This window comes from Saccharothrix carnea (genome assembly GCF_003014735.1).
GTDB classification, from domain to species: domain Bacteria; phylum Actinomycetota; class Actinomycetes; order Mycobacteriales; family Pseudonocardiaceae; genus Actinosynnema; species Actinosynnema carneum.
On sequence record NZ_PYAX01000004.1, the window covers coordinates 459,442 to 517,112 of the forward strand.

40 protein-coding genes and 1 pseudogene (2 of these 41 only partly in view) are annotated in these 57,671 nt (G+C 72.7%); 13 read left to right on the plus strand and 28 right to left on the minus strand.

Annotated features, from left to right (window positions below; all coding sequences use genetic code 11):
* Together B0I31_RS13755 and B0I31_RS13760 are read right to left on the minus strand one after the other, a co-directional pair.
* Positions 1-480: the 5' portion of an FMN-dependent NADH-azoreductase gene (locus B0I31_RS13755; protein WP_106615739.1), read on the minus strand. Its footprint begins 138 nt before the window's first position; the window shows 480 of its 618 coding nt (coding positions 1-480); it begins with the start codon at positions 478-480; the stop codon falls past the left edge of the window.
* Between the two features lie 89 nt (positions 481-569).
* Positions 570-1,199: a TetR/AcrR family transcriptional regulator gene (locus tag B0I31_RS13760; protein WP_181320170.1), complete on the minus strand. Its 630-nt coding sequence runs from the start codon at positions 1,197-1,199 to the stop codon at positions 570-572.
* A 78-nt stretch (positions 1,200-1,277) separates the two neighbouring features.
* Here B0I31_RS13760 and B0I31_RS43090 point away from each other — a divergent pair, with 78 nt between their 5' ends.
* Genes B0I31_RS43090 through B0I31_RS13775 form a run of 3 tightly spaced genes read left to right on the plus strand, consistent with a single transcriptional unit; the run spans position 1,278 to position 4,298 of the window.
* Entirely contained in the window at positions 1,278-1,913 is a 636-nt protein-coding gene (locus B0I31_RS43090; protein WP_245949874.1) for an MDR/zinc-dependent alcohol dehydrogenase-like family protein, read from the plus strand.
* Complete coding sequence (locus tag B0I31_RS13770) at positions 1,825-3,312, plus strand: hypothetical protein (RefSeq protein ID WP_106615740.1); 1,488 nt, start codon at positions 1,825-1,827, stop codon at positions 3,310-3,312. The genes B0I31_RS43090 and B0I31_RS13770 overlap by 89 nt, the downstream gene beginning before the upstream one ends.
* A gap of 47 nt (positions 3,313-3,359) precedes the next feature.
* A complete protein-coding gene (locus tag B0I31_RS13775; protein ID WP_106615741.1) occupies positions 3,360-4,298 on the plus strand; it encodes a class I SAM-dependent methyltransferase in 939 nt (312 codons plus the stop codon).
* Here B0I31_RS13775 and B0I31_RS13780 read toward each other — a convergent pair.
* Positions 4,195-4,638 (minus strand): DUF4267 domain-containing protein, encoded by a 444-nt coding sequence (locus B0I31_RS13780; RefSeq protein WP_106615742.1) that lies wholly within the window; start codon positions 4,636-4,638, stop codon positions 4,195-4,197. The genes B0I31_RS13775 and B0I31_RS13780 overlap by 104 nt on opposite strands.
* A gap of 97 nt (positions 4,639-4,735) precedes the next feature.
* Complete coding sequence (locus tag B0I31_RS13785) at positions 4,736-5,143, minus strand: PPOX class F420-dependent oxidoreductase (protein WP_106615743.1); 408 nt, start codon at positions 5,141-5,143, stop codon at positions 4,736-4,738.
* 115 nt (positions 5,144-5,258) lie between these two features.
* Here B0I31_RS13785 and B0I31_RS13790 point away from each other — a divergent pair, with 115 nt between their 5' ends.
* Positions 5,259-6,011, plus strand: coding sequence for an SDR family NAD(P)-dependent oxidoreductase (locus B0I31_RS13790; protein ID WP_106615744.1), 753 nt, complete (start codon positions 5,259-5,261; stop codon positions 6,009-6,011).
* Positions 6,008-6,991, plus strand: a complete 984-nt coding sequence (locus B0I31_RS13795) for an RNA polymerase sigma-70 factor (RefSeq protein ID WP_106615946.1) — start codon at positions 6,008-6,010, stop codon at positions 6,989-6,991. The genes B0I31_RS13790 and B0I31_RS13795 overlap by 4 nt, the downstream gene beginning before the upstream one ends.
* Before the next feature lie 91 nt (positions 6,992-7,082).
* Here the strand turns inward: B0I31_RS13795 and B0I31_RS13800 are convergent, their stop codons facing one another.
* Positions 7,083-7,310 carry a P-loop NTPase family protein gene (locus tag B0I31_RS13800; RefSeq protein ID WP_181320175.1) on the minus strand — a complete coding sequence of 76 codons (228 nt, stop codon included), beginning with the start codon at positions 7,308-7,310 and terminating at the stop codon, positions 7,083-7,085.
* A gap of 239 nt (positions 7,311-7,549) precedes the next feature.
* Complete coding sequence (locus B0I31_RS13810; RefSeq protein WP_146173840.1) at positions 7,550-10,651, minus strand: carboxypeptidase-like regulatory domain-containing protein; 3,102 nt, start codon at positions 10,649-10,651, stop codon at positions 7,550-7,552.
* A 271-nt stretch (positions 10,652-10,922) separates the two neighbouring features.
* Here B0I31_RS13810 and B0I31_RS13815 point away from each other — a divergent pair, with 271 nt between their 5' ends.
* Entirely contained in the window at positions 10,923-11,495 is a 573-nt protein-coding gene (locus B0I31_RS13815; RefSeq protein ID WP_106615748.1) for a snapalysin family zinc-dependent metalloprotease, read from the plus strand.
* 46 nt (positions 11,496-11,541) lie between these two features.
* Here the strand turns inward: B0I31_RS13815 and B0I31_RS13820 are convergent, their stop codons facing one another.
* Both B0I31_RS13820 and B0I31_RS41725 read right to left on the minus strand, forming a co-directional pair.
* The gene (locus B0I31_RS13820; protein ID WP_181320176.1) at positions 11,542-14,400 is read right to left on the minus strand and encodes an nSTAND1 domain-containing NTPase; all 2,859 of its coding nucleotides are present in this window, start codon (positions 14,398-14,400) and stop codon (positions 11,542-11,544) included.
* A gap of 111 nt (positions 14,401-14,511) precedes the next feature.
* Positions 14,512-14,715 carry a hypothetical protein gene (locus tag B0I31_RS41725; RefSeq protein ID WP_245949918.1) on the minus strand — a complete coding sequence of 68 codons (204 nt, stop codon included), beginning with the start codon at positions 14,713-14,715 and terminating at the stop codon, positions 14,512-14,514.
* Here B0I31_RS41725 and B0I31_RS42565 point away from each other — a divergent pair.
* Positions 14,629-14,847: pseudogene (locus B0I31_RS42565) on the plus strand (S8 family serine peptidase); the annotation flags it as partial. The gene B0I31_RS41725 and the pseudogene B0I31_RS42565 overlap by 87 nt on opposite strands.
* Complete coding sequence (locus B0I31_RS13825) at positions 14,820-15,131, plus strand: S8 family serine peptidase (RefSeq protein WP_281262294.1); 312 nt, start codon at positions 14,820-14,822, stop codon at positions 15,129-15,131. The pseudogene B0I31_RS42565 and the gene B0I31_RS13825, both read left to right, overlap by 28 nt.
* Before the next feature lie 60 nt (positions 15,132-15,191).
* Here the strand turns inward: B0I31_RS13825 and B0I31_RS13830 are convergent, their stop codons facing one another.
* From B0I31_RS13830 to B0I31_RS13845, 4 genes are all read right to left on the minus strand, one after another.
* Positions 15,192-15,389 carry an MbtH family protein gene (locus B0I31_RS13830; protein WP_106615750.1) on the minus strand — a complete coding sequence of 66 codons (198 nt, stop codon included), beginning with the start codon at positions 15,387-15,389 and terminating at the stop codon, positions 15,192-15,194.
* Complete coding sequence (locus B0I31_RS13835) at positions 15,386-28,711, minus strand: non-ribosomal peptide synthetase (RefSeq protein WP_106615751.1); 13,326 nt, start codon at positions 28,709-28,711, stop codon at positions 15,386-15,388. The genes B0I31_RS13830 and B0I31_RS13835 overlap by 4 nt, the downstream gene beginning before the upstream one ends.
* An 87-nt stretch (positions 28,712-28,798) precedes the next feature.
* The gene (locus B0I31_RS13840; RefSeq protein WP_106615752.1) at positions 28,799-29,809 is read right to left on the minus strand and encodes an iron-siderophore ABC transporter substrate-binding protein; all 1,011 of its coding nucleotides are present in this window, start codon (positions 29,807-29,809) and stop codon (positions 28,799-28,801) included.
* Between the two features lie 81 nt (positions 29,810-29,890).
* Positions 29,891-31,231 (minus strand): lysine N(6)-hydroxylase/L-ornithine N(5)-oxygenase family protein, encoded by a 1,341-nt coding sequence (locus tag B0I31_RS13845; RefSeq protein WP_106615753.1) that lies wholly within the window; start codon positions 31,229-31,231, stop codon positions 29,891-29,893.
* Between the two features lie 198 nt (positions 31,232-31,429).
* Between B0I31_RS13845 and B0I31_RS13850 the strand changes: the two genes are divergently transcribed.
* The gene (locus B0I31_RS13850) at positions 31,430-33,046 is read left to right on the plus strand and encodes an ABC transporter ATP-binding protein (protein ID WP_245949875.1); all 1,617 of its coding nucleotides are present in this window, start codon (positions 31,430-31,432) and stop codon (positions 33,044-33,046) included.
* 73 nt (positions 33,047-33,119) lie between these two features.
* Entirely contained in the window at positions 33,120-34,847 is a 1,728-nt protein-coding gene (locus B0I31_RS13855) for an ABC transporter ATP-binding protein (RefSeq protein WP_106615755.1), read from the plus strand.
* 79 nt (positions 34,848-34,926) lie between these two features.
* Here the strand turns inward: B0I31_RS13855 and B0I31_RS40010 are convergent, their stop codons facing one another.
* The 16 genes from B0I31_RS40010 to B0I31_RS13930 form a co-directional block, all read right to left on the minus strand.
* Entirely contained in the window at positions 34,927-35,115 is a 189-nt protein-coding gene (locus tag B0I31_RS40010) for a hypothetical protein (protein ID WP_181320177.1), read from the minus strand.
* A gap of 100 nt (positions 35,116-35,215) precedes the next feature.
* Positions 35,216-36,379: an MFS transporter gene (locus tag B0I31_RS13860; protein ID WP_106615756.1), complete on the minus strand. Its 1,164-nt coding sequence runs from the start codon at positions 36,377-36,379 to the stop codon at positions 35,216-35,218.
* A gap of 62 nt (positions 36,380-36,441) precedes the next feature.
* Positions 36,442-36,981 carry a ClpP family protease gene (locus B0I31_RS13865; RefSeq protein ID WP_106615947.1) on the minus strand — a complete coding sequence of 180 codons (540 nt, stop codon included), beginning with the start codon at positions 36,979-36,981 and terminating at the stop codon, positions 36,442-36,444.
* 141 nt (positions 36,982-37,122) lie between these two features.
* Complete coding sequence (locus B0I31_RS13870; RefSeq protein ID WP_106615757.1) at positions 37,123-37,914, minus strand: class I SAM-dependent methyltransferase; 792 nt, start codon at positions 37,912-37,914, stop codon at positions 37,123-37,125.
* A gap of 35 nt (positions 37,915-37,949) precedes the next feature.
* Entirely contained in the window at positions 37,950-39,086 is a 1,137-nt protein-coding gene (locus B0I31_RS13875) for an acyl-CoA dehydrogenase family protein (protein WP_106615758.1), read from the minus strand.
* A gap of 3 nt (positions 39,087-39,089) precedes the next feature.
* Positions 39,090-39,329 carry an acyl carrier protein gene (locus tag B0I31_RS13880; RefSeq protein WP_106615759.1) on the minus strand — a complete coding sequence of 80 codons (240 nt, stop codon included), beginning with the start codon at positions 39,327-39,329 and terminating at the stop codon, positions 39,090-39,092.
* Between the two features lie 13 nt (positions 39,330-39,342).
* Entirely contained in the window at positions 39,343-40,338 is a 996-nt protein-coding gene (locus B0I31_RS13885; protein WP_106615760.1) for a beta-ketoacyl-ACP synthase III, read from the minus strand.
* Between the two features lie 3 nt (positions 40,339-40,341).
* Positions 40,342-40,764, minus strand: a complete 423-nt coding sequence (locus B0I31_RS13890; RefSeq protein ID WP_106615761.1) for a nuclear transport factor 2 family protein — start codon at positions 40,762-40,764, stop codon at positions 40,342-40,344.
* The gene (locus tag B0I31_RS13895; protein WP_106615762.1) at positions 40,761-41,984 is read right to left on the minus strand and encodes a cytochrome P450 family protein; all 1,224 of its coding nucleotides are present in this window, start codon (positions 41,982-41,984) and stop codon (positions 40,761-40,763) included. The genes B0I31_RS13890 and B0I31_RS13895 overlap by 4 nt, the downstream gene beginning before the upstream one ends.
* Positions 41,971-42,885, minus strand: a complete 915-nt coding sequence (locus B0I31_RS13900; RefSeq protein ID WP_245949876.1) for an SDR family oxidoreductase — start codon at positions 42,883-42,885, stop codon at positions 41,971-41,973. Before B0I31_RS13900 ends, B0I31_RS13895 begins: the two co-directional genes overlap by 14 nt.
* Positions 42,886-42,895: 10 nt before the next feature.
* Positions 42,896-44,209: a phthiocerol/phthiodiolone dimycocerosyl transferase family protein gene (locus B0I31_RS13905; protein WP_219910698.1), complete on the minus strand. Its 1,314-nt coding sequence runs from the start codon at positions 44,207-44,209 to the stop codon at positions 42,896-42,898.
* On the minus strand, positions 44,209-45,369 hold the full coding sequence (locus B0I31_RS13910; RefSeq protein WP_245949877.1) for an FAD-dependent oxidoreductase: 1,161 nt from the start codon (positions 45,367-45,369) through the stop codon (positions 44,209-44,211). The genes B0I31_RS13905 and B0I31_RS13910 overlap by 1 nt, the downstream gene beginning before the upstream one ends.
* Complete coding sequence (locus tag B0I31_RS13915) at positions 45,366-52,391, minus strand: amino acid adenylation domain-containing protein (RefSeq protein ID WP_106615765.1); 7,026 nt, start codon at positions 52,389-52,391, stop codon at positions 45,366-45,368. Before B0I31_RS13915 ends, B0I31_RS13910 begins: the two co-directional genes overlap by 4 nt.
* A gap of 146 nt (positions 52,392-52,537) precedes the next feature.
* Complete coding sequence (locus B0I31_RS40615) at positions 52,538-53,200, minus strand: helix-turn-helix domain-containing protein (RefSeq protein ID WP_219910700.1); 663 nt, start codon at positions 53,198-53,200, stop codon at positions 52,538-52,540.
* Positions 53,201-53,454: 254 nt separating this feature from the next.
* Positions 53,455-54,441 carry a LacI family DNA-binding transcriptional regulator gene (locus B0I31_RS13925; protein ID WP_106615766.1) on the minus strand — a complete coding sequence of 329 codons (987 nt, stop codon included), beginning with the start codon at positions 54,439-54,441 and terminating at the stop codon, positions 53,455-53,457.
* Between the two features lie 177 nt (positions 54,442-54,618).
* Complete coding sequence (locus B0I31_RS13930) at positions 54,619-54,855, minus strand: hypothetical protein (protein WP_106615767.1); 237 nt, start codon at positions 54,853-54,855, stop codon at positions 54,619-54,621.
* Between the two features lie 85 nt (positions 54,856-54,940).
* Between B0I31_RS13930 and B0I31_RS13935 the strand changes: the two genes are divergently transcribed.
* The 3 genes in view from B0I31_RS13935 to B0I31_RS13945 are tightly spaced (at most 48 nt apart) and all read left to right on the plus strand, a layout consistent with a single transcriptional unit that may run on beyond the window.
* Entirely contained in the window at positions 54,941-55,480 is a 540-nt protein-coding gene (locus B0I31_RS13935; RefSeq protein WP_181320156.1) for an MOSC domain-containing protein, read from the plus strand.
* Between the two features lie 48 nt (positions 55,481-55,528).
* The gene (locus tag B0I31_RS13940) at positions 55,529-56,590 is read left to right on the plus strand and encodes an AAA family ATPase (protein WP_106615768.1); all 1,062 of its coding nucleotides are present in this window, start codon (positions 55,529-55,531) and stop codon (positions 56,588-56,590) included.
* Positions 56,587-57,671: the 5' portion of a vWA domain-containing protein gene (locus tag B0I31_RS13945; protein ID WP_245949878.1), read on the plus strand. 538 nt of this gene lie beyond the right edge of the window; the window shows 1,085 of its 1,623 coding nt (coding positions 1-1,085); it begins with the start codon at positions 56,587-56,589; its stop codon lies off the right edge, out of view. Before B0I31_RS13940 ends, B0I31_RS13945 begins: the two co-directional genes overlap by 4 nt.

A 57,671-nucleotide genomic window follows, 5' to 3' on the forward strand; every position in this document is an offset into this window, starting at 1 on the left:
GAACGGCCGCTGGAAGTCCGTGCCGAACGCCGGGTCGCGCCCGTCCCCGTACACGGCGCTGGTGTAGACGACGGCCGCCTTCTTGCCCTTCAGCAGACCGGAGTAGCCGCGTTCCGGGTCGAACCCGAACACCAGCCCGGGCTGGCTCACCACGTCGATGAACTGCTTGAGCACGTACGGCACGCCCGCGTTCCACATGGGCACGCTGAACAGGTACGCGTCGGCGGCGGCGAAGCGGTCGAACGTCCCGGTCACCGCGTCCCACGCGGCACCGGTCGGCTCCTGCCCGGCGAACACCGCCATCTTGGCCGCCACGGCGTCCGGGCCGAAGGCGGGCAGCGTGCCGTCCCAGAGGTCGAACTCCTCCACCCGGTGGCCGGGATGGCTCACCCGGTAGGCGTCGAGGAACGTGCGGGCGATCGACAGCGACTCCGAGGCCTCGCCCCTCGGTGACGCGGAGATGTGCAGCAGGGTCGTCATGGTCCGTCCTCCGTCACAGTGAACCGGACTTCGGTCCGGTTGAGTGCCACTGTAACGGACCACGGTCCGGTTCTGCGCGGAGACGCCGCTCACGTCACGCTCTGCCCCGTGAGCACCAGAGCGGCCAGGGCGGCGAGGTCGGTGGCGACGCGGTCGGCGGAGAACGCGTCCTTGGTCGCGTGCCGCAGGTCGGCGCCCAGCGGGGCGAGCAGCGCGTGCGCCAGGTAGTCGGCGTCGAGGTCCGGCCGCGCCTCGGCCAGCAGGATGCGCACGTGCAGGTGCCAGAACCGGTACGCGCCGGTCCGGTAGCGGGCACCGGGACTGGCCGTCTCCGACAGCCGCACCAGGTCGAGGTTCGCCTCCAGGAACCGCGCGTAGGCCGTCGTGAAGGCGATCAGCCGCTCCCCCGCCGGCGCGTCCGGGCCCAACGGGGGCGGCCCGCCCAGGATCGCGCCCTGCAACTCCTCCTCCCGCGCGCCGAGCAGCGCCGAGGCCAGGCCCGCCTTGTCGCCGAACCGGCGGAACAGCGTGCCCTTGCCGACCTCGGCCTCGGCGGCGATCTGGTCCATCGACACGTCGGCGACGCCGTGCCTGGCGAACAGCCGCGCCGCGACGTCGAGGATCTTGGCGCGGTTGCGCGCCGCGTCCGCCCGCTCCTTGGGCGGGGACTCCCGCAGCCGGGCCAGTTCCACGTGCACACCGTCGCCGTGCGCGGACATGTCCGTCATGGAGGCGGACTGTAGTCCGGCTCGGCTGGGCTCGACCGGCGGGAAGGTGACCCAGTGGTGACGCGCAGAATGGCCGCGCAGCTGGGCGTGGCGGCGGGACTGCGGGTCATCGGCACGGCGAGCCCGGCCAACCAGGAGCACGTCGCCGCGCTCGGTGCCACGCCCACGACGTACGGCGAGGGCTTGGTGGAACGGGTGCGAGCGCCGGCGCCCGAAGGGATCGACGCGGTGTTCGACGTGGCGGGCAAGGGCGCGCTCCCGGCGTCGATCGAGCTGCGCGGCGGCACCGACCGCATCGTCACGATCGCCGACGCCGCCGCCGCCGCCGAACTGGGCGTGGTGTTCACCGGAGGTCCGCAGCAGCGGTCCGCGCGACGACTGGCCGACCTGGCGGAACTGGCCGCGAAAGGCGAGCTGACCACCGTCGTCGGCGGGCACGTTCCCGCTGGTCGACGCCGCCGAGGCGCACCGCGTCAGCGCGGGCGGCCACGTGCGCGGCAAGCTGGTCCTGATCGCCTGAGCCCGCCGCCCGACACCCGAACCGCCTCTGGACACTTGGTCACCACTGCCTGTAACACATGGTTAACAAGTACCGGCAGGAGTCCGAGGAGGTCCGATGGCGGCACGGGACATGGATCGACGCACGCTGCTGCGCCACGCCGGGGCGGCGGGTGCGGCCGGGGCGCTCTCGGCGCTGTTCGGTAACGTGCCCGCGATGGGTCAGCCGGCCACGACTCCGTTCGACCTGCACTTCGCGGTGACGCACAAGCACCGCCCGTTCGACCTGGTCGCGCCGCGGTTCGTGCAGTACGACAGCGCGATCGCCCCTCCCCCGGCCACCTCCGGCACGCTGGTCAGCACCGGTGTCCGGCCCCGTGCGCCGTTCGGCTCGGTGCTGGTCGAGGTGCAGCGCGCCGAGGGCGTGGTGGTGGCGGGCCTCGCGGGCGGCGCCACGTCCGTGCTCGGCACGCTCGACGCGACCGCCGGCCGGGCCACGATCGAGGTGACCACCGGCGGTGCGACCACCGTGGTCAAGTCCGCCGAGGTGCGCGTGACCGGCGCGTTCCGGTTCGCCGTGGTGGTCAACGAGAACGCGGTCACGGTCCTGGTCGACACCACCGGCACGGGCACGGGCTGGCAGCCGGTGCTGACCGAGCGGGACGGCGTGCGCGCGCTCGTCGACCTGCGGGTACCCGCAGTGCTGGGCGGCCTCGACTACGTCTACGGCGGACGTGGCGGCGACGTGCGGCTGGGCCGCGTCCGCGCGGGCTACTTCGGCCAGGCCGGTGTCCGCGACCCGCACGTCGTGCAGCACGCCGACGGCAGGCCGTTCATCCGCGACGGCAAGCTGTACCTGACCATGACCAACGCCGGGCTGGGCTTCTTCCAGCAGGCGCACTGGGCGGTGTGGACGATCGACCTGGCCGACCCGTCCGAACTGGAGCAGGTCGCCGTGCTGTTCTTCGAGCGCGACGGCGTGGTGGTGGGCGACCACGCCGGGCAGATCGTGTACGACGACCGCACCGGCCGGTTCATCCTGCTGATGAGCTCGTGGGGCGACTTCGCGTTCCGGGGCGTGCACATCCGGCACACCACGACCACCGCGAACGTGCTGCGGGGCGTGCACGTCCTGCGCACCGAACGGCTGCCGCTGCCGACCGCCGTCAGCTCCTGGGACCCCGCGCTGACCCGGGTCGACGACCGCTGGCACCTCGCGTTCGTGGAGAGCGAGGCGCAGCAGCCCGCGTTCGTCTTCCACCCCGCGCTCGCCGTCGCGGCACCCGGCGCGGACTACACCCGGACGCGGCTGGTCGGCGCGGACACCGCCGTGGACCAGACCGAGGGCACGATCCTGCAGCGGGTCGGCCGCGAGTGGTACCTGTTCGCCAGCGACGGCGACGCCCGCAACTACCCGGTGTACGACCTGGCCATGCGCAAGCTGGGCACGCTCGACGCGCCCTACGGCACGAACATCCCGCACCCGATGCTGCTGCCGGTCGGCCGCGAGTGGTGGCTGATCACGTTCGACGGCACGCAGTACGCCGAACCCGTGCTGGGGTACGGCGGGCACGGCGACCTGATCGTGATGCGCAGCCCGCTGTGACGTGAGGCCGGCGGCGGGTCCCGGCGCGGGCTTGGCATTCTCGTGGGGTGACGAACCACATCGACGAAGCTCTGCGGGCGTTGGCGGACGGCGACATCGGCCGGGCCAGGGACGCGGTCCGGGACGGGCGCACGCCGTTGGCGGCGGCGTTGGCCGGGCACTTGGCGGCGACGCGGGACGGGTCGGTGTACGACCAGCCCGCGGCGTTCGAGGCGTTCATCGACGGCGGCGGCAACGTGGGGCTCTACCGGGCGGTCACGGAGGCGTTGGGGCGGGTCTACGCCGAGGCGCGGCCGTCGAGCCTGCTGGACATCGGCTGCGGTGACGGGCGGGCGCTGCGGCCCGCGCTGGCCTCCGAGCACGCGCCGGCTTCCGTGACGCTGGTCGAGCCGTCCACCGCGCTGCTCGACGCGGCGGTGCGCGCCCTGGCCGGGTACGACGTCGACGCCCGGCACACGCGGGTGGAGCCGTTCGCGGCGGGGCTGCCCGCGGGCGCGGTGTTCGACGTGGCCCAGTCGACGTTCGCCCTGCACACGCTGCCGCACGAGGTGCGCGACCGCGTGCTGGCCGACCTGGTGGGGCACGTGGGCGTGCTCGCCGTGGTGGAGTTCGACGTGCCGGACCTGCCGCACGCGAGCCCGGAGCACCGCCGGTTCCTGGCCGAGGCCTACGAGCGCGGGCTGGCCGAGTACGACGCGGACCGCGACCTGGTGGCACAGGGGTTCCTGATGCCGGTGCTGACCGGGCAGCTGGTGCCGGGCGCGACCCGGGCGACGTGGGAGCAGCCCGCGTCGCGGTGGGCGGAGCAGGTCGAGCGGGCCGGGTTCACCGAGGTCCGGGTCACCCGGCTGCACGACTACTGGTGGTCACCCGCGTTCCTGCTCACCGCTGCGGGATCTCCTGCCGCGGGGTCTCCCGCTGCGGAGTCTCCTGCCGCAGGGTCTCCCGCTTCCGGGTCTCCCACAGCAGCGACGCCGCCACGGTGAGCACCAGCACGGCCGCCGAGCCGTGCACCATCAGCGCGTAGGCCACCGTGCCGCCGTTGGTCATGACGGCGACGCAGTCACCGATCGGGATGATCGCGTCGGCGAGCACGACCCAGCCGAGGGCGCGGCGGTGCCGCAGCAGCAACAGGATGAGCGCGGTCAGCGCGTAGGCGAGGTCGCGGACGCCCTTGACCACGAAGTACCCGTTGCCCTCCGGCCACGGGTCGATGCCGAACCCCGCCGCCGAGTTCTGCGGGTCGAGCAGGAAGCTGAGGCCGAAGTAGCAGCCGGCGAGGACGACGAGCACGGCGAGACCCGTGTTGACGCGGTGGTGGGACATGCCCTGACTCCAGGTGCTAGCAGTGCTAGGAACAAGAGCGAGACTAGATCTAGCTACGCTCGAATGTCTAGCACTGCTAGAAATTCTTTGCCCCGGTCTAGTGCACCCTCTTGTCCGCCGCGTACCAGGCGTCACCGACCGGCTCGCCCGCGAGGTTCCAGCTCCAGGATACGGTGGGCGTGATGCGCAGGTAGGTGCCGGGACCCACCAGCCCGGTCCGGTCGAAGGGCTGCTCGGCGTCGCCGTACACGCGGATGCCCCGGGCGACGAACGGTTCGAGCGACACGAGGTCGTCGACCACCAGGGCCACCTTGTGGTGCCCGGCGGCGACGTTGCGGAACTTGCGGGTATCGCGCACGGTCGGACCGCCGCCGACCCACAGGAACGTCCCGTCGAACTCGACGGCCACCGGCACGACATCGGGCTGCCCGCCCGAACCGAGGGTCGCCAACCGCCCGAGCGGCTGCGACCGCAGGTACGCGATCTCCTCATCGGTGAAGGCCATGCCGAAAGGTAACCGGCCACGGCGGCGCCGAGCGTTTTCCCGCCCGCGTGTCACAGCCGACCGGGGCTGTCTCGTCTCGTGTCCGGCAAGACTCGTCCACAGTGAGGAACAGGTCATGGGCAAGCAGGTCGCGCTGGTCACCGGGGCGAACAAGGGCATCGGGCGCGGCGTCGCCGAACAGCTCGCCGCGCTGGGCATGACGGTCCTGGTCGGCGCCCGGGACCCGAGGCGCGGTGAGGAGGCCGCCGCCGCGTTGCGGGCGCTGGGCGGCGACGTGCACGCGGTCACCCTGGACGTCACCGACCAGGCCGCCGCCCGGGAGGTCGCGCGGCACGTCGGGGAACGCTTCGGCTACCTCGACGTGCTGGTCAACAACGCCGGCATCACCGGCTCCGGGCAGGTTTCGCCGGCGGACGCCCACGACCAGGTGCCGAGTGCGGTCGACCTGGACGTGGTGCGCCGGGTGTTCGAGACCAACGTCTTCGGCGTGATCGCGGTGACCAACGCGGTGTTGCCGCTGCTGCGGCGGTCGCCCGCGGGGCGCATCGTCAACGTCAGCAGCCACGCCGGGTCGCTGACCCTGATCGGCGACCCGGACGGGCCGTTCGCCGGGCTGCTGCCCTCGGCGGCGTACTCGCCGGCCAAGACCGCGTTGAACGCGCTGACAGTGCAGTACGCCAACGAGTTGCGCCCGGACGGCATCCTGGTCAACGCGGTCGCACCCGGCTACGTCGACACCGACAGCAACAACCACACCGGGTTCCTCACCGTCGCGCAGGGCGCCGCGGTCGTGGTGCGCGTGGCCACGTTCGGCGCGGACGGGCCGACCGGCGGGTTCTTCGCCGCGGAAGGCCCGCTGCCGTGGTGACCCGTGCCGAGCGGTTCGAACAGCTCCGGCCGCTGCTGTTCTCGATCGCCTACCGCGTCCTCGGCAGCGTCGGTGAGGCCGAGGACGCGGTGCAGGAGACCTGGCTGCGGTACGACGCGTCGCCGACCGAACCGACGTCGACCAAGTCGTTCCTCTCCGCCGTGGTCACCCGGATCTCGATCGACGTGCTGCGCTCGGCCCGCGTCCGGCGCGAGGAGTACGTCGGGCCGTGGTTCCCCGAGCCGCTGCTCGCCGACCCGTACTCCGACCCGGAGCGGTCGGCGGAGCTGGCCGACTCGCTGTCGATGGCGGCCCTCCTGCTGCTGGAGCGGCTGTCCCCGCTCGAACGCGCGGTCTTCGTGCTGCGCGAGGTGTTCGGGTTCGGGTTCGGCGAGGTCGCGGCGGCCGTGGGTCGTTCGGAGGCGGCGTGCCGCCAGCTCGCGGTGCGGGCGCGCAGGCACATGGACGCCGGTCGGCCCCGGTTCGAGGCCGACCGGCGGGCGCGGGAGGAACTCGCCGAGCGGTTCTTCGACGCCTTCCGGGAGGGCGAGGTCGACGGGTTGCGCGCACTGCTCGCCGCCGACGTGCGCCTGGTCGGCGACGGCGGCGGCAAGGCACCGCAGTGGTCGACCCACTTCGCCGGCGCGGAGAACGTGGCCCGGCTGCTCGCCGCCCTGGTACCGCCGTTCCTCCGCATCGGCGGCCTGGTGGAACCGCGCCCGGTGAACGGCGAGCCGGGCGCGGTGCTCCGCGACCGGGACGGCAAGGTCGTCGGCACCTGGGCGCTGGACATCGTCGACGGGCAGGTGCGGACGATCCGCACCGTGATCAACCCCGACAAGCTCGGGCACGTGGGCCCGGTGGCGGACGCCTGGGCGGTCCTGCGGGAGACGACCCGGGTCGCCGCCGAAGCCCACCCTCCGCGCACCGACCAGGTCATCCGCGCCACGCCCGGTACCGGTGTGGCCGAGGTCGGGTGAGCCTCATCGGGCCCGTGCGACGACCGGGAGTTCACCGTCCGGCGCGCCGACCGGGCCGCCGCGAACGAGGCGGACGCCGGGTCGACCCCGGTCACGGCGTGGCCGGCGCGGGCCGGCCCGAGCGCCAACCTGCCCGTGCCGCGGCGGTCGTCTTGCCGCTGCCACCGAGGCCGTGCATCACCACGTGGGTGCCCCGCTGCGCACGCGCGGCGCGCACCAGCTCTCTGATCAGCTCCGCGCGCCCGTGCAGCGTGCCGTCGAGCCGGAACGTCGGCGGCACGACGGACACCGGGCCGGTACCGAAGTCCGCGCCCGGCACGGTCTCCTCGATCCCGCGGTCAACGCGTAGGCGGTCCGCTCCGGCCGTCGGCCTTCGCGGCACGTCCCGTGCTCGACGATGAACCCGGCCTTGGCGAGCCGCCCGAACACCATGGAGAGCGAGCCGTGGGTGAACTTGACGCTGCGGTCGTCCCCGTGCGCACGCATGAGCCGGCTCAGCTCGTAGGGGTGCGTGGGAGCACGAAGAAGGCCCGAGGCGAACCCCGGGCCTTCCTGCTGTCACGCGGTCCGGCGGCGTCCCACCGTCCTGGTGCCCACACCGAGCGCCACGGCGAGCAGACCCAGCAGGCCCAGCCAGATCACGCTCGCACCCGTGTCGGCGAGGCCGCCTCCGGCCGGGCCACCGCCGGCCGCGGGCGGACCGGGGGTGGGCTCACCGGTGCCGGTCGGCGGCACGTCCGGGTCGGGCACCTCGGGACCGGGGTCGAAGTGCAGGTCGACCACGTCCGACCCGCCGCGGATCACCTTGAAGTACGCGTACGGACCCCAGTTCGTGTTGAACTTCCACGGCCCGACCAGCACCGGCGTGTAGTACCCGACCGGGAGGTCGGTGAAGGTGAACCCGCCGTCCGGCCCGGTCACCGTGCGCGCCACCGGCTGCCCGGTGACGAAGTCGAGCAGCACCAGCTTCACGCCGGGGATGCCCGGCGGTTCGGGACCGGTGCCGTTGAGCGCCCGACCGGACACCGTCCACACCGCTCCCGGCACGCGCGCCAGGTCGGAGCCGTGCGCCAGGCCGTTGGCGCTCTCCGGGCCGAAGTCGCACCAGGCGCCGAACATGCCGTAGTCGTCGGCACCCTCGGGCACGGTGTCCCGGACGGTGAACGCCCGGGTCTCGCCGGGCGCGATCTCGACCCCGCCGCCGTCGTGGGCGAACGCGCCCCACTCGGCGCCGTTGTCGGGCGCGGGCAGTTCCGCGCTGCCGCAGAACGCCCTGGCCAGGATCGGGGCGTCACCCGAGTTGGCCAGCGTGATCGTGATGCCCACCGGGTCGTCGACGCCGTAGGTCTCCCGGTCGAACGCCAGGGTCGCGTGCAGCCGGTCCGACAGCGGGCGCTCCATGCGGAAGTACGCGGTGGCCCCCTGATCGCCCGTGACGACCAGTTCGGACTGGCCCTGGCTCACCCACCCGGTGTGCTCGTCGCGGGTGATCACCACGTAGGTGCCCGCGGGCGCGTCGTCCAGCCGGTACGCGCCGTCCGCGCCGGTCTCCCCCGCGACCCACTTCCGCGGCCGACCGCCCTCGAAGGTGATGTGGACCCCGGGCAACGCCTCGCCCTCGTCGAACGCGCCGTCGAGGTCGCGGTCGCCGTAGACGACGGCCACCACGTCGCCGGTCCGGTGGGTCACCGGGACGCTGACGCTGAGCACGTTGTCGGCGGGGTCGGCTTCGTCGGTGGCCTCGATCCGGCCTTTCAGCCACGCCACCCCTTCCCGCACGAAGGCCACGCCGCCGACCAGGGTGACGGTGCGCTCCTCACCGGGTTCGAGGTACGTCCCCAGCCACGGGCGCAGGTCGCCCCACTGGTCGTGGTCGTAGTCGAACCGGTCCGCGGGCGACTCGGGCACGTACCGCGCGAACGTCCTGGCGGTGCCGGCGTTGACCACCTTCACCGTCGCCGTCACCTGCTCGTTGATGTCGTAGGACGGCTTGCCGAACGACGCGGTCACCTTCACGTTCGGCGCGAGCCGCGGCGGCACCACGACCGGGCCGTCGACCACCGAGAAGACCGAGCGCGACGTCCCGTCGGCGGCGACCCCGATGGTGTAGACGTCGCTGCCGTAGCGGTCGCGGTACGGGCCCAGCACGAGCACGTCGTACTCGCCCACCGGCAGGTTGACGAACCGCCACTCGCCGTCGTCGCCGGACACCGCCTCGGCGACCGGGACGCCCAGCCGGTCGAGCGCGAGCAGCCGGACCCCGGCGAGCGGGGTCTCCGGTCCCTGGCCGGAGTAGTAGTGCAGCAGGCCGGTGGCGTCACCGCGGGCGCCGACGACCCGCGCCGAGTCGGACGAACCGACGTAGCCGTCCTCGTGCGTGCCGTGGTCGCCGAAGTTGCACTCGGCGAAGAGGATGCCGCGTTCGTAGGCGCGCTGGGGCACGACGTCGGTCATGACCAGGACCTTCGTCTCACCCGCGCCCACGGTGGTGCCGGGGCCTCCGACCGCGAGCGGCGCCCAGCCCGGACCGGTGCCGTCGAGGACGTGGGGCTCACCCGCGTGGTTGCAGACCGCGACCACGCCGGTCAGCGGCACGGTCCCGGAGTTGGTCAAGGTGACCTTGACGTTGACCGGGTCGTCGCGCCCGTAGGTGTCCCGGTCCAGTTCGAGGCGGGCGGTGAGCACGTCGGACACCGGTGTGGCGGTGGGGATCGCCAGGTCGGCGGTGGCGCCCTCCTCGACGGTGAACTCGCCGAAACCCGGCTTCACCACGACGTCGTTGTCCGGCAGGTGCAGCCGGTACCGGCCGGTGGGCACGTCGGTGAACGCGACGCGACCTCCCGCGTCGGTCACCGCGTCCAGCGAGGTGTAGGGCGCGCCGCCGTAGGCGGAGAAGTGCAGGCCCTCCACGCCTTCACCGGCGTCGGCACGGCCGTTGCCGTTCCCATCGGTGTAGACGACCGCGGACACCGCGCCACGCTCCTGCGCGACGGCCGCCCGCGCGGTGGCCTCGTTGTCGGCCGGAGTCGGGTCGGGGATCGTGCCTTCCGCCCGGAACGCGCGGATATTGAACACCGCGTGGTCGGCGAGGGGGTCCAGCGGCCGTGCCACGAGGTCGACCACCATCCGCTCGCCGGGGACCAGCGTGTAGCGGCCCGAGATGTGGTCCCAGCCGTTCCTGAGCCACACGTTGCCGCCGAAGACGACGAACTTCACCTCGGTGGCGACGTCGTCGCCGACGTTGTCGACGGTGACCCTGATCGGGAGGTCGGTCTCCGGCGGGTACTCGGCCCGGTCGAACGACGCGGTGATCCTCAGGTCGGCCTCGGCCTCGGCCTCGGCCTTGGGCTCGGGCTCGGCTTCGGCGGGGCGGTGTTCCCCGGTCGGGGTGGCGGGCCGGTCGGCCGGCTCCGGGCTCACGGGAGCCGCGGGCGGGGTTTCGGGACTCGTGGTGGTGGTAGTGGTCGTCGTCGTCTCGACCGGCGTGACGTCGGCAGGAGCCGTCGTCGTGGTGGTTTCCGGTGGCGGTTCGGTGGTGGTCTCCTGCGCCCACGCGGGCGTGCCGCCCAACGCGGTGGCGACGACCAGCACGGCCGCCACCACCGTTCTCAGCGCACGTTCGCGGACCGCGCGCGGGCGCGCGGCATCGTCAACGGACATGACCCGTTCCCCCCTCGTAGCCGCTCGACGCCCCTGCCGGCAGTGCTACGTCCCCCCGGACGCGGGGGCAGGGATCGGCGGTGAATGTGGGCAGAGGCTACTGGTGAACCGGTGCCCGTCGCGGCGGCCGTTCGGCGCAATGTGGCGGTGCGGCCCGCCCGAACAACCCTACGTATGGCGCTGGTGACAACCGGCTACGGCTGGTTCGTTGGATGACGGGAGCCTCCCCTGTCACCCGGCTCCCGACTTCCCTGTACCCAAGGAGACCAAGATGCTCGTACGAAAGGCCGTCGGCGTCCTCGTCGGCGTGCTCGGCCTGCTGCTGCCGCTGGTCGCGGTGGCCGCGCCCAGCGCGTCGGCGCAGCCGCAGGCCCTGGTGCGCACGCTGTACTACGACGTGAGCCAGGCCCAGGAGTTCGTGGCGGACTGGGACCGCGCCGCGACGAACTGGAACAACTCGGTGTCCAACGTCAAGCTGGCCCGCCGGACCTCCACCTCCGGCGTCAACATCCGCATCCTGGCGGACAACGGCTGGCCCAGGGCCTACGTGAGCTCGCTCGGCAACGGCACCGTCTACATGGGACGCCAGGCCGTGCAGCAGGGCTACTACCGGCCCCGGATCTCGACCCACGAGATCGGGCACATCCTCGGCCTGCCGGACCGGCGGACCGGCCTGTGCGCCGACCTGATGTCCGGTTCCAGCGCGCCGATCTCGTGCCGCAACGACCTGCCGAACGCCGCCGAGCGCGCCGAGGTGGAGCGCCGGTTCGCCGGTTCGCTCGCCGCGGCCGACGTGCGTGCAGCGGGCTTCACGGCCGGCAGCACGGAGTGCTTCGTGTACTGATCGGCGAACGTGACCGGACCCCGTGAGCCCGGCTCACGGGGTCCGGTCACGGGCACAGGCGCTGCTCGACGACACCCGGGAAGTACCTGGCCCAGGCGACCGGGTCGTCGTTCACCCACGGCCACGCGCAGACGTCGCGCAGCAGGCGTTCGTCGTCGAGGTCGAGCCGCCACTGGCTGCCCGCCGGGTCCGACAGGGCCAGCTCACGGGCGTCGGGCCGGTAGCGCGCGTGGTCCGCGGCGACGGGCAGGCCCTCGACCGACGCCACCGGTCGGGCTTCGCCCGGGGTGCCGATGTCCCACACCTGCACGACGCCCGGCCGGCCGCCGATCACCAGCGCCCGGTCGTCCGCCGCGAACTCCACCACCGGCGTGGACAGCGCCAGGTCCGTCAGCAGCGCCCAGTGCCGGGGCGCCGACGGGTCGGTCACGTCGAACACCTCGACCTCCTCGGTCGTCTCGTTCACCAGGGCGAGGAACCTCCCACCCGGGCTGAACACCGCGTGCGCCTTGCCCTCCACGATCAGCAGGGGGCCGGCCGGTGTCGCCCGGCCGTCCGGGTCGAGGTGCCACAGCACCACGTGCCGCTCCACGTAGTCCGAGCCGAAGCCGACCGTCACCACGACCCGGGCGTCACCCCGCAGCTCGACGCTCTCCACCCGCTTGGCCGGCAGCGGGGTTTCGGTGATCGGCCCGTCGCCGTCCCACCGCCACAGCGTCGCCGCCCCGGTGTCCGGCAACGCGTTGCCGGGGTCGTCGAAGCGGCGCGGCATCTCGTGCCTGCCGACGCCCGCCAGCACCGTGCCGGTGCGGCTCATCGTCTGCACGTCCACGTGCCGGAGCTCGCCGATCAGGCGTGGCTCGTCGGGTTCGGCGAGGTGCCACAGGCCGGTGAAGCCCCGGTCGTCCTCCAGCAGGAACGCCTTGCCGTCGCGGCTGATCCTGCCGATCCGACCCGACGCGGGCACGTCGGCCAGGTGCCTGGCCTTGCCGCCCTCGATCCGCCACACCGTGCCCGACCGCGCGTCGGCTTCCGTGGAGACCGCGATGTCGCCCTCCGGTGCCGGCGTCAACCGGTCCCACAGCGGTCGGGTGGCCAGCGGCGCGGCGTTCGACGCGGCCCACGCGACGCGCACCGCGTTGAGCGCCTCGGCGGTGGACGACACCCGGTAGGCGGCGAGCGCGAGCCGGAGGGCGTCGGCGGGCCGGTCCGGGAGCAGGCGCAGCGCGGCGTCGGCGGCACGCATCGACAGGGCACCGTTGCGCTGCACGGCCGCCCGGTTCTCCGCGACCCCGGCGTAGGCCGCGGTGCCCGCCAGCACCACCACGAGGCCCACCAGGAGCGCGACGTACTGCTTGAGCCTGCGGGTGCGGCGGCGTTCGGCGGTGCGCCGGGAGTCCTCGGCGGCGATCGACGCGTCGAGGAACGCGCGTTCCCGGCCGGTGAGCCGCTCCTCCAGGCTGCGGGCCTGTTCCAGCCGGGCACCCCGGTACAGCGCGTCGGGGTCGCGGTCGTGCGCTTCCCACGTGTCGGTGGCGTCGACCAGCTCGCGGTGCCGCCGCAGGGCTTCCCGGTCGCTCGCGAGCCAGTCCCGCAACCGCGGCCAGGCCTGGATCACGGCCTCGTGGGTGAGTTCCACGGCGTCGTCGTCGAGCGTGATCAGCCGCGCCCGGGCCAGCCGGTCCAGCAGCGCCTGGTCCACGTCCAGCTCGTGCCGCCGCACCCGCCGCCGGGTGTCCTCGATGCCCTCGCCGAGCGCGATGAGCCGCAGCAGCACCGACCGCGCGTCCCGCTGCCCGTCCGGCGACAGACCGCCGAACACCTCTTCGGCGGTGCGGGCGATGGCGTGCTCCACCCCGCCCGCCTGCTCGTACCCGGCCAGCGACAGGGTCATCCCGCGACGGCGCCGCCAGGTCTCGACCAGCGCGTGCGACACCAGCGGCAGCGCCGAGGCCCGACCGGTCACGTCGGCGACCAGCCTGACCACCAGCGCGGTCTCGACGGTCGCGCCCGCGCGGGCGGCGGGTTCGGTGATCGCCCGCCGCAGCTCGTCGGCCGTCATCGCGCCGACCAGCACCTGGCCGCCGTGCAGCGCGGCGGTCAGCTCCGGGTGCCTGCCGCAGTGGCCGTAGAAGTCGGCGCGGACGCCGATCACGACCCGCACGCGGCTGTGGTCGGCGTTCGCGGCGAACACCAGCGCCCGCACCAGCCAGTCCCGGTCGGTGGCGGAGCACTGGGTGAAGACCTCCTCGAACTGGTCCACCACCAGCAGGAGGTCCCGTTCGGCCACGGCGCGGCGGATCCACAGGTGCAGGTTCCGGTGCGACTCCGCCAACTCGGCCCGCACCGCCACCGGCGACTCGTCGGTCAGCCCGGCGAGCGCGACCGCGCACTCCTCCAGCGGGTCGCGGCCGGGCGCGATGAGGACGACCGGGTCCTCGCTGCGCGCCGCCAGCCCCGCCCGCAACAGCGACGACTTGCCCGAGCCGGACGCGCCGAACACACCGGTGAACCGGCGCCGCCGAACGAGGTCGACCAGGGTCTCGGTGAGCTCCTCGCGACCGAAGAACCGATCGGCGTCCTCGGTCCGGAAACCGGCGAGCCCGACATAGGGCGTTTCGCCCGGTCTCGGTTCCGGAATGTCGTCGACGGCGATCTCGGACCACCGGGCACGCCATTCCTCGACGTCACCGCCGCACGCGCGGACGAACGCCAACGTCACCGCCAGGCTGGGCAGCTTGCGCCCGGCGGTGGCCGCGGACAGCGCGGCGGCCGAGTAGTTCGCCCGTTTGCCCAATTCGCGGTAGGTCGGTCGGCCCGCTTTCTCGCGCAATCGGCGCAGCCCGGCCGCGAAGCGCAGCAGCGCGGTCTCGTCGGACGCCAGTGGTGTTTCCCGTCGCGGCACCGTTGCCCCCTTCGACCGGGCCATTGTCCACACAACACCGTTCAACGCACGGATCCTGACACTGAACAATCGGCTGGGCCCAGCGTTCGACACCTCGATCCGGGAAAAGCCTCATTCCACCTCGACCGGTATGGGATCGCCGGACTTTTCCACGTCGAACGATCCGAGGGGTATTCGTGTCAGGACACCGATCACGTTCCGGCGCACCCGGACCTGGCCGGTCGGGAGATCGCCGAGCGCGACTTCACCGCCGACCCGGACGCCACCGACCTGATCGGCCTCGGCACGCACGTCGCCGCGACCATCGCCGGCCACGGCACGCCGTACCGCGGGGTCGCGCCGGACGCGCGACTGCTCGACGCCAAGGTCTGCGGCGCGAGCGACGGGTGCTCCGAGTCGGCGATCGTGGCCGGCCCGGGGTGGGCGGCCGAGCAGGGCGCGGACGTGGTCAACGTCAGCCTGGGCGGACCGGACACCGAGGAGGTCGACGTGCTGGAGGAGGCGGTCGAATCCTCTCCGCCCGGCACGGCACGCTGTTCGTCGTCGCGGCGGGCAACAGCGGCAGCGGCGCGGAGACCATCGGCTCGCCGGCCGGCGCCGACGCCGCGCTCGCGGTGGGCGCGGTCGGGTGCGGTCCGGCCGGCACGTGGGCATCCCTCCGGGTGGCCGCGACCGACAGCGAGGGCAACACGACGCGCCAGACGGTGATCCACGCCTACCGGATCACCTGACGGTGTGACACCCGTGACGGGGTCGGACACCGCCGGACCCCGTCACGGGTGACCTGGACGTCAGTCGCGCAGGCTCAGCGGACGCAGGTCGGTCCAGTGCTTCTCCACGTAGGCGACGCACGCGTCACGGGTGTCGGGGCCGAAGGTGGACGTCCAGCCGGCCGGGATGTCGGCGAACGACGGCCACAGCGAGTGCTGGCCCTCGTCGTTGACCAGGACGTGGAAGCGGCCTTCGGGGTCTTCGAACGGGTTGGTCATGGCTCGATCCTCCGGTCGGGGTCGGTCGTCGCGTGGTGCAGGTGGTGCAGCACGCGGTCGGCCAGGTGCTGGGCGGTGGTCGGGGTGAACAGGTCGGTCGCGTAGACGAGGTAGCACGGCACGGGGCCGTCGTCCCGCGGTTCGTAGAAGCTGACGGTCAGCTCGGCCGGTGTGGTGCCGGTGGGGACGGCTTCGAGCGAGCCCGTGCCGCCTTCCAGGGTCGACAGGACCGCCTTCTCGTGGTGGACGATCATGACCTGCGGTTCGGCGGGCACCGGCACGTCCGCGTGCTCGAACGCGGCCAGGTCGGTGGCCCGGACGCGGGCCAGCAGCTCGGTGTAGCTGGGGTCGCCCGCGGTGTCGGTGCGCAGCACGACGCGGTTGGAGAAGCAGCCGACCAGGTCGGCCAGCGCCTCCTCGGTGCGACCGGCCACCGTCGTGCCGATCGGCAGGTCCGTGCCGTAGGGCGTCAAGGCGGCGGCGACGGCGGCCTGCACCACCATGAACATGCTGGTGCCGGTGCGGGCGGCCAGTCGGTCGATCGCCGCGTGCAGCGAGGCGGGGAGCGTGAACGGGATGACCTCGGCCGCGTGACGTCCCGGACGCCGTTCACCCCGGTAGGGCAACTCCAGCACGGGCAGGTCGCGCAGCGTGTCGCGCCAGAACGCGTGCTGCTCGTCCCCCACCGATTCCACGACTTCCCGCGACCACAACGCGTAGTCGGCGTAGGACACCGGCAGCTCGGTCCACTGTGGAGCGTCACCGGCCCGCCGGGCCGCGTAGGCGTGCTGGAGGTCGCGGAACAGCGGCACGACCGACCACTCGTCCACCGCCAGGTAGCTCATGGTCAGCAGCAACGCCTGCGCGCCGGACGCGTCCACCACCAGCCGGGCGCGCACCGGCGGGTGTCCGGGCTCCACCGGCGCGGCCGCGAACCCGCGCAACGCCTCGTCCAGCGAGGTCACCCGCTCGACGTCCAGCGGCGGCACGGGCACGGCACGCTGCCGGTCGCCGTCCAGCACGGTGCGCAGCGGTTCGTGCCGGTCCACCACGTCGGCGTAGGCGGCGACGAGAGCGGGCACGTCGAACGGGTCGCGGGCGCGCAACGCCAGCGCGTGGTCCCACACGACCGGACCCCGCTGCACGGGCGCCAACGGCAGGTCCACCGGCCGGTCGAACCGGCGCAGCCGCGGCCGGGCCGACGTGGCGCCGCCCAGCCGGCCGGCCAGCCCGGCGACGGTCGGCGAGTCGAACACGTCGCGCAACGCGATGTCGACCCCGAACACCGACCGGATCTTGCCGACCAGCCGCATGGACGCCATGGAGTGGCCGCCCAGGCCGAAGAAGTTGTCGTGGATGCCCGGCGACACACCGAGGATTTCGGCGAACAGCTCCGCGATCGCCTTCTGCTCCGGCGTCACGGGTCGGTCGTCGCCGGTCAGCGCGGTCCAGTCGGGCCGCGGCAGGGCACGGCGGTCGAGCTTGCCGTTCGGGGTGAGCGGCAGCGGGCCGTCCAGGAAGAGCACCGTGGCCGGGACCATGTACTCGGGCAGCCGTTCGGCGACGAACGCCCGCAGGTCGTCCTCCGTCGAGCCGACCACGTACCCGACGAGCCTGGTCACGTCACCCGTGCGGTCGGCGAGCACGGCCGCCTGCGCCACAGCCGGGTGCCGGGCCAGGGCGGCTTCGATCTCGCCGAGCTCGATCCGGAAGCCGCGGATCTTGACCTGGGTGTCGACGCGGCCGAGGAAGTCCAGGTTGCCGTCCGCGCGCCAGCGCGCCCGGTCGCCCGTGCGGTACATGCGGGCTCCGGGCGGCCCGAACGGCGAGGCGACGAACCGGGACGCGGTCAGCGCCGCCTGGCCGATGTACCCGCGGGCCAGGCCGCGACCGGACACGTACAGCTCGCCGACCACACCGGGCGGCACCGGCCGGAGCCGGTCGTCCAGCACGTACACGGTGGTGTTGGGGTCGGGGATGCCGATCGGCACGGCCGTGTCCCACTCCGGCACGGCCTTCCACAGCGTGGAGTTGACCGTGGCCTCGGTGAGGCCGTAGGCGGCGAGCAGGTTGAGGCGGCCGGCCCAGCGGCCGATCACGTCCGGCGGCACGGTCTCGGTGCCGACCAGGATCGTCGAGCCCGCGGGCAGCTCGCAGTCGGCGGGCAGCGCGGACACCAGCGACGGCGGCAGGATCATGTGCGTGATCCGCCGGTCGCGCAGGAAGTCGGTCAGCTCGGGACCGGCGACCCGCACCTCGTCCGGCGCGAACACCAGCCGTCCCCCCACGCACAGCGCCATGGTCAGCTCGAACACCGCCACGTCGAAGCCGACCGACGCGAACTGCAGCACCCGGCTCTCCGCGGTGAGGCCCATCCGGTCGATGGCGGTGGCGGCGAGGCTGGCGATGCCCTCGTGCGGCACCACCACGCCCTTGGGCCGGCCGGTCGAGCCGGACGTGTAGATCACATACATCGCCGAGTCCAACGACGACGGTCCACTGTATTCAATAGACACATAGTCGGACTGAGCGAGTTCTTTGCATACAGTATCCGAGTCGAGCAGCACGGCCTCGACGACCTCGGGCACGGGCGCTGCCTGCGTGGTCACCACCAGCTTGGCGCCGGAATCCTGGATCATGTATGCAATCCGGTCCACCGGGTGCGACAGATCGAGCGGCAGGTAGGCCGCGCCGAGCTTCAGCACCGCCAGCACGGTGGCGACCATGTCCGCCGACTTGGGCACCGCCACGCCTACCACGGACTCGTGGCCGACGCCGCGTGCCGCGAGCAGCCGGGCGATCCGGTCGGACCGCTCGTCCAGCCAGGCGTAGCTGACCGAACGGGCGCGGTCGACCACGGCGACCGCGTTCGGCCGCGCCGCCACGCACCGGGCGAACATCGTCGTGAACGTCTCCTCCGGTACCTCCCGCGTGGTCCGGTTGAACTCGTCCACCACGCGGCGGCGCTCGTCGGGCGCGAGCAGGTCCACCGCGCTCACCGGCGCGGTCGGCTCGGCCAGCACAGCGCCGACCAGCGTGACCAGCCGGGCGCCGAGGCGTTCGACGGTCACCCGGTCGAACAGGTCCGTCGCGTACTCCAGCCGGCACACCACCGGACCGTCGACCACCTCGGTGAAGCTGAACACCAGGTCGAACTTCGCCGTCGTGGTCTCGTGGCCCACCCACGTCACCGGCAGCCCGTCGAACTCCCCCGCGTCACCGCCCCGGCTGTGGTAGCCGACCATCACCTGGAACAACGGGTTGCGCGCCGCCGACCGGGTCGGGTTGATCCGGTCCACAACGGCCTCGAACGGCACGTCCTGGTGCGAGAACGCGGCCAGCGACGTCTCCTTCACCCGCGCCACCAGCTCGGCGAAGCCCGGGTCACCGGACAGGTCGGCCCGCAGCACGAGCGTGTTGACGAAGAAGCCGACCAGCTCGTCCAGCGCCTCGTCGGTGCGCCCCGCGATCGGCGCGCCCAACGGGATGTCGTCGCCCGCGCCCAACCGACCCAGCAACGCCGCCACCGCGGCCTGCAACACCATGAACATCGACGCGCCGGACGACTGCGCCAACGCCCGCAGCCCCTCGGTCAGCTCCGCCGGGAACACCACTTCCAGGTCCGCACCGCGGAACGTCGGCCGTCCCGGGCGCGGCCGGTCCACCGGGAGCTCCAGTTCCTCCGGCGCGCCGGCCAACGCCCGTGCCCAGAAGTCCAGCTGCTCCTCGCCGACGACGTCCAGCACGTTCCGCTGCCACACCGTGTAGTCCGCGTACTGCACGGGCAACGGCGTCCACCGCGGCGCCTCACCGGCCCGCCGGGCGCGGTAGGCCGTGGCCAGGTCGCGCAGGAACGGCCGGTCGGACCACTCGTCGGTGGTGATGTGGTGCAGCAGGATGACGATCAGGTGCTCGTCGGAGCCCGACGACGCGACCGTGACCCGCAACGGCAGCTCGGTGCGCAGGTCGAACGGCCGCTCGACCTCGTCCCGCACGATCCCGGGCACCTCGTCCCCGGTGGCCGCACGCACCACCACGGTCGGCGTGACGTCGTGCAGCACCCGCTGGAACGGCGTGCCCTCGTGCTCGCCGAACACCGTCCGCAACGCCTCGTGCCGGTCGACCACGTCACCGACCGCGGCGGTGAACGCGGCCACGTCCAGCGGGCCGTGCAGCGTGAACACCAGCGGGAAGTTGTAGGCGGCGGACGTGCCTTCCATCTGCTGGATCAGCCACAACCGCTGCTGCGCCGACGACAGCGGCAGCTCGGCGGGCCGTTCGACGGGCACCAGCGGCGGTCGGACCGCTCCGCCGCCGGCACGCGGGGCCAGTTCGGCGACCGTGGGCGCGTCGAACAGGTCGCGGATCGCCAGTTCCACGCCCAGCGCCGAACGGGCCCGGCTGATCAACCGGGTGGCGAGCAGCGAGTGGCCGCCGAGGTCGAAGAAGTTGTCGTCCACGCCGATCGACGGCACGCCCAGCACGTCGGCGAACAGCCCGCACAGCACTTCCTCCGCGCGGTTGCCCGCGGCACGCGAGGAGGCCGCGCCCGCGACCACCGGCTTCGGCAGTGCCCGGACGTCGAGCTTGCCGTTCACGGTGAGCGGCAAGGCGTCCACCGCCATGATCGCGGCCGGGACCATGTAATCAGGAAGGCTGCGCTTCAGATTCTCACGCAAGGTTGCGGTTTCCACCGCAGCCACCACATAACCGATGAGCCGCTTCACCCCGCCGGGACCGGCGTCCACGACCACCGCGGCGTGCGTGACGCCGGGCTGGGCCGCCAGCGCGGACTCGACCTCGCCCAGCTCGACCCGGTAACCGCGGATCTTGACCTGGTCGTCGGTGCGGCCGAGGAAGTCCAGGTTGCCGTCCCGGCGTGCGCGCACGAGGTCGCCCGTGCGGTACATGCGGGTGCCGGACGGGCCGTACGGGTCGGCGACGAACCGCTCGGCGGTCAGGCCGAACCGGTCGTGGTAGCCGCGGGCCAGGCCGACACCGGCGATGTAGAGCTCACCGGGCGAACCGGGCGGCACCGGCCGCAGGTGCGCGTCCAGCACGTACGCCCGCGTGTTCCAGATCGCCTTGCCCACGGTCGCCGTCGCACTGTCCTCTGTGGACGCGCCGAGCGTGTTGATCGTGTACTCGGTGGGCCCGTAGAGGTTGTAGCCGTACGTGCCGGGCGTCTCGCGCAGCCGCTGCCACACCGATTCCGGCACGGCCTCGCCGCCGAGCAGCACCAGCGCGGGGACGTGACCTTCCAGCAGCCCCTCCTCGATCAGCAGCTGCGCGTACGTCGGGGTCACGTTGACCACGTCGATCAGGTGCTCGTCGCAGTAGGCGACCAGGGCCGCCGCGTCCCGGCGCAGCTCCTCGTCGCACACGTGCACCTCGTGGCCCTCGACCAGCCACAGCAGCTCTTCCCACGACATGTCGAACGCGAACGACACGGTGTGCGCGATCCGCAGCCGACGTCCGCCTGCCGCCGCGATGGCAGGTGCGAAGATCGCCTGCTGGTGGTTGAGCTGCATGTTCGTCAGGCCGCGGTACGGCGTGACGACGCCCTTCGGGCGGCCGGTCGAGCCGGACGTGTAGATCACGTACGCCGGGTGGTCCAGCGAGAACCTCGGCCACTCGACGGTGTCCGGCACGCCGCCGAGGTCCAGGTCGTCGGCACCCGGATCATCGAGGCACAGCGCGTCCGGCACCAGCCCGACCGCCGTGGTCGACAGCACGCACAGCGGCTTGGTGTCCTCGATCATCAGCAGCAGCCGGTCGGCCGGGTGGTCGAGGTCGAGCGGCAGGTAGGCGGCGCCGGTGCGGAGCACCGCGAACAGCGCCACCACCATCTCGGTCGTGCGCGGCAACGCCAGCGCGACCACCCGCTCGGGCCCCGCGCCCCGGCTGATCAGCAACCGGGCCAGCGCGTCGATCCGGTCCTGCAGCTCGGCGTAGGTGAGCCGCTGGTCGCCGAACACGAGCGCGGTGGCGTCCGGCGTCCGGCGTGCCTGGGCGGCGAGCAGGTCGGCGATCGTCTCGGTGACCACCGGGTTGGCGCTGGCGTCCCACTCGGCGGCCACCGCGCGCCGTTCGTGGTCGGGCAGCACGTCGAGCGTGCCGACCAGCGCCTCCGGTGAGTCGACCAGGCGTTCCAGCACGGTGGTGTACCGGGTGAGCAGCGCCCGCGCCGCCTCGGCGGTGAAGATGTCCGGACGGGACGCGAGGGTGACGCGCGTGCGGGCGCCGGGCGTGATGATGAGCGTCAGCGGGAAGTGCGTACCGTCCACGTTGGACACGTCGAGCACGCCGTGCCGGGACGCCAGCTCGCCCTGCCGGTCGTCGCCGTCACCGGTGCGCAGCACGAACAGCGTGTCGAACAGCTGCCGGTGCCCGGCCTCCCGCTGGATCTCGCCCAGGCCGACGTGCTCGTAGGACATGAGCGCGGTCCGCTCGGCCTGGACGCGCCGCAGCAGTTCCAGCACGGTCTCGCGGGGGTTGATCGCGATGCGGGTGGGGATGGTGTTGAGGAACATGCCGATGACGTGCTCGACGCCGTCGACCTCGACCGGGCGGCCCGCGACGGCGGTGCCGAACACGACGTCGCCGCGGCCGACCTCGCTCGCCAGCACCATCGCCCACGCGGCGTTGAACACGGCGTTGGCGGTCAGGCCGTGCTGCCGGGCCTGTGCCCGGACGCGGTCGGTCAGCTCCTCGGTCAGCTCCTGGTGGAACTCGGCCGGGATGACGGGCTCGCGGGACCGGTCCGCGGGCGCGACCAGGGTCGGCTCGCGCAGGCCGGACAACGCGGTGCGCCACGCGCGCAGCGCGGCGTCGTGGTCCTGCCGGGCCAGCCACGCCAGGTAGTCGCGGTAGGAGCCGGGCGGCGGCAGTTCGGCGTCGAGGTCGCGGTACAGCTCCAGCAGCTGCTCCAGGAACAGCCACGCCGACCAGCCGTCCCACAGGATCAGGTGGTGGGTGATGACGAGCCGGTCGCGGCCGTCCGGCAGCCGCAGCACCAGGAACCGGCACAGCGGCGGCGCGGCCAGGTCGAACCGCTCGCGCCGGTCGGCGGCCAGCAGCTCGGGCACGTCGGCGTCCTCGGCCTCGACCACGCGCAGCGGGATCTCCAGGCCGGACGCGATGAACTGCACCGGTGACGGCACGCCGTCGCTGGTGAACCCGGCGCGCAGGCTCGGGTTGCGGTCCAGCAGCGCGGCACCCGCGCGGCGCAGCCGGTCGACGTCCAGCCGGCCGGCGAAGTCCATCGTCTCCTGGGAGAGGTAGACGTCGAGCGCGCCGGTGTCGTAGCTGGCGTGGAAGTACAGGCCCTCCTGCAACGGCGAGAGCGGCCACACGTCCTCCGCGTCGGGCAGCGCGGCGCGGTGGTCGTCGGTCAGCACGAGCAGGGGCGCGTCGGCGGCAATGTCCGCCGTGGTCTCGACGGCGGCGAGGGCGGCGACCGTGCGGTGTTCGAACACGTCACGGGGGCTGATCCCGATGCCGAGCCCGCGTGCCCGGCTGGAGACCGCGATGGACGTGATGCTGTCGCCGCCGAGCACGAAGAAGTCGTCGTCCACGCCCAGGTCGGCCAGGCCGAGGACGGCGGCGAACACCTCGCACAGCAGGCGTTCCCGGTCGGTTTCCGGCGCACGGCGTTCGGTCTTCGCGAGCGTCGGCGACGGCAGCGCGTTCTGGTCGAGCTTGCCGCTCGGGGTGAGCGGGAAGTCCGGCAGCGCGACGACCGCGTGCGGCACCATCGCGGCGGGCAGGGCGTCGGCGATACCGGCCCGCACCGCGTCGAGGTCGACGTCGGCCGGTGTCACGTACGCCAGCAGCCGGCCGTCCCGGGCGATGACCGCGGCCCTGGCCACGCCGGGCAGCGTCACCAGCGCGGACTCGACCTCGCCCAGCTCGATCCGGTTGCCGCGCACCTTGACCTGCCGGTCGGTGCGGCCGAGGTAGACGAGCACGCCATCGGCGCGGCGCACCACCAGGTCACCGGTGCGGTACAGGCGTTCGCCGGGCGCGCCGAAGGGGTTGGCGACGAAGCGCTCGGCGGTGAGCGCGGGCCGGCCGTGGTAGCCGAGGGCGAGCTGGACGCCCGCCAGGTACAGCTCACCCGGGACGTTCACCGGCACCGGCCGCAGGAACGGGTCGAGCACGTGCGCCTGCGTGTTCCAGACGGGGCGGCCGATCGGCACGGCCGGGTCCGGTGCGCCGTCGTACTCGAAGTACGTGACGTCGACGGCGGCCTCGGTGGGGCCGTAGAGGTTGTGCAGCGGCACGCCGGTCAGCTCGCGCCACCGGGCGGCCACGTCACCGGTCAGCGCCTCGCCGCTGCTGAACGCGCGGCGCAGGCTCGTCGACCACGCCGTGTCCTCGTGCACGTCGGGCACGGTCAGGAACGCGGCCAGCATGGACGGCACGAAGTGCAGCGTGGTGACGCGTTCGCGGCGGATCAGGTCGGCGAGGTAGGTGGGGTCGCGGTGGCCGTCCGGCTTGGCGAGCACGACGGCCGCGCCCTCGCACAGGGCCCAGAAGAACTCCCAGACCGAGACGTCGAAGCTGGACGGGGTCTTCTGGAGGACGCGGTCGTCGGCGGTGAGGCCGTATTCGTGCTGCATCCACGCCAGCCGGTTCACGATCGCGCGGTGCGTGACGACGACGCCCTTGGGACGCCCGGTCGAGCCGGAGGTGTAGATCAGGTAGGCGGGCTGGTCCGGGCGCGGGGTGGGCAGGTCGACCGCGGGTGTTTCGGTGTCGACGCAGTCCTCGGGCTTGATCACCGTGGTCGCGCCGGAGTCGGCGAGCATGAACTCGATCCGGTCGGCCGGGTAGTCGAGGTCGAGGGGCAGGTAGGCGGCGCCTGCCTTGAGCACGCCCAGCAGGGCCACCATCAGCTCGGCGGACCGCGGCACGGCGACCCCGACGACGTCGTTGCCGACGAGCTTGTGCGCCAGCGCGGTGGCGCGGCGGTCGAGTTCGGCGTAGGTGAGGGTGGTGTCGCCGTAGACGACCGCGGTGGCGTCGGGGGTGCGGGCGGTCTGGGCGGCGATCCGGCTGACGAGCGTGCCCGCGGGCACGTCGGCTCCGGTCGCGTTCAGCTCGGCGAGCCACCGGGCTTCGGTGTCCGGGACGAGGTCGAGGCTCGCGACCGTGCGGTCGGGGGTGGTGGCGAACGCGGACAGCAGTCGGACGAGCCGTTCGGCCAGGGAGGCGACTTCGGCGTCGGCGAGGCGGTGCTTGAGGCGCAGTTCGATGCGGTCGCCGGGCAGCACGATGAGGGCGAGGGGGTAGTGGACCTGGTCGCGGATCTCGACGTCGTCGACCACGTCGGGGAAGTTCTCGACCACGACGAGGGTGTCGAACAGCTCGCCGTGCCCGGTGACCCGCTGGATCTCGGCCAACCCGAGGTACTGGTGGTCCAGCAGCCGTGCTTGTTCGCTCTGGAGGTGCTGGAAGACCGTCGCCAGGCTGTCCGCGCCACGCCAGCGCTGCCGGACGGGGACCGTGTTGATGAACAGGCCGACCGCGTTCTCGATGCCGGGCACTTCGGCCGGGCGGCCGGCCACGGTGGTGCCGTAGACGACGTCGGCCCGCCCGGTGAGGCCGCCGAGCAGCAACCCCCAGGCACCGTGCAGGACCGTGCTGAGCGTCAACCCACGCCTACGCGCCTCACCGGCGACTGCCGCACTCAACTCCGCGGGCAACCGCACCCTGTGCTGCCCGTGCCGCGGCGACACCTCGAACCCCGCCACCGGCACCGCTTCGCGGGCGTCCCCTCCCAGGGGCCCCCTGCTTTGATCCTGCCGGCGGGGACCGACGATTTCGGTTGTGGTGGGTGGGGTTGTGGACAGGTGGGAGATCTTGGTCGGCTCGTCCACGTCGAACAGGGCGGCGCGCCAGGCGGATCGGGCCGCGTCACGGTCACGGGTCGCCAGCCACGCGAAGTAGCGACGGTGGTCGACCCGGTCCACCCGGCCGCCCACCAACTCGCGCCGCAGCAGGCCGACCGACCACCCGTCCAGCAGGATGTGGTGCAGGGTCAGCACCAGTCGGTCGCCGTGGCGGGCGGCGCGCATCAGCGGTGGGTGGGCCAGGTCGAACGGCTCGGCACGTTCGGCGGCCAGCACGGCTTCGATGTCGTCCGTGGCCGGGTACTCGCGCCACGGCAGCGTCAACGCCTCCGCGATCACCTGCTCCACGCGCCCGCGATCGGTCTGGCGGAAACCCGCGCGCAGCAACGGGTGCCGGTCCAGCAGTCCCTGCACCGCCTCGCGGTCGACGTCCAGGCTCAGCACTTCCTGCACCACGTACGAGTCGTCCGCGTCGTACTGCGCGTGGAAGAAGAAGCCCTCCTGCAACGGTGACGCGGGCAGCACGTCGGACGAGAACCCCTCAAGAGGAGCCTCGGCGCCAACGGCACGGGCGATCCGGGCCAGCCCGGCGACGGTCCGGTGCTCGAACACCTCGCGCGGCGTGAACTCCAGGCCCGCCGCACGGGCCCGCGACACCAGCTGCATCGTGACGATGCTGTCGCCGCCCAGCTCGAAGAAGTTGTCGTGGATGCCGGGCGTCAGCCCCAGCACCTCCGACACCAGGTCCACCAACGCCTGCTCGACCGGGTTCGTGGCCGGCGCGTCGCCACCCAGCGCGGTCCAGTCCGGCTCCGGCAGCGCCGCCCGGTCCAGCTTGCCGTTCGGCGTCAACGGCAACGGCCCGGCCACGGGCACCACGACGGACGGCACCATGTACTCCGGCAGCACGGCGGCGACGTGCTCGCGCGCGTCGACGGGCGAAGCCGACCCGACCACGTACGCGACGAGCCGCTTCACCCGCCGGTGGTCCTCCCGCACCAGCACGGCGGCCTGCGCGATCGCGGGGTGCGCCATGAGCACGCTCTCGACCTCGCCCGGCTCGATCCGGAACCCCCGGATCTTCACCTGGCCGTCCGACCGGCCCAGGAAGTCGAGGTTCCCGTCCGCACGCCACCGCGCACGGTCACCCGTCCGGTACATCCGGGCACCCGGACCGGCGAAGGGGTCGGCCACGAACCGCGACGCCGTCAGCCCCGCCTGCCCCTGGTACCCCCGCGCGAGCCCGCGCCCACCGACGTACAGCTCACCCTCGACACCCACCGGCACCGGCCGCAACGCCGAGTCGAGGACGTAGCAGCGGGTGTTCGGGTCGGGCACGCCGATCGGCACCGGCCCCGTCCAGTCCGGCTGGGCGGGCCACAACGTCGAGTTCACCGTCGCCTCGGTCAGGCCGTACGCGGCGACGACCCGCAACCGCCGGGCCCACCGGGCGATCAGCTCGGTCGGCACGGTCTCCGTGCCCACGATCAGCACCGCGCCCTCGGGCAGCTCGCACTCCGGCGGCAGCGCGGCCACCAGCGACGGCGGCAGGATCATGTGCGTGGCCTCGTGCGCGGCGATGTAGGAGGTCAGCTCCTCGCCCGCGACCCGCCGGTGCGACGGCACGACGACCGCCCGCCCGCCGACGCCCAGGGACATGCACAGGTCCCACACGGCCACGTCGAACCCGACCGAGGCGAACTGCACGACCCGGCTGTCCGGCGTGATCCCGATCCGGTCCAAGGCCGTCGCGATCAGGCTGCCGATGCCCTCGTGCGTCACCACGACACCCTTGGGACGCCCGGTCGAACCGGACGTGTAGATCACGTACGCGGCCTGGTCCAGCGCGATGTCCAGCCCGAGGTCGGAACCGTCGTCGGGCAGGTCGAACCGGGTCTCGGGGGTGATCACCAGCCGGGCGCCCGCGTCGGCGACCATGTAGTCGACCCGGTCGCGCGGGTGGTCGAGGTCCAGCGGCAGGTAGGCCGCGCCCGCCTTCATCACCGCGAGCAGCGTCACGACCAGCTCGACCGACCGGGGCAGGGCCACGCCCACGACGTCCTCGGCGCTCACGCCGGACGCGATGAGCGCACGCGCGAGCCGGTTCGCGGCGGCGTTCAGCTCGGCGTAGGTCAGCGACTCGTCCTCGCACACCACGGCCACGGCGTCCGGGCGCAGCGCGGCCTGGCGTTCGAACGCACCCGGCCACGTCACCTCGTCCACCTCGCGCGGCGACGTGCCGAACTCGAGCAGGACCGCCCGCTCGTCGTCGTCCACCAGGTCGATCAACGCCACCGGCTGGTCCGGGCCGGCGTCGAGCACGCGCAGGAACCGGCGCTGGTGGTCGGCCAGTTCCCGGGGCGTGCACACGGCGGCGTTCGCCTCGAACGTGACGACGAGCCGACCGTCCGCGCGCTGGAGGAAGGACGTGGTGAGGTCGTTGACGGGACCCAGCGACAGCATGTGGAACGCGGGGTCGAGGTCGGCGAACCCCATCTCCCGGCCGAAGCCCAGGTAGTTGATCGTCGGTCCGACCAGCTCGGGGATGCCGTCGCGCAGGCCGAGCTCGCGGGCCAGGTCCTCACCGCGGTAGGCGCTGTGCGGGAGGACTTCGCGGATCTCGCGGTCGACGGCGGCGACCAGGCCGGTGATGGTGCTGTCCGGCCGCACGGTGACGCGCAGCGGCAGCACGGTGGACGACATGCCGGGCGTGACGCGGCTGACGGCGTCCCGCCGACCGGTCACCGGCATCGCCAGCACCAGGTCCGACGCGCCGGTGACGCGGTGGGTGTAGGCGGCGACGGCGGCGATGACCTGCCGCGAGGTCAACGGGTTCGGCAGCTCGACGGTGCGGCGGACGACCTCGCGCACCTGCCCGGCGGCCCGCGGCACGAGCCGCACCGGCTCCGGGTGGTCGGCCATCTTCGCGTGCCAGAACGCCCGGTCCGCCTCGCGCGCGGGGGACTCGCGGTAGGCGAGGTCGGCGTCCACCAGCGCCTGCACGGGCTTCGGCCGCGGCTCGGCGGAACCCTCGTACAGCGCACCGGCCCGCTGGCTGATCAGCACGCAAGCGTAGGCGTCGACCACCAGGTGGTGGTAGCGCTGGTACCAGAGCACGTGGTCGTCGGCGATGCGCAGCAGCGCGTGGTGGAACAACGGGCCGTGCGCAATGTCGGTCAGCCGCGCCAAGTCGTCGTCCATCCACGCGCGCGCGTCGGCGAGCGAGTCGAACGACAGCAGCGTCACGTCGGTGGTCGGCGGGACCGGGACCTGGCCGTCCTCGGTGAACCGGACGTGCAGCGCGCCCGTCTCGCCGATGGTCTGCCGGACGGCCACCAGCAGGCGGTCGTGGTCGACCGGGCCGCGCAGCTCCAGGTACCAGGCCACGTTGTAGACGGGGTTGTCGGGCTCCAGCTGCTGTGCCAACCAGACACCCGTCTGAGCACCGGTCAAGGGCAGCACCATGGTCAACCTTCCCGTTCCTTCCGACTTCCCCGCCACACACCACGGGTGGGGATGCACGACAGCACCCCCACCCGTTTCACCCGCCTACTAGTTCTTGATGCCTTCGAGCAGCGGCACGACCTGCTCGATGCCGTAGGGCACGCTCAGCACGGTGTTGAACGACATGGCGGCGCCGATCGGCGGGTCCATGTAGGTGAGGAACAGGTCGCGCTTCTCGCCGACGACCTTCAGCCGCTGGTAGGCGGGCACGGACTTGACCCGCTCCCACGCGCTCTGGTCGAACATCAGCCACACCAGGCGGTCGGCGTCGAGCAGGTCGAACCGCTCCTCGCTGAACTCGGCCACGTTCATCTGACCCGCGAGCTTGCCGATCTCGTCAACCAGGGTGAAGCCCAGCTCCTTCATGAAGATGGCCTTCGGGTCGGTCGGCGCGAACGCGGAGTACTGGCCGGGCTTGAAGCTGTCGGCCACCACCATCGTCTTGCCCGCCCACTCGGGGTGCGCGGCCTTGGCGTCGGCGAACCGCTTGGCCACGCCGTCGATCAGGGCCTCGGCTTCCTTCTCCTTGCCCAGCGCCTTGCCGATGTGCAGGGTCTGGTCCTGCCACGGCGCCGCGTAGTCCGGGAACGCCTTGGGCTGCGCGACCACGGGCGCGATCTTGGACAGCGTGTCGTACTGCTCCTGCTTCATGCCGGAGTAGACCGCGAGGATCAGGTCGGGCTTGAGCGCGGCGACCTTCTCCAGGTTGTACTCGTCGCGCTCGCCGACGATCTCCGGCTGGGTGCTGCCCCAGAGTTCCTTGGTCCACGGCCAGTTGCCGAACGGCCGCTCCTTGAACCAGTCCACGACGCCGACCGGCTTGACGCCCAGGGCCAGCACGGGCTCCTGGTCCGACAGGCCGAGGGTGACGACCTTCTTCGGCTCGGCCTTGATCTCGGTGGTGCCGTACTTGTGCTCGACCGAGACCGGGAACGCGCCGGTGGAGGCGGAGTCGGTCTGGCTCGTCCCGCCGGAGCCGGCGTCGCCGCCGCCCCCGCAGGCGGCCAGCGCCAGCATTGCGGCCGAGACGACCGCGACCAGCTTGAACTTCGTGGACATCAGGGTTTCCCTTTCGGCAGGCGCGGCGGCGCGCCGTGGTACCAGGTTAGGTTTGCGTAACCTAACAAACAGTCGGGCGTTTCAGCTCACCCGTGAGACGCTGATCGCGTATTCGGGCTGCGAGGGCACCCCGGAGGGCACGGCCGGGGTGCGGCGGCCGAGCACGGACTGGAGGATCTCCCCCACCCGCACGGACGTGTTGGACAGCAACGACGACGAGATGCCGTGCGTGTGCTCGGTGCCGCCCTGGAGGTACAGGCCGGCCGGCAGGTCGTCGTCGGTGTCCAGGCGGTAGTCACGGCCGACGCTGAGCCTGCCGTGCGCGTCCCGGGCGCAGCGCCCGGCCAGCTCGCCCAGCAGCGCGGTCGGGTCGGCCTCGCGGTAGCCGGTGGCGTAGACGATTGCGTCGGCGTCGAGCACCTCGCGCGCACCGGTGCTCAGCGACTCGACGGTGACGGCCACGCCGTCCGCGCGGTCGTCCAGCTCGGCCACCCGGGACAGGTTGAGCAGCCGCAACCGCTGCCGCCCCACCACCTTCTCCCGGTACACCCGCCGGTACAGCTCGGCGATCAGCTCGTTGTCGACCACCGCGTAGTTGGTGTTGCCGTGGTAGTCCATGAGCTTGCGCTTGACCTGCTCGGGCGCGGCGAAGTAGTCGTCCACGGCGGCGGGGTCGAAGATCCGGTTCGCGAACGAGCTGTCGTCGGCGGGGCTGTAGCCGTAGCGGGCGAACACCGCGCACACCTCGGCGGACGGGAACCGCTCGTGCAGGAACGCGGTGACCTCCGCGCCGCTCTGCCCGGCGCCGACCACGACGAGCCGGCGGGGGTCGGTCAGCGAGTCGACGCGGTGCAGGAAGTCGCGGTTGTGCCAGACCCGCTCGGACGGCCGGACGCCCTCGGGCAGCGCCGGGCGCAGGCCGGTGGCCAGCACCAGGTTGCGGGCGCGGCGCACCTCCACCTCACCGGCCGACGTGCGCGAGACGACGTCGAAGTACGTGATCACGCCGTCCTCGGCCACCGGGCGGACGTCCACCACTTCGTGGTCGTAGGACACCAGGTCGTCCACCCGGCCCGCGGCCCACTCGAAGTAGTCGTGGAACTCGACCCGCAGCGGGAACAGGTTCTTGTGGTTGATGAAGTCGACCAGCCTGCCCTTGTCGTGCAGGTAGCTGAGGAAGGTGAAGGTGCTGTTCGGGTTCCGCAGCGTCACCAGGTCCTTGAGGAACGACACCTGCATGGTGGCGTCCTCGATCAGCATCCCGCGGTGCCAGCCGAACCGCGGCTGCCGTTCCAGGAAGTGGGCGGTCACCACGTCTTCGGGTCGCGCGGTGGCGTTGTACTCGGTGACGGCGATCGCGAGGGCCAGGTTGGACGGCCCGAAGCCGACGCCGAGGACGTCGAAGACCGGTGGCTGTGGCATGGCTGTCCCATCGGTGCGAGTACAGGGTGATCGAACTTTGGTTACCCTAACCTAAGTTGATCCTCCGCGGGAGTGATCCAGGCCTCTCTTCTGATTAGGGTAGCCTCACCTAGCACTCAGCGGAAGGCGGGCACCGGGGTGAAGACCGTCCTCAAGGCGGATGTCCTCAAGAGGGCAGTGACCGGGCAGTGGAGATCCGTGACCGTCGCCTCGGCGCTCGGCGCGGCCCACCAGACCGGCGAGGCCGCCGTGCCGCTGCTGATCGGCGTGGTGATCGACGAGGCGGTGCGCACCGGCGCGAGCGGGCGGCTGGCGCTGTGGATCGGCGTGCTGGCCGCGGTGTTCGTGGCGCTGTCGCTGAGCTTCCGCTTCTCCTTGCGCAACGGGGAGAAGGCGTCGCACCAGGCCGCGCACGAGGTGCGGTCGAGGTTGGCCGCGCGGGTGCTGTCGGCGGACGGCGGCGCCGCGCACGGCAGGCTGTCCGGCGAGCTGGCGAACATCGCGACCAGCGACGCGCAGCGGGTCGGGCAGGTGAACCTGGCGCTGCCGATCGCGTTCTCGGCGGTGGTCGGCGTGCTGGTGGGCGCGGTGGCGCTGCTGCGGGTGTCGTGGGTGCTCGGGCTGCTGGTGCTGGTGGCCGCTCCGGTGCTGCTCGGCCTGGCGCACGTGCTCGGCAGACCGCTCGAACGGCGCAGTGACGCCGAACAGGACCGGGCCGCGCTCGCGTCCGGGGTGGCGGCCGACCTGGTGGCCGGGCTGCGGGCGTTGAAGGGCATCGGCGCGGAGGCGACCGCGTCCCAGCGGTACCGGGTGACCAGCCGGTCGTCCATGGAGGCCGCGATCCGGGCCGCCCGGTCGCGGGCCTGGCTGGACGGCTCGATGCTGGCCACGACCGGGGTGTTCCTGGCGATCGTGGCGCTGGTCGGCGGTCACCTGGCCGCGTCGGGCACGATCACCGTCGGCGAGCTGGTGGCCGCAGTCGGGTTGGCGCAGTTCCTGCTGTGGCCGCTGTCGATCTTCTCGTGGGTCAACGGCTTGCTGGCGCAGGGCCGGGCGTCGGCCGCGCGGGTGGCCGAGGTGCTGGCCGCGCCCCCGACCGTGCCGCCCGGTTCGTCGCCTTTGCCGCCCTCGGTGGCCGGTCGGGTCGAGCTGGACGGCGTGGTGTCGGGGTCGTTGCGGGGTGTGTCGTTGACGGCGGAACCCGGTGAGCTGCTCGGCGTGGTGGCGCGTGATCCGGCGGACGCGGTGTCGTTGCTGGCCGTGCTGGCCCGCGAGGTCGACCCGGACGAGGGCACCGTGACGCTGGACGGCGTGCCGCTGTCCACTGTGGAGAGTGCGGCGCTGCGGTCGGCGGTGCTGGTGGCGGCGCACGACGCGGACCTGTTCGAGGGATCCGTGCGGGAGAACGTCGAAGCCGGTGGCGACCGGGTCGACGAGGCCATGGCCGCGGCACGGGTGGACGACGTGGCGCGGGCGCTGCCGGACGGGCTGGACACGGCGATCTCGGCCCGGGGCCGGTCGCTGTCGGGCGGCCAGCGGCAGCGGGTGGTGCTGGCGCGTGCCCTGGCCGCCGCTCCCCCGGTGCTGGTGGTGCACGACCCGACGACCGCGGTGGACGCGGTGACGGAGGTGTCGCTGGCCGCCGGGATCAAGCGGACGAGGGCCGGGCTGACCACCGTCGTGGTGGCGACGAGCCCGGCGCTGCTGGCCGCGGCGGACCGCGTGGTGTTCCTGGCTTCCGGTGTCGTGGTCGCGGCGGGCGCGCACGCGGACCTGGTGGCCGACGACGACTACCGACTGGTGGTGTTGAGCTGATGCGGGCGACTTCGACCGGACCCGGCCCGCGCGCGGGCCGCCGGGTCACGACCGCCGGACCGGCGGTGTCGGGCTGATGCGCGAGCTGCTTGCGACCGCGTCCGGCGCCCGGACCTGGGCGGCGGTCGGCGAGTTGGTGCGACCGCGCCGCGCGTCGGCGTGGGGTGCGTTCCTCGTGCTCCTGGCGGGCACGGCGGTCGGGTTGCTCACCGCGCCCGTGCTCGGCCGGATCGTGGACGTGGTGGGCGCGGGGTCGTCCGCCATCACGTGGCTCGTCGTGGTGCTGGTGCTGGTCGCGATCACCCAGGGCGTCTCCACGTCGTTCGGCACGTCCCTGGTGGCCCGGCTGGGCGAGGGGATGCTCGCCGACCTGCGCGAGAAGTTCGTGGAACGGGCGCTGCACCTGCCGTTGGAGCGGGTGGAGGAGGCCGGTGCGGGCGACCTGACCTCGCGGGTGACGCGGGACGTGCAGGTGATCGCCGACGCGGTGCGCAACGCGCTGCCGGTGATGGCGCGGTCGGCGTTGACGATCGGGTTGACCGTGGTCGGCATCGCCGTGCTCGACTGGCGGTTCCTGATCCCGGTGGTGCTGGCGCTGCCGATCCACGTGCACACCGTGCGGTGGTACGGCGGGCGGGCGGTGAAGCTGTACGCGGCGCAGCGCGTGGCAGTCGGCGTCCAGCAGCAGCAGTTGCTGGACTCGATCGGCGGCGCGGCGACCGTGCGGACGTTCGGGCTGGCCTCGTCGCACGTGGCACGGGTGCGGTCGCGGTCGCGGGAGGCGGTGGACCTGGCGTTGCGCGGCATCCGGCTGCTGACCCGGTTCTACGGCCGGCTGAACGTGGCCGAGTTCATCGGCCTGGCCGGTGTGCTGGTGACCGGTTTCTGGCTGGTCGGCGCGGGCACCGCGTCGGTGGGCACGGCGACCGCCGCGGCGCTGTACTTCCACAGCCTGTTCAACCCCATCAACGCCGCACTGGCGCTGGCCGACGACGCCCAGGCCGCCACCGCGTCGCTGTCGCGGCTGGTCGGCGTGGCCGACGAGCCGATGCCCGTGCTGGAGGGCCGGGTGCGGCCGGTGGACACGACGATCAAGCTGGCCGGGGTGTCGTACTCCTATGTGGACGGTCATCCCGTGCTGCGGGACGTCGACCTGGAGCTGGGCGCCGGTGAGCGGGTGGCGCTGGTCGGCGCGTCCGGCGCGGGCAAGACGACGTTGGCGAAGCTGATCGCGGGCGTGCACGAGCCGACCGGCGGGTGCATCAGCCTCGGCGGGGTGGAGCTGGGCTCGGTGGTGCGGTCGGTCGCGCTGATCACGCAGGAGGTGCACGTCTTCGCGGGTCCGCTGGCCGACGACCTGCGGCTGGCCCGCCCCGACGCCACCGACGAGCAGCTCGCGGCGGCGCTGGCGCGGGTGGGCGCGCTGGGTTGGGCCTCGGCGCTGCCCTCCGGGCTCGACACCGTGGTCGGCGAGGGCGGCCACCGGCTGACCGTGGCGCAGGCGCAGCAGCTGGCGCTGGCCAGGCTCGTGCTGGCCGACCCGCCGGTGGCGATCCTGGACGAGGCGACCGCGGACGCGGGCAGCGCGGGTGCGCGTGAGCTGGAGGAAGCGGCGGCGCGGGCGTTGGACGGGCGGACCGGCCTGGTGGTGGCGCACCGGCTGACCCAGGCCGTGACGGCGGACCGCGTGGTCGTGCTGGACGCGGGCCGGGTGGTGGAGAGCGGCACGCACGACGAGCTGCTGGCCGCCGGCGGCCGGTACGCCGAGCTGTGGGCGGCCTGGTCGGGCACCCGGTCCTAGCCGGCGCGCGTCCGGCGGCCGGACGTGGCGGCAGGTGGTGCAGGAGGTGCGAACCCCCTGCACCACCCGAGCACCGGGATCAGAACAGGACGATCAGCAGGATGATCGCGAGGACCACCGCGATCACGGTCGGGATGGTGGCGGGCGACCTGCGGTAGTGCCGCTCCACCGACGTGGTGCGGAACCAGCTGTGCGGCAGGCGGCGGCGATGTCTCTCGACCCAAGGCATGTCTGCTCCCAACGTGGTCTCGTCCTCCCGGACGATCACGTGGGTGGTACCCGGAAGAGCCGGCCGCTAAGCCCCGGATGCCTTTGAACGACGGGAAGCGCCGGTGGTCGACGGACCACCGGCGCGGTCGAACGGAAGCTCAGGCCTGTTCCGCCACCGGAGCCGGCCGGCGCAACGCCAGCGCGTCGGGCACCAGCGTCAGCAGGCCCAGCACGCCCAGGGCCGCGCCGATCCACAGCGGGCCGCGCAGCCCCAGGCCCCAGTCGATGCCCAGGCCGCCGATCCACGAACCGACCATCACGCCGAGCATGATGCACGCCGTGTGCACGGAGTTGACCAGCATGTTGTTCTGCCCCACGCGGGCGCCGCGCGTCACCAGGGCCGGGTTCATCGACACGCCGGTCAGGCCGATCACCACCAGCGCCAGGACCGCGACCACCGCCGACTGGGCGAACAACGCGAACAGCGCCATCGCCGCCACGGCCACGACCAGGCCGACCACGAGCACCTGGATGGTGAACCGGTCGGCCAACCTGCCCACCACGTTGTTGCCCACGATCGTCGCGACGCCGTAGACCACGAGCAGCACCGGCACGACCCCGGCGGAGAACCCGCTCAGCTCGGTCAGGATCGGCACGAAGTAGGTGAAGCCCGCGAACGTGGCGCCGATCAGCAGCAGGCTCGTCGCGTAGATGGCCCACAGCTTGCCGCTGCGGAAGATCGCGAGCTGGCCCGCCATCGGCACCGGCGGCGGCGCGGGCATCGCGGGCAGCGCCTTGAGCAGCAGCAGGCCGACCGCGAGCGCGACCACCGCCACGGACAGGAAGCTGACCCGCCAGCCGAACGCGTCACCGACCAGCGTCGCCGCGGGCAGGCCGAGCACGGTGCCGAACATCAGCCCGCCCAGCACCAGCGACGACGCCCGCGCGAACTTCTCGCCGCCGACCAGTTCGGCGCACGCGGTCAGCGCCACGCCGAAGAACGCCGCCGCCGCGACCGCCGTGATGAGGCGGGCGGCCACCATGGTCCCGTAGTCCGGCGCGAACGCGCCGAGCACCTGGCCCACCACGAACACCGCGACGAGCCCGAGCAGGGCGGTCTTGCGCGACATCTTCAGCAGCGCGACGGTCAGCAGCGGGCCGCCGACCGCCATCGCCCCCGCGTAGACGGTGACCAGGTAGCCGACGGCCGCGAACGACACGTCGAACTCGGCGGACAGCGCGGGCATCAGCCCCGACACCATGTACTCGCTGGTGGTCAGGGCGAAGATGCCCAGACCGAGGACGTAGACCGCTAGCGGCATCGGTTCGGACTCCCGAAGAGGTGGCGACGGTGGAGCGGCGCCGGCGGCGGGCCGGCGGTGGATCAGACGGTCGTGATGATCCGGTCGATGAAGCCGTACTCGAGGGCTTCCTCGGCGGTGAACCACTTGTCGCGGTCCGCGTCCCGCTCGATGGTCTCGACCGTCTGGCCGGTCTGCTCGGCGGTGATCCTGGCCATCCGCTTCTTCATCTGGGTGAAGATCGTGGCCTGGATCTCGATGTCGGTCGCCGTGCCGCCGATGCCCGCGGACGGCTGGTGCATCAGCACCCGGGTGCTGGGCAGCACGAACCGCTTGCCGCGCGTGCCCGAGGACAGCAGGAACTGGCCCATCGACGCCACGAAGCCCAGGCCGATGGTGGAGACGTCCGGCTTGATGTGGTTCATCGTGTCGTAGATGGCCATGCCCGCCGTGACCGAACCGCCCGGCGAGTTGATGTACATCTGGATGTCGGCTTCGTCGTCCTCGGCCGCGAGGACCAGCAACTGCATGGTCAGCCGGTTGGCGACCTCGTCGTTCACCTCGGAGCCGAGCAGGACGATGCGCGAGCGCAGCAACTGCTCGTACAGCGGGTCGTGCGCCATCGGTGTCTGCGTGTTCGAGCGGGCCAGGATCGCTGCCGCGAGGTCCACCGTTCCCCCATGTTCCATGCCGTGAATGTGCCGATCGACTACGGAACGTAGCCTGATCGTCGCAACCCAATCAACTCGGTGGCCCGCAGTTCGCTAGTGGCGAACCTCGGACCGGCGGCGCGCGTCGGACGGCGCGTCGCCCAGCAGCACGGTTGCCGCGTAGCCCAGCGAGTTGCCCCGCATGCGCACGACGGTCAGCCCGCACTCCCGCAGCAGTGCACGGAACCGGGCCTCGCTGAACGACCGGGAGTAGAAGCCGTCCGAGCCGGTGAACAGCACACCACCGTCGCCGGTCAGCTCGAACTCCAGGCCGCGCACCCCGCACCGCGTGTAGTAGGCGTGCCGGACCTTGGTGGCCTCCAACCCCTCGCCGAACACCGAGATCACCGCCGTGCCGGGCACACCGGCCAGGGACCGCAGCAGCCGCAGCGGGTGGCGGAAGTTGCCGAGCAGGTTGAACGGCAGCAGGTACAGCGGCCGCTCGCCGACCACGTCGGGGTCCCACCGGTGGTGGTTGAACAGGTCGTCCACCAGCGTGCGCGCCCGGTCGGCCATGCCCTCCCGGTCGATCCGCGCGGCGAGCGTGGCGACGGCCCGCGCATCGAGGTCGACGCCCAGGTAGCGCACGCCGAGGTGCCGGGCCACCTCCAGCGACCGCCCGTCGTAGCAGCCCAGCTCGACCAGCGTGTCGCAGCCGAGGTAGGGCATGGCCTCGACCGTGGCCAGGCTCTCCATCTGCAGCAGCGGCAGGACGTCGTCGGGGAAGTTGGCGAGGGTCATGATGGTCGCCGAGCCCGACGAGCGCGCGTAGAACGCGGACTCCGGCTGGTTCTCCACCGCCACCGCCTGGTGTTGGCCGATGTGTTCTTCGAACAGGTGCGACATCTGAAGCGCAGACTCCTCCGGTGTGGGCGGAACGATCACGCGCGCCTGACCGGGGGTGCCGTGAACCGCCGGTACACGACGTCGCGCAGCACGTCCTCGCCGCCTTCGACCAGCGACACGTGGCGCATGTCGCGCATCAGCGCGCCGATCGGCACCTCGTCGGTGTAGCCGAGGCCGCCGAACACCTCCGAACCGGTGCTCGCCACCCGCCAGCCGGCCTGGCCGCAGAACACCTTCGCGACCAGCGCGGACTTCAGCGCGCCGCGCCGGGCGAACCGCCGCGCCGCGTCCGGGTCGTCCCGCACGGCGTCGTAGTCCGCCGCCGCGGCGCGGCACTGGCTGCGCATGGTCTCGATCTCGACCTCGACCTGCGCCATCTTGTCGGCGAACAGCGGGTGCTTGCCGAGCACGCCGTCGCGCAGCCGCCTGCGGCCGGCGAAGTCGAGGCACAGGTCGCGGATACGCCGGGCCATGCCGACCGCGGTGGCCGCGATCAGCACCCGGCTGGCGTTGAGCCCGACCTCCAGCAGCCGCAGGCCGTGCCCGTCGAGCACGTGGCCCGTGGGCACGGCGCAGTCGGCCAGCGCCACCCGGTGCACCGGTGACCCGGTCAGCCCCGTGGTGCGCCACGGCTCGGACACCGCCACCCCGTCCGCGTCGCGCGGCACGACGACCGCCACGTGCGGCTGGTCGGCGGCACCGGCCTCGTGCCGCGCCACCACGAGCAGGTAGCGGGCGCGGTCGGCGTTGGTGGAGAACAGCTTCTCGCCGGTGACGACCACGGTGTCGCCCTTGGGCACGGCCGTGGTCTGCAGCCGGTCGAGCTCGCTGCCCGCGTCCCGCTCGGTGACCGCGGTGGCGAAGAAACCGCCGTCCCGGCCGAGGTCGCCCAGGACCTCGGCGCGGAGCCGGTCGTCGCCGTAGAGGTCGACCAGCGTGGAGCCGATCACGCCGACGAGGGACGAGAAGGCGAACCCGGCGTCGGCGTAGGCCAGCTCGTCGACCACGTCGACGCCCTCGCGCAGGGACAGGCCGCGGCCGCCGTGCTCGACGGGCAGCCACCAGTTCGCCAGCCCGGCCGCGTGCCAGGCCGCGGTGCGGGACGCGAGGTCCGGCGGCCCGTCGAGCAGGTGCGTCCGGGCGAACGCGCGCACTTCCTGACGCAGATCCATGACCTACGCGGACCGCGCCCTGGTGGCGAACCGGAGCAGCCCGCCCACCGTCTCCACCTCGTCCAGCTCCTCGTCCGAGGCGACGACCCCGAACTCCTTGCGCAGCTTCATCGCCAGCTCCACCAGGACCAGCGAGTCGAAACCCAGGTCCTCCAGCGGCGTCTCCGGCGTGATGTCCTCGGCCGGCACCTCGCTGATCTCGCTGATCAGCACGACGAGCCGGTCTTCGACCGCAGAACGCATGACGTGTTCCCCCCTAGCTGCCGATGTCGTTGATCTTGGGCCAGCGCACCGCGACCGACCCCCAGGTCAGTCCCGCGCCGAACCCGGTGAGCACCACGTTGTGCCCGGACCGCAAGCCCTGGTGACGCATCCCGTGCCCGAGGGCGAGCGGGATCGACGCGGCGACGGTGTTGCCGACGTCGGCGATGTTGGTGACCACCCGGTCCTCGGGCAGGTCGAGCTGGTCGGCGACGGCGGCCAGGATGCGGGCGTTGGCCTGGTGCGGCACCAGCCGGTCCACGTCCGCGGTCGTCCAGCCGACCTGGTCCAGCACCCGGCGCACCGAGTCGGTCATCGCGACGACCGCCTTGGTGAACACCGGCTTGCCCTCCATGTGGAAGTAGCCGCGCGCCACGCCCGCCGCCCGTTCGGCCCGGCCCACCGCGGGCACTTCGAGCAGCCCGACGTGCTCGCCGTCGCTGCCCAGGTCGAACGCGAGCAGCGCGCCGTCCTCGTCGGCCTCGCCCGCGCGCAGCACGACCGCGCCCGCGCCGTCGCCGATGAGCGCCCTGGTGGCCCGGTCCGCCGGGTCCAGCGTCTCGCTGAACGTGTCCGCGCCGATGAACAGCGCGCTGTCGAACAGCCCCGCGGTGATCATCGACGACGCCGTGGCCAGGCCGTAGACGAAACCGGTGCAGGCGGCCGACACGTCGAACGCGGGCGTGCCGGACAGACCGAGCCGGGACGCCACGGTCGGCGCGGTGGCCGGGCACAGCCGGTCGGGGGTGGTCGTGGCGACCACGACCACGTCGACCCGGCTCACCCCGGCCGAGGCCAGCGCGCGTTCTCCGGCCACCACCGCGAGGTCGCCGGTGGTGGTGCGCTCGTCCGCGATGTGCCGCTGCCGGATGCCGGTGCGGGTGCGGATCCACGCGTCGGAGGTGTCGAGCACCTCGGCGAGCATGTCGTTGGTCAGCACGTCGGGCGGCACGTGGGTGCCGAGCCCGGCGAGCACCGCGGCCCGTGCCACGGCTCAGCCCCGCACGATCGCCGCGGCGGCCTCGGCGCCACCGAGCGCTTCCATGTGCTTGACCGGGTTCCAGAAGTCCCGGTACAGCACGATGTGCTCGCCGTCGGTGTGCAGGACGGAGATGTAGTCCTGGGAGAGCTTGCCGCCCGACTGGATGGCCGTGCCGTCGCCGTGGAACTCGCCGATGGCCAGGTTCTCGTCGGCGGTCGGGTAGAACGAGACCTCGCCGAACTTCACGGTCAGGTGCTCGGGGAACTTCTGCATGTGCTGCCAGATGGCCTCGCGGCCCTCGAACCGGTTGGGCCAGCCGGGCGGGGCGTAGGGGAACTCCAGCACGCCCTCGGGGTGGAACAGGTCGCACCAGCCGCGGGCGTCGCCGTTCTCCAGCAACTCCAGGCTGCGGGTCAGGATCTCCTGGGCGTTCATGCGGACGTCCTTCCGGTGAGCACGGGCTGGGGGATGACGGGCACGCTGATCAGCGCGCGCAGGAACGTGATCGGCAGCCAGACCAGCTCGCCGTGCGGCACGGCCAGGCGCAGGTCCGGGAAGCGGGCGAGCAGCTTGCCGATCGCCACCCGCGCTTCGAGCCGGGCCAGCGGCGCGCCGACGCAGTAGTGCACGCCGTGGCCGTAGCCGAGGTGCCCGTCGGCCTTGCGGGTCAGGTCGAGCCGGTCCGGGTCGGCGAACCGCTCGGGGTCGTGGTTGGCGGTGAGGTTGGAGACCAGCACGTACTCCCCCGCCGGGATGGTCACGTCGCCGAGGTCGACGTCCTCGACGGTGAACCGGAGCATCGACGCGCGGACCGCGCTGTCGTAGCGGACCAGCTCCTCCAGCGCGTTGGGCAGCAGGTCCGGGTTCTCCCGCAGGGACGCGGCCTGCTCGGGGTGGACGAGCAGCGTGACGACCGCGTTGCCGATCATGTTCATGGTCGTCTCGAACCCGGCCATGAGCAGCAGGTGCGCCATGGCCACCAGTTCGGTCGCGGAGAGCCCGTCCTCGTCCGCCGCCTGCACGAGTGCGCTGAACACGTCGTCGGCGGGGTCGCGGCGCTTGGCCTCCAGCAGGCCTCGCAGGTAGTCCGCTTGCTCCTCGGCCAACGCCTCGGCCGCCTCCGGCGACAACAGCTCGGCCTGCCGCTCCCACGCCGAGCGCACGTGGTCGCGTTCGGCGAGTGGCACGCCCAGCAGCTCGCAGATCACGCCGATGGTCAGCGGCACGGCGAAGTCGCCCATGAGGTCGGCCTGCTCGCGTGCCGCCATGGCGTCGAGCAGCTCGTCGGTCACCTGCTCGATGTGCGGGCGCAGCAGCTCGACGCGGCGGCTGGTGAACGCACGGCCGACCAGGGCGCGCAGCCGGGTGTGGTCGGGCGGGTCGGCGTTGAGCATGTGCGCGGTCAGGGAGGCGCCGATGGCGGGCCGCTGCTCCCCCGTGCGCCGCGCGTACAGCTCGGCCGCCTGCTTCGCGTCACGCCGCACGCCGGGGTGCGAGAGCACCTTCTTCGCGTCGGCGTACCGGGTGACCACCCACACCGGGTGGTCGGGCGCGAGGTGGGCGGGCCGGGGCGCGCCGTCGACCTGGAGGCCGTCGTAGAGCGGGTGCAGCGGCGAGATCAGCTCTTCGCCGAGGCGGAGTTCAGGACCCGACACGGTGCGCCTCCTGGTCGGTCGGCAGCGGGGTGACGATCTGGCGGAACATCGAGTCGACCTTGGTGTCGGGCAGCACGCGCGCCAGGAACGCGCCGCGCCGGACGTCCGTGCCGATGCGGTAGCGGGTCTTGGGCTTCACGGAGGTGAGCGCGTTCTGGATGGCGGCGGCCACCTCGGCGGGCTTGGTCTTGCTGGCCTTCGCGCTCTGCTCGTTGAAGTGCAGGAACCGCAGGAACGTCGCGCGGTAGAGGTCGGCGACGGCGGCGGGCGCGGCGGACAGCGCGTCCTGGCCGTCCTGGGCGATCTTGGCCCAGATCGGGGTCCAGATCGCGCCGGGGCTGACCACGGACACCGACACGCCCATCGGCGCCAGCTCGCGGCGCAGGGCGTCGCTCATGCCCTCCTTGGCGAACTGCGCCGCCGAGTACGGCCCCAGGTACGGGATCGCGACGGTGCCCAGCCCGGAGGTCACGTTGACCAGCCGGCCGCGGGCGGCGCGCAGCAGCGGCAGGAACGCCTGCGTGACCGCGAGCTGGCCGACCACGTTGACCTCGAGCTGGCGGCGCAGCAGGTCCGCGGACACGACCTCCAGCGGCGCGGAGATGCAGATCCCCGCGTTGTTCACCAGGCCCCACAAGCGGCCGTCGCCGACCTTCCCGGCCACCTCGCGGGCCGCGGCGGCGATCGAGGCCTCGTCGGTCACGTCCAGCACGACGTACTCGGCCCGACCGGACGGGCAGTCGGCCACCAGCCGGTCGCCGTCCTCGGTCTTGCGCACCGCGCCGAGGACCCGGAAGCCCCGCTCGGCCAGGTGCAGCGCGGTTTCCCGGCCCAGGCCGGTGGACGCGCCGGTGATCAGCACGGTCCTGCCGGCGGTCGGCAACGTCTTGGCGGTGAACACCATGTACTCCTCACGCGCCCGCGGGCGAACTCTGGGTGATCTCCGACAGCAGGGTGTCCAGCGAGTCGTCCGCCAGCCGCCGCGCGCGGTCGTCCGGCACGGCGTCGGCGATGTAGGTGAAGTTCCAGAACAGCCGGCCGTGGCTGGAGTTGATCGTGGCCACGAAGTAGCCGTTGACCGAGATGCCGGTGAGGAACTGGGCGTCGGACACCTGCCACGGCCCGATCCGGTCCGGGAAGGCGTACCGGCCGATGTTGGACGAGCACAGGTTGATCGGGCCCTCGGCCTCCATGAACTCCATGAACGGCCGTGCTTCGGCCAACGACGGCGGGCACGCCCCGACCACCATCGTGACCAGGTTGAAGTGGTCGCCCTTGCCCTTGCGCTCGGTGAGGTCCTCGGTGATGGCGCGGGCGAGGTCCCAGAACGGCAGCGCCGGGTCGACCACGGACGGGACGGTGGCCACGTAGGTGCCGACCTCGTCGGGCCGCACGGGTGGTTCCAGCTCGCCGCGGAAGTCGATCGGCGAGCCCACGGCGAAGTGCTCGTGCGTGCCGCCCGCGTCCGCCGCGGCGGCCCGGACCAACGCGGCCGTGATGGCGCCGTGCACGGTGGTGCCGTGCACGCGGGCCGCACGGGCCACCGCGTCCAGTTGCTCTCCGGTCAGCTCCCGGTGCAGCAGGCGCGATCGGCGCTGGTCCAGCGGCACGCGGGTGGTCGGCTCGACCCGACCGGGCTTCGTGCGCGCCATCAGCTCCTCGTCCCGGGCGGTCTGCTCGGCCAGCCGTGCCGCGCCTTCCTCGCCGGTGTGCCGGGCGGGCCGCAGGGCGTCGGGCGGCGGCAGTTCGCGGTAGGACTCCACCGGCTCGTCGGCGGCGGCCAGCTCCAGCCACTGCCGCGCCAACGTGATCACGGTGGTGCCGTCGGCGATGATGTGCGGCACGACGACCAGCAGGTCGTGCACGTCGTCGTCGCCGCTGATCACGACGGCGCGGGCGAGCGGGCCGGTGGCCGGGTCCACCCGGTCGAGCAGTTCGCGCTCGTCGACCTCGTGGACCCACTGGTCGTCGTGCTCGCGCCGGACGTGCCGCAGCGGGATCGGCCGGTCGGTGGGCACCCAGTGCGGGTCGAGCCCGTGGTCGTCGGTGATCGCCAGGCGCAGGAACGGGTGCCTGGCCTGCACGGCGTCCAGGCCGCGGCGCAGCACGTCGGCCGACAGCTCGCCGCGCACCCTGGTGCGGGAGATGACGTTGAGGGTGGACAGCTGGTCGCACATCCAGTACCAGCGCTCCACCGGCGACAGCGGGCGGATCGGCGTGGCCATCACTCGACTCCGGGGAAGATCAAGGCCTGCTCGTTCTGCCGGTCGAGCGTCTTCTCGGAGACGAACCGGAAGTACAGGCCGCGGGCGAAGGTCTGGAACGGGTTCTGCAACTGCTCGGTGCGGCTGAGCCCGCGCGAGGCCAGCACCATGCCCCGCGCCCGGTCGCGCCGCCGGTCCTCGTAGGTGCGCAACGCGGCCTGCGGGTCGTCGATGGTCTTGAGGCAGTGCGCGAGCACCGCGCCGTCCTCGATCGCGATGGCCGCGCCCTGGCCGAGGCTGGTCAACATCGGGTGCGCCGCGTCGCCGAGCAGCGTCACCGGGCCGTCGCCCCACTGCTCCAGGAACGGCCGGTCCTGCGCGGGAAGGCTGGTGATGCCGTCCTCCGGGGTGGCGGCGATGACCTGCTGCACCTCGTCGGCCCACCCGGCGTACAGGCTCTGCACGCCCGCCTTGCCCCCCTGCCAGTCCGCCGCCTGCTCGGCGGGCATGTTCTTGGTGCCCCACCAGTAGACGTCGCCGCCGCCGATGTCGACCAGGCCGAACCGCTGGCCGCGGCCCCAGTAGTGGGCGGCGTAGGCGTGCGTGACCTTGGGGTGGCTGAACTTGGGCGTCGCGCGCCAGACCACGTAGTCGTAGTCCAGCGGTCGCTCGGGCCCGGCGATCGTGCGGCGGATGGCGGAGTTGAAGCCGTCCGCGCCGATCAGCACGTCGGCGCGCACCTCGCGGCCGTCCTCGAACGAGACGACCACGCCGTCGCCGACGTGGGTGTAGCCGGTGGCGGTCGCGCCGAACTCGAACTTCGCGTCCGACGCCTGCTCCAGCAGCGCCTGCTGCAGGCTCGCGCGGTGGATGGCCAGGTTCGGCTGCCCGATCCGGCGGGCCAGCTCGCCGAAGTGGATCGTCCTGATCGGACGGCCGCGCTTGGTCAGGAAGCGCAGCGACTCGAACACCAGCGACCGGCCGGTGAACTCGGGCGTGACGCCGACCTCGACCAGCGCGGTGAGCGCGTTGCTCATCAGCGACAGCGCCGAGCCGACCGGGCGCAGCTCCCTGGCCCGCTCGTACACCTCGACCTCGAACCCGGCCCGGCCGAGCGCGGCGGCGGCTGTGAGACCGCCCATGCCCGCGCCGACGATGACGATCTTCTTGCGGTTGCTCACGGTGCGGTCCCCTCGGCCCGGTTCGGGCTCAGCAGCGTGGTGATGGCGTCGGCGACGCCCGCGACGTGCGGCTCCTCCATCAGCACCAGGTGGTCGCCGGGCACGTCCACGACGTCCAGGCGGCCCGTGGTCCAGTGCTGCCAGCCGTTGGCCGGGTCGTCGTGCAGCGTGCCCGCCGCGTGGTGCATCGGCTTGAGCGAGTCCGGCAGCGGCCCGTCCGCCTTCAGCAGCGTCACGTCCAGGTCGGTCACCGGCGGCCGGTAGTCCAGCAACGCCCGCCAGTTGGCCCGGAACAGCTCGTACAGCCGCTTCACGGTGGCGCGTGACGTGCCCCAGGGCAGCACCCCGGCACCCATCGCGCGGTCCAGGACGCGGTCCAGCTTCTCGTCCTCGGAGAACTCCGCCGGCAACGGCTCGACCGCGTCCAGGCTGCGCTCGAACCACACCAGTTCCCAGTAGAAGAACTCCATCAGCGCGTCGTCGCCGACCGTCACGTCGTGGTCGCGGCGCATGGTGATCGAGTCGAGCAGCACCAGCTCCGACACCGCGTCGGGGTCCTCGGCGCGCAGCACGCGGGCGATCTCGTAGGCCACGAACCCGCCGAACGACCACCCGCCCAGCACGTACGGTCCTTCCGGCCGCACGCGCCGGATCGCGGCCAGGTAGGAGGCGGCCATCTCCTCGATGGACCGCGCCGGTGTGCTGCCCTGGTCGCTGCCCGCGGCCTGGAGCGCGTAGACCGGCTGGTCCGGCGGCAGGTGGCGGGCGATGGGCAGGTAGCACAGCACGTGCCCGCCCAGCGGGTGCACCAGGAACAGCGGCGGCCGGTCGCCGTCCCGGCGGATCGGCACCAGCGGGTCGAACTCCGCCACCGCCGACTTCACCCGCAGCCGCTCGGCCAGGCCCGCCACGGTCGGCGTCTCGACCAGCGCGGCCAGCGGCACGCCGACGCCGTACCGCTTCTCGATCGTGACGACGAGCCGCATGGCGGTCAACGACGTGCCGCCGTGGGTGAAGAAGTCGTCGTGCACGCCGATGTCGGACACGTCGAGCAGCTCGGTGAAGACCTCGGCCAGGTTGCGCTCGTACTCGTCGCGCGGCGGCACGCGTTCAGCGGAGTCGTTGCGCGCCAACGGGATCTCGCGCAGCGCCGCGTCGTCACGCTTGCCGCTGGGCGTCAACGGGAACGCGTCCAGCCACCCGAAGTGCGACGGCACCATGTACTCGGGCAGCTCGGCCCGCAACGAGCCCGCCAGGTCCGCCAGGTCGACGCCGTCGACCTCGCCGGTGAGGAACGCGGCCAGGAACGCGTCACCGTCCGGCCGCCTGCGGGCCACCACCGCCACACCGCGCAGGCCGGGGTGCCGTCCGGCTTGGCGCATGATCGCCAGCTCCACCTCGGCGGGCTCGATCCGGAAGCCGCGGACCTTCACCTGCGTGTCCGCCCGGCCGAGCCAGATCACCGTGCCGTCGGGCAGCGACCGGCCGAGGTCGCCGGTGCGGTAGAGCCTGGCGCCGTCACGCCACGGGTGCGGCAGGAACCGCTCCCGGGTCAGGTCGGGCGCCCGGTGGTAGCCGCGGGCCAGGCAGTCGCCGCCGAGGAAGACCTCCCCGGTCACGCCGACCGGCACCGGTTCCAGGTCCGGGTCCAGCACCTGCACCTCGACACCGTCCAGCGGCCTGCCGATCGGCGGCAGGTCGGGGAAGCGGGCCGGGTCGCCGGTGAGCGTGTGGTAGGTGACCTGGTGGGTCTCGGTCGGGCCGTACTGGTTCTCCAGCATCACGCCCGGCACCGCCGCGGCGAACGCGCGCACCTCCTCGGTGATCCGCATCTGCTCGCCGGACGACACGACCACGCGCAACGCGCGAGGCCGCACCCCCACCGCGTTGGACGCCTCCGCCAGCCGCTGGAACGCCACCGCGGGCAGCAGCACCCGCTGCACCTCGTACCGGTCCAGCAACCGCAGCAGCGCGAGCGGGTCGAGCCGCGTCTCGTCCGTCACCAGCCGCAGCTCACCGCCGCCGCAGTGGGTGGAGAAGATCTCCTGGAACGACATGTCGAAGCTCAGCGGCGCGAACTGGAGCGTGCGCAGGCCCGGTTCGCCGCTGGGCACGCGCAGCTGCCACTGCGTGTACCCGGCCCACATCCGGTGGGTCAGCTCGACGCCCTTGGGACGGCCGGTCGACCCGGAGGTGAACAGCAGCAGCGCCAGGTCGTCCAGGTCGGGCGTGGGCAGCTCGACGTGCTTCGCCGGATCGTCGCCGGCACCGCTCTCGGCCGTGACGTCAGCGACCGGGATGACGATCCCGTCGTCCTGCGCCACGTGCGCGTGCTCGGGGTGCGCGATCACCCGGTGCGGCCGGGCGGTGTCCAGGATCAGCGCCAGCCGGTGCGCCGGGTAGCTCACGTCCAGCGGCACGCAGACCAGCCCGGCCCGCAGCACGCCCCAGACCACCGCGATCATCTCCGGCGACCGGTTGAGCGCCACGCCGATGGTCGCACCGGGTTCCGCGCCGCCGCGCAGCAACCGGGTCGCCACCGACCGGGACACCCGGTCCAGCTCGCGGTAGGTCCACGCGTGCTCGTCGCCGAACGTGACGGCGAGGGCGTCCGGCGTGGCCCGGGCCTGCCGCGCGAACCGGGTCACCACGTCGACCAGCGGCTCGGGGTGCGGCACGACGTCCCGGCGCGGCGCCAGGAACGCGAAGCCGGAGCCGTGCGGGTCGGCCACCAGCTCGCGCAGCACGCCGACGTAGGTCTCGGCGATCAGGGCCGCCTGGTCCCGGGTGACCGTGCGGCCGTCCGTGTCGACCCGCAGGAACGTGCCGTCACCGACCGGGTCGGCGATGACGTTGACGAACAGCGAGAAGTTCGTCTCCTCCCACACCCGCAGGTCGGCCAGCTCCCGCAGCGGTTCCAGCACGTGCAGGTCCACGTAGTTGAACGCGGTCTGCAGCACGCCGCCGTGCGCCTGCTGGATCGCGCTGAGCGGGTAGCGCCGGTGCTCGTGCCCGTCCCGCTCCTGCCGGAACAGCTCGCGGGCCACGTCGAGCCTGCTGCGGCCGTCGAGGTCCGTGCGGACCGGGACGGTGTTGAGGAACAGGCCCACCATCCGGTCGGCCTCCGGCAGGTCCGGCCTGCCGTGCGCGACGACGCCCGTGACCACGGTGTCGGCGCGGGAGAACAGGTGCAGGGTGAGGCAGTGCGCGGCCAGCACCAGCGACTTGACCGGCAGGGAGTGCTCGGCCGCGGTGGCGCGGACTTGGGCCAGCAGGTCCGCGGGCAGGTCCACCCGGTGGGACGCGAACCGCGGCTCCTCGACCGGCTCGTGCGCCCGGAACCCGTCCAGCGCCGTCATGGCCGCGCCGTCGAGCAGGTCCGCCCAGTAGCGCGCGGTTTCGGGCGAGGTCAGCGCACGGCGTTCCTCGCGCACCTGCCAGGCCGGTGACGGCGCGGCGGGCGGCGCGGGCTCGCCCCGGTAGAGCGTCATCAGCTCGACGATGACGTTGGCCACGCTCCAGCCGTCGAGGATCGCGTGGTGGAAGCTGAGCACCAGGTCCAGCGCGTCGTCCCGGACGAACGCGGTGAACAGGTGCAGCGGCGCCCGGTCGAGCTCGTAGCGGTGGAAGCGGCGCTGCTCGACGTGCCGGGAGATCACGTCCTCCGCGTCGGTGCGCCCGCGCAGGTCCACGACCTCCAGCCCGCCGGTCACGTGCTCGTGCACCAGTTGCAGCGGCTCGGAGAAGCCCGCCAGGTCGAACGACGACCGCAGCGCGGGGTGCCGGGCCAGGACGGTGTCGAACGCCCGCCGCCACGCCCGCTCGTCCCACGCCACGGCGAACCGGTAGCGGAACACGTCGTGGTAGACCGAGGAGTCCGGGTGCCTGCTGGAGTGGAACAGCAGGCCCAGGCTGAGCCGGTTGACCGGGAACGCGTCCGCGAGACCCGAAAGCCTCGGGCGGTCCACTTCGGACACCAGCTCGAACGGCGCCAACCCGGCCTCCGGCGCGACCGCTGCCGACAGCTGGCCGGCCAGCTCGGCGACGGTGGGGTGGCGCATCAGGTCGGCCGGCTCGAACCGCAGGCCGCGGCGCTCGGCGCGGGCCCGCAGCCGCAGCAGGACGATCGAGTCGCCGCCCAGCGCGAAGTAGTTGTCGTGGACGCCGACCTCGGGCACGCCGAGCACGTCGGCCCACACCGCGGCCAGCTCCGCCTCGACGGCGGTGCGCGGCCTGCCGTCCCCCGGCGCGGCGACGACCTCCGGCAGCCGCTTGCGGTCCAGCTTCCCGTTGGGCGACAGGGGGATCGCGTCGATCCGCACGAAGAACGCCGGGATCAGGTGCTCCGGCACCGCCGTCGCCAGCCGTGCCCGCAGCCCGGTCGGGTCCAGCTCGTCGTCCGCCACGTAGTAGGCGACCAGGTGCGTGCCCAGGGCGTCGGAGTGCCGGTCGACCACCGTGGCCTCGCGCACACCCGGCAACGCGGCCACGTGGTCGCGGACCTCGCCCGGCTCGACCCGGTTGCCGCGGATCTTCACCTGGTCGTCCACCCGGCCCAGGTACTCCAGCGTGCCATCGGCCAGCCACCGCGCCCGGTCACCCGTGCGGTACAGGCGGCCCTCGCCGGTCAGGTGGTCGTGGACGAACCGCTGCGCGGTCAGCTCCGGCCGGTTCAGGTAGCCGCGCGCCACGCCGACACCGCCGATGTACAGCTCGCCGGGCGCGCCCGCGGGCTGCGGCCTGCCCGCGCGGTCCAGCACGTGCAGCTTGATGTTGTCGATGGGCTTGCCGATCGGGACGCGGGTCGGCGTGCCGGGCGGGCAGTCGTAGGCCGACACGTCGACCGCGGCCTCGGTCGGGCCGTACAGGTTGACCAGCCGGGCCCGGTCGCCGAACACCCGGTTGAACCGGGCGACCTGGGACGGCGGCAACGCCTCGCCGCTGCAGAACACCAGCCGCAGCGACGACGCCGCACGCCGGGCGTCCGGGTCCTCCTCCAGCAGCTCCAGCAGCGGCGCGAACATCGACGGCACGAAGTGGATCACCGTGACGCCGTCGCGCTCGACCGCGCGGAGCACCTCCCCCGGGTCCTTCTCCGCGCCGGGCGGCAGCAGCGACAGGCGGGCGCCGGTGAAACCCCACCAGAACAGCTCCCACACCGACACGTCGAACGACACCGGTGTCTTCTGCAGCAGCACGTCGTGCTCGCCGATGGGGTACCGGCGCTGCATCCACCACAGCCGGTTCACCACCGACCGGTGCTCCACCATCACGCCCTTGGGACGTCCGGTCGACCCGGACGTGTAGATCACGTAGGCCAGGTCTCCCGGCGCGGCCCGCGGCTCCAGCACCCCCGCCGGTGGCAGCTCGCCCACCCGCAGGGCCGTGACGCCGGCCGGCTCCGCGGCGTCGCCCAGCAGGGCCACCTTCGCCCCGCTGTCCTCCAGCAGCAGCCTGATCCGCTCGGCCGGGTAAGCCGGGTCGACCGGCACGTACGCACCGCCCGCCAGCTGCGCGCCCAGCACCGCGGGCAGCAGGTGCGGGCCGCGTTCGACCAGCACGGCCACCGTGTCGTCCCGGGTCACGCCTTGCGCCCGCAACGCCGCCGCGACCGCGTGCACCCGGGCGGCCAGCTCGGCGTAGGTGACCGTGCCGCCGTCCGGCTCGACCAGCGCGACCCGCCGCGGCGTCCGCTCGACCTGGCGGGCGAACAGCTCGGGCAGCGTCACGTCGTCGGGGAACGGCGCATCGGTGTCGTTGCGCGCGTGGACCAGGTCGTGCCGTTCCTGCTCCGACAACGGGTCCAGCTCGCCGACCGGCTCACCGGTGGTCGTGGCCAGCGCCCGGAAGTAGGCCTGGATGTGCCGTGCGGCGGCCTCGATCGGGAAGTCCTCGTCGAACACGTCCGTGGCGCACTCCAGGTCGACCCGCGGGTCCTCGCCGCGGTCGAACTCCGACACCCAGATCGCCAAGGCGTCCTGGTCGTGGGCGTGGGTCTGCGCCACGGTCTCGTAGGTGATGCCCGGCATCGGCGTCGCGGTCGGTTTGCCCAGGTAGGCGACCGTGGTGTCGAACAGCGGCCCGCGCAGGTCGCCCAGCGGCAGCCGTTGGTGCTTCAACAGCTCCCTGGTGTCCTGCCGCACCCGCGACAGCAGCTCGTCCGCGGTCAGCCCGGCCCGGGTGTCCACGCGCATCGGCAGCGTGTTCGCGAACTGGCCCACGGTCTGCTTGGCCACGCCGCCCGAGCGGTTGAGCACGGGCACGCCGAGCACCACCTCGTCGACCTGGTGCACCTTCGCCAGGTACAGCGCGACCGCGGCGGAGAACACCACGAACGGCGACTCGCCGCGGTCGCGGACGGCGTTGACCAGGGACCGCTCCAGCGGGAACGAGTACCGCCGGGTGCGCCTGCGACCGCGCGGGCTGCGGCGGGTGAACAGCACCGGTTCCACGCCCGCCAGTGCCCGCTCGAAGAACGCCCGGTCCTCCTCGTGCCGCGCGGACCCCTCGTAGGTGTCCGCGCCGGTCAGCTCGGCGAACGACGGCGCGGCCACCTCCTCCCCCAGGTACGCCGCGCGGACCCGCGCCGAGAACAGTTGCAGGCCCCACGCGTCACAGATGACGTGGTGCGTCCGGACATAGGCGTACACGCTCTCGCCCGCGTTCAGCAGGACCAGATCCACCAGCCGGTCACCGGCCAGGTCGTACGTGGTCGAAAATTCATCCCGGAGCCATCGGTCGACTTCGGATTCCCGCTCCAACCGCACCCGCCTGACCGTGAATTCCGCGTCGTCGGCGAGCCACTGGTACGGCATCCCGTCTTCTTCGGAAAAACGAAGGCGAAATGCGTCGGTCCGCCGCGCGGCCTCGGCCATGGCCTGGGCCAGGCGGTCCTCGTCCACGTCACCGCGGTACCGGTCATAAATGAAGACGGTGTACTGGTCCAGCTCCGGAAATTGAGCCCCAGCCACCCAGATGTCCCGCTGGTAAGGCGACAGTCGAATACGAGCAGTACTACGCACCGAGCCCCCAGTGTTGCTGCACCGAACCTGATCCGTGATTCGCGCCGGCTAGCGGGGAAACCGTATCAAGGTCCCTGTCGTGATTCCAGGGACGACGTTTGTCACTTGGCACAATTGTCACCGAGGACAAATTCCCCGGCGCGAGGTCAGTGCTGCGGCGCGAGCCGGCGGTGCGTGCGGCTGATCAACGCGGCGAGCAGCTTCCCGGCACCGGACACCGTCTGCGGGTGCAGGCCGGTCAGCGCCGCGATGCGGCGCAGCCGGTAGTCCACCGTGCGCGGGTGCACGGTCAGGTGCCGGGCCACCCGCTGCCGGTCCCGGTCGAACGCCAGGTACAGGTAGAGCGTGTGGATGAACTCCTGGTGGTCGGCCAGCGGGTCGAGCAGGGCCGTCATGGTGGAGCTCAGCTCGCCGTTGGCGAGCATCGCCTCCTCCAGCGGGTGCGCGTCCACGCTCGTCGGGCTGGCGGCCAGCGCCAGGCTCGCGTAGGTGGCGGCCCGCCGCGCCTCGGCCACCAGCTCGTCCCGCTCCGCGCCCCGGCCGACCCGGGAGACGCCCATGGGCAGGTTGGCGAACAGCTTCTCCAGTCGGCGCACCAGGCGTTCCTGCTCGGCGCGGACGGTGCGGGTCGACGTGCCGGAGACCAGCGCGGTGACGCAGCCCGACGTCACCACGTGACCCGTGCAGCGGTCCAGCACGTCGGCGCAGACCTGCCGGTGCCGGTCCGGACCGTCCGCGCAGGTGGTGAAGTCGACCGCGACGGCCGCCAGGTGGGACGGCTCGACCGGCGCGTCCCCGTCGAGGCGCACGTGGCCCCGGTGGTCTTGGGTCGGGATGAGCGGAACGGGGTGCGATAACTCCGGTTGCGGTGCCATGAACACTTCCCCCAGGGTTCTGCGACGATGCACGGCTCGTCACGGTCGGTGACGAGCCTGGTACACGGCTTCGAGTCAACCAACCGCCACATGAGCGTGCACCCGTCCAGACGGACCAATAGGGAACGCGCGGCACCGACATCCGGGCTAAGGGCCGGCGCGGTCGTTCGGCGTCATCCGGGGAACGGTCAGCCCGAACGGCGGGCGACGAACGTCGTGGGCAGCACCACCGGCTCACGCGTCGGCGCCGCGCCTTCCAGCCGGGACAGCAGCAGCCGTGCGGCGGCCTCGCCCATCTCCCTCATCGGCTGGCGCACGGTCGTCAACTCCGCGTGCGCGGCGATGGGTATGTCGTCGAACCCGACCACCGCGACGTCGTCGGGCACCTTGCGCCCGGTCGCGCCCAACGCCCGGATCACGCCCAGCGCGGACAGGTCGTTGTGCGCGAACACCGCGTCGAAGCGCAACCCGGTGGCCAACAGCTTCTCCGTCGCCACGGCGCCGCGATCGGTCCCGAAGTCACCTTCCACGACCAGGCGCGGGTCCACGTGCACCCCCGCGTCGCCGAGCGCGTCGAGGAACCCGTCCAACCGCTCCCGCACGCACCCGAAGTTCGCCGGCCCGGTCACCACCGCGAACCCGGTGCGCCCGGCCGCCACCAAGTGCTGCGCCGCCGCCTGCGCGCCCTCGCGGTTCGTCGTGCACACGGACGGGAACCCGGGCCGACTGCCGCGGTCGTCGATCATCACGACCGGCAGCCCCTGGTCGTGCAGCGTCTCGATGTAGCTCAACGTGTCCGGTGGCTCTATCACCAGCAGCCCGTCGAACGCCTTCGCCGACACGTGGCTGGCGAACTGCGCCAACGACTCCGCGCCCCGGTTCACCGTGTAGAGCAGCAGGCCGTAGCCCTCGGCCTCCAGCTCGTCCACCGCGCCCTGCACCACCTCGCCGGTCCACGGCCAGGTCAACGAGGGCACCAGCATCCCCACGGTCCGCGCCCGACCACGGGCGAGCCCCACCGCGCGGGCACTGGGCACGTACCCGACGTCCGCGATCACCTGCCGCACCCGCGCCGCGGTCGCCGCGTCGACGTCGGGTTTGCCGTTGAGGACCCGGGACACGGTCGCCTTGCTCACCTGGGCGCGTTGGGCGACTTCGGCAATCGTGACACGCACGGTCCACTCCTCAGCGGTCGACGGCGACCCGGAACCGGTACCGAAACCGGTTACGGACACGCAGTCAACCCTCACGCACACGCAGCGTCAAGAGTGGATCGACCGCCGAAGGCCCGGCCCGGCCCGGTGCCACCGGTCAGGACGCACCCGTTCAGGCGTCACGCGCCCGACCCGACGTCAGGCGAGCACCGCACGCCCCGCGGGCGTCAGCTCGGCGGGCACCCACACGCCGGGCGTCTCCTGCTGCGCCGGACGGAGCAACCCCGCGTGCGCCAGCTCCCGCGCCGCGACCTGGTCACTGCACAGCAACCCGTCGACCTTCAGGTCCGGCTCGCTGCTCCGCGTCACCTCGGCCCGCCCCGCCGCGATCGCGCGCAGCAGTGCCCGTGCCCGGTGGTTCAACTCGTCATCCATGATCTTTCACCGTCGTCCCCAGTAAGGTGTGCACTACTCATATCGCCGCGGCGGCCGAAAGTCTTACTTCGGTAGGGTCGGTCCCATGGGGACGATCGCGGCCGTGAGCCGGAGCGGGGAGTACACGTTCACCAAGCCCAACCAGGACTCGATCACCCTCCTGGCCGGGCTCGGCGTCGAGGGCGACGTGCACCGGGGCGTCACGGTCAAGCACCGGTCACGCGTCAAACGCGACCCCACGCAGCCCAACCTGCGCCAGGTGCACCTCATGCACGCCGAGCTGCACGACGAGCTGAACGCCTCCGGTTTCCGGGTCGCGCCCGGCCAACTCGGCGAGAACGTCACCACGCGCGGCGTCGACCTGCTGGGGCTCCCGACCGGGACCCGCCTGCACCTGGGCCCGCGGGCCGTGGTCGAGGTGACCGGGTTGCGCAACCCGTGCCCGCAGATCGAGGCTTTCCAGGAAGGTCTGCTCAAAGAGGTCGTCGGGCGCGACGAGCACGGCAACATCGTCCGCAAGGCGGGCATCATGTCGATCGTCCTCGTGGGCGGCGAGATCCGGCCCGGCGACGGGATCCGCGTCGAGCTGCCCGCCGAACCCCACACCCCGCTCGTCCCGGTGTAGGGCGAAAACGGGTCGACTCCGCGCGCCGGAACCCGAATCATCTCCGGCGTGCGAAGCGCTGTGGCCGTGACACCCGTGCAGCTCCCCGAGGTGCTGCTGCACGTCGCTGTCGTGCGCCCGGTGTTCCTGTGGGGCGCGCCGGGCATCGGCAAGTCGTCGCTGGTGCGCGAGTTCGCCGACTCCCTCGGCCTGGAGTGCGTGACGCTGCTCGGCACCCAGCTCGCGCCCGAGGACCTGATCGGCGTGCCCGAGCTCGTCGACGGCCGGTCGCGGTTCGCGCCGCCCGAGTCGATCGCCCGCGACGAGCCGTACTGCCTGTTCCTGGACGAGCTGAACGCCTCCTCCCCCGAGGTGCAGAAGGCGTTCTACTCGCTGATCCTGGACCGCCGCATCGGCACCTACGAGCTGCCCGAGGGCTCGGTGGTGATCGGCGCGGGCAACCGCGCCACCGACAACGCCCTGGCCCGCCCGATGGCCTCCGCGCTGGTGAACCGCATGGTGCACGTCCACCTGACGGCGTCGCCGAAGGACTGGCTGGCGTGGGCTGCGGGCGCCGGCATCCACCGGTGGGTGCTGGACTACCTGACCCAGCGGCCCGATCACCTGTGGAGCGCGCCGCCGAAGGTGGAGGAGCCGTTCTCCACGCCGCGCGGCTGGCACATGCTGTCCGACGCGCTGCACTCGTACGGCGACGACGTCACCGACGACGTGCTGGCCGTGCTGGCGTTCGGCACGCTCACGTCGTCGCACGCGTCGATGTTCAAGGCGTACGTCAAGACCGTGCGGCACGCGTACGGCCTGGATGCGGTGCTGCGCGGTGACGCCCGGTGGCCGCACGCGCCGGAGGACCGGGACCTGCTGTACTTCCTGGCCGAGGCGTTCCGGGCGCGGCTGGTGAAGGAGCTGCCCGCCGACAAGGCGCACGCGCCCGCCGCGGGCAAGGTGTTGGCGCACCGGGGCAAGGCGCTGCTCGTGGAGCTGGCCGAGCTGTCGCTGGAGATCGCGCAGGTGGTGATCGCCGCCGACGAGCACGGCAACTCGGTGCTGCCCGCGTGGTTCCTGGTCGAGGTGACCCGTGACCTCCCGCGCCTGGTCGCGGCACGCGCGTGACGTCCCAGGGGAAGCGGACCCGCGTCGACCCCGGCGCACAGGCTTTCGCGGACGCGTGGCAGCTCGTCCGGGAGCACCCGCTGTTCGCCCCGATGGCCAACCGGACCTCCCCGCTGCGCACCGGCGACCGGCCGTGGGCCTCGGTCGAGACCTCCGGCCGGCTGCGGGCGCACCGGACCCGCGTCGCCGAGCCCGACGAGTGGGCGTGGGTGTTCGCGCACTGCCTGCTGCACCTGGGTTTCGCCGTGGTCGGGTGCCGGGAGGTGGTGGAGTTCCAGGCCGCGGTCAAGGTCGGCAGGCGGCCCGACTCGTGGGACGAACTCGGCTGTCTCGACGTGACGCCGCCCGGACCGAACACTCCACAATGGATGGACCTGTTCGCCGCGGGCCTGTCCGGCGCGGCCGTGGCGGCGGTGGACGTGGCCGGTGGCGCGCGCCGACACCTCGCGGACCGGCGGCCGACGCGTTCGGTGTGGGACCTGGCCTTGAACTGGTTCGTGGCGTCCTACCCGCTGCTGGGCGCGTTGGCGTCGGGCATGAAGGTGGTCGCGGACGCGGACCTGGCGCGGGGCTGGGACATCTCCACCGCCGCGGTCGACGCGTCGCTGGGCGAGATCTACGTCAACCCACTCGTGCGCCTGACGTCGGCGGAGTGGCGGTTCGTGCTGGCGCACGAGATGCTGCACGCCGCGCTGCGCCACGCCGACCGCGCGGACGGCCGCGACCCGTACCTGTGGAACGTCGCCGCGGACTTCGTGGTCAACGGCTGGCTGGTGGAGATGGGCGTGGGCGTCGCACCGGACGGCGTCCTGCACGACCCCGACCTGGCCGGGCTGTCGGTGGAGTCCGTCTACGACCGGATCACCACCGACCTGCGCCGCTACCGCAAGCTCGCCACGTTGCGCGGTCGCGGCTCGGACCTGCTCGGCGATCCCGCCCGCGGCCCGCGGCACACCGCGGACCTGGACGGGTTCTACCGCCGTGCCCTGCTGACCGGCCTGAGCTACCACACCACCGAGCGCGGCCTGCTGCCCGCGGGGCTGGTGGAGGAGATCCGCGCGCTGGAGCAGCCGCCGTTGGA

Excerpts from the sequence above, each read along its gene's own strand:
- B0I31_RS13760 (WP_181320170.1), bottom strand. The coding sequence starts at position 1,199 with ATGTCCGCGCACGGCGACGGTGTGCACGTGGAACTGGCCCGGCTGCGG.
- B0I31_RS43090 (WP_245949874.1), top strand. The coding sequence starts at position 1,278 with ATGGCCGCGCAGCTGGGCGTGGCGGCGGGACTGCGGGTCATCGGCACG.
- B0I31_RS13770 (WP_106615740.1), top strand. The coding sequence starts at position 1,825 with ATGGCGGCACGGGACATGGATCGACGCACGCTGCTGCGCCACGCCGGG.
- B0I31_RS13780 (WP_106615742.1), bottom strand. The coding sequence starts at position 4,638 with ATGTCCCACCACCGCGTCAACACGGGTCTCGCCGTGCTCGTCGTCCTC.
- B0I31_RS13785 (WP_106615743.1), bottom strand. The coding sequence starts at position 5,143 with ATGGCCTTCACCGATGAGGAGATCGCGTACCTGCGGTCGCAGCCGCTC.
- B0I31_RS13790 (WP_106615744.1), top strand. The coding sequence starts at position 5,259 with ATGGGCAAGCAGGTCGCGCTGGTCACCGGGGCGAACAAGGGCATCGGG.
- B0I31_RS13810 (WP_146173840.1), bottom strand. The coding sequence starts at position 10,651 with ATGTCCGTTGACGATGCCGCGCGCCCGCGCGCGGTCCGCGAACGTGCG.
- B0I31_RS13815 (WP_106615748.1), top strand. The coding sequence starts at position 10,923 with ATGCTCGTACGAAAGGCCGTCGGCGTCCTCGTCGGCGTGCTCGGCCTG.
- B0I31_RS13830 (WP_106615750.1), bottom strand. The coding sequence starts at position 15,389 with ATGACCAACCCGTTCGAAGACCCCGAAGGCCGCTTCCACGTCCTGGTC.
- B0I31_RS13835 (WP_106615751.1), bottom strand. The coding sequence starts at position 28,711 with ATGGTGCTGCCCTTGACCGGTGCTCAGACGGGTGTCTGGTTGGCACAG.
- B0I31_RS13840 (WP_106615752.1), bottom strand. The coding sequence starts at position 29,809 with ATGTCCACGAAGTTCAAGCTGGTCGCGGTCGTCTCGGCCGCAATGCTG.
- B0I31_RS13845 (WP_106615753.1), bottom strand. The coding sequence starts at position 31,231 with ATGCCACAGCCACCGGTCTTCGACGTCCTCGGCGTCGGCTTCGGGCCG.
- B0I31_RS13860 (WP_106615756.1), bottom strand. The coding sequence starts at position 36,379 with ATGCCGCTAGCGGTCTACGTCCTCGGTCTGGGCATCTTCGCCCTGACC.
- B0I31_RS13865 (WP_106615947.1), bottom strand. The coding sequence starts at position 36,981 with ATGGCGCACGACCCGCTGTACGAGCAGTTGCTGCGCTCGCGCATCGTC.
- B0I31_RS13870 (WP_106615757.1), bottom strand. The coding sequence starts at position 37,914 with ATGTCGCACCTGTTCGAAGAACACATCGGCCAACACCAGGCGGTGGCG.
- B0I31_RS13875 (WP_106615758.1), bottom strand. The coding sequence starts at position 39,086 with ATGGATCTGCGTCAGGAAGTGCGCGCGTTCGCCCGGACGCACCTGCTC.
- B0I31_RS13880 (WP_106615759.1), bottom strand. The coding sequence starts at position 39,329 with ATGCGTTCTGCGGTCGAAGACCGGCTCGTCGTGCTGATCAGCGAGATC.
- B0I31_RS13890 (WP_106615761.1), bottom strand. The coding sequence starts at position 40,764 with ATGAACGCCCAGGAGATCCTGACCCGCAGCCTGGAGTTGCTGGAGAAC.
- B0I31_RS13905 (WP_219910698.1), bottom strand. The coding sequence starts at position 44,209 with ATGGCCACGCCGATCCGCCCGCTGTCGCCGGTGGAGCGCTGGTACTGG.
- B0I31_RS13930 (WP_106615767.1), bottom strand. The coding sequence starts at position 54,855 with ATGGATGACGAGTTGAACCACCGGGCACGGGCACTGCTGCGCGCGATC.
- B0I31_RS13935 (WP_181320156.1), top strand. The coding sequence starts at position 54,941 with ATGGGGACGATCGCGGCCGTGAGCCGGAGCGGGGAGTACACGTTCACC.